Source organism: Alteromonas sp. W364, assembly GCF_031846205.1.
In the GTDB taxonomy this organism is placed as follows: Bacteria; Pseudomonadota; Gammaproteobacteria; order Enterobacterales; family Alteromonadaceae; genus Glaciecola; species Glaciecola blandensis.
In genome coordinates this window covers 1-57,671 of record NZ_JAVRID010000009.1, presented here as the reverse complement: position 1 = coordinate 57,671, position 57,671 = coordinate 1, and the positions used below count along the sequence as shown (strand labels likewise).

Annotated in this window: 40 protein-coding genes (1 of these 40 running past the window's edge); 25 read left to right on the top strand and 15 right to left on the bottom strand. The window is 42.7% G+C overall.

Annotation, left to right across the window (positions count from 1 at the left end):
• Together RM556_RS14285 and RM556_RS14280 are read left to right on the top strand one after the other, a co-directional pair.
• Window positions 1-835 carry the 3' portion of an iron-containing alcohol dehydrogenase gene (locus RM556_RS14285; RefSeq protein ID WP_311359868.1) on the top strand. It extends 365 nt beyond the left edge of the window, so the window shows 835 of its 1,200 coding nt (coding positions 366-1,200); the start codon falls outside the window, past its left edge; it ends in the stop codon at window positions 833-835.
• Window positions 832-1,281 carry a thioesterase family protein gene (locus RM556_RS14280; RefSeq protein ID WP_311359869.1) on the top strand — a complete coding sequence of 150 codons (450 nt, stop codon included), beginning with the start codon at window positions 832-834 and terminating at the stop codon, window positions 1,279-1,281. Before RM556_RS14285 ends, RM556_RS14280 begins: the two co-directional genes overlap by 4 nt.
• A 16-nt stretch (window positions 1,282-1,297) precedes the next feature.
• Here the strand turns inward: RM556_RS14280 and RM556_RS14275 are convergent, their stop codons facing one another.
• Entirely contained in the window at window positions 1,298-4,366 is a 3,069-nt protein-coding gene (locus tag RM556_RS14275) for an ATP-binding protein (RefSeq protein WP_311374929.1), read from the bottom strand.
• A gap of 80 nt (window positions 4,367-4,446) precedes the next feature.
• Here RM556_RS14275 and RM556_RS14270 point away from each other — a divergent pair, with 80 nt between their 5' ends.
• Together RM556_RS14270 and RM556_RS14265 are read left to right on the top strand one after the other, a co-directional pair.
• Complete coding sequence (locus tag RM556_RS14270) at window positions 4,447-5,379, top strand: diguanylate cyclase domain-containing protein (protein WP_311359871.1); 933 nt, start codon at window positions 4,447-4,449, stop codon at window positions 5,377-5,379.
• Window positions 5,380-5,395: 16 nt separating this feature from the next.
• On the top strand, window positions 5,396-7,792 hold the full coding sequence (locus RM556_RS14265) for a S9 family peptidase (protein ID WP_311374928.1): 2,397 nt from the start codon (window positions 5,396-5,398) through the stop codon (window positions 7,790-7,792).
• Here the strand turns inward: RM556_RS14265 and RM556_RS14260 are convergent.
• Complete coding sequence (locus RM556_RS14260) at window positions 7,789-8,229, bottom strand: SRPBCC family protein (RefSeq protein WP_311359873.1); 441 nt, start codon at window positions 8,227-8,229, stop codon at window positions 7,789-7,791. The genes RM556_RS14265 and RM556_RS14260 overlap by 4 nt on opposite strands.
• 146 nt (window positions 8,230-8,375) lie before the next feature.
• Here RM556_RS14260 and RM556_RS14255 point away from each other — a divergent pair, with 146 nt between their 5' ends.
• A complete protein-coding gene (locus RM556_RS14255) occupies window positions 8,376-9,827 on the top strand; it encodes a M20/M25/M40 family metallo-hydrolase (RefSeq protein WP_311359874.1) in 1,452 nt (483 codons plus the stop codon).
• Window positions 9,828-9,830: 3 nt separating this feature from the next.
• Here RM556_RS14255 and RM556_RS14250 read toward each other — a convergent pair whose 3' ends face one another.
• Window positions 9,831-10,559, bottom strand: coding sequence for a hypothetical protein (locus RM556_RS14250; protein ID WP_311374927.1), 729 nt, complete (start codon window positions 10,557-10,559; stop codon window positions 9,831-9,833).
• 225 nt (window positions 10,560-10,784) lie between these two features.
• On the opposite strand from RM556_RS14250, the gene RM556_RS14245 reads away from it, so the two are divergent.
• Window positions 10,785-12,476, top strand: coding sequence for an EAL domain-containing protein (locus RM556_RS14245; RefSeq protein ID WP_311374926.1), 1,692 nt, complete (start codon window positions 10,785-10,787; stop codon window positions 12,474-12,476).
• A 35-nt stretch (window positions 12,477-12,511) separates the two neighbouring features.
• Here the strand turns inward: RM556_RS14245 and RM556_RS14240 are convergent, their stop codons facing one another.
• A complete protein-coding gene (locus RM556_RS14240) occupies window positions 12,512-12,979 on the bottom strand; it encodes an Lrp/AsnC family transcriptional regulator (RefSeq protein WP_311374925.1) in 468 nt (155 codons plus the stop codon).
• 153 nt (window positions 12,980-13,132) lie between these two features.
• Between RM556_RS14240 and cysK the strand changes: the two genes are divergently transcribed.
• On the top strand, window positions 13,133-14,137 hold the full coding sequence (cysK, locus tag RM556_RS14235) for a cysteine synthase A (protein WP_311374924.1): 1,005 nt from the start codon (window positions 13,133-13,135) through the stop codon (window positions 14,135-14,137).
• Between the two features lie 5 nt (window positions 14,138-14,142).
• Here cysK and RM556_RS14230 read toward each other — a convergent pair whose 3' ends face one another.
• Complete coding sequence (locus RM556_RS14230) at window positions 14,143-15,282, bottom strand: GGDEF domain-containing protein (RefSeq protein ID WP_311374923.1); 1,140 nt, start codon at window positions 15,280-15,282, stop codon at window positions 14,143-14,145.
• A gap of 315 nt (window positions 15,283-15,597) precedes the next feature.
• Between RM556_RS14230 and RM556_RS14225 the strand changes: the two genes are divergently transcribed.
• From RM556_RS14225 to RM556_RS14210, 4 genes are all read left to right on the top strand, one after another.
• On the top strand, window positions 15,598-20,619 hold the full coding sequence (locus RM556_RS14225; RefSeq protein ID WP_311374922.1) for a tetratricopeptide repeat protein: 5,022 nt from the start codon (window positions 15,598-15,600) through the stop codon (window positions 20,617-20,619).
• A 256-nt stretch (window positions 20,620-20,875) separates the two neighbouring features.
• Window positions 20,876-23,893, top strand: coding sequence for a TonB-dependent receptor (locus RM556_RS14220; protein WP_311359881.1), 3,018 nt, complete (start codon window positions 20,876-20,878; stop codon window positions 23,891-23,893).
• Window positions 23,894-23,988: 95 nt separating this feature from the next.
• Window positions 23,989-25,569, top strand: coding sequence for a tryptophan halogenase family protein (locus RM556_RS14215; RefSeq protein WP_311374921.1), 1,581 nt, complete (start codon window positions 23,989-23,991; stop codon window positions 25,567-25,569).
• A gap of 10 nt (window positions 25,570-25,579) precedes the next feature.
• On the top strand, window positions 25,580-27,091 hold the full coding sequence (locus RM556_RS14210) for a tryptophan halogenase family protein (RefSeq protein ID WP_311374920.1): 1,512 nt from the start codon (window positions 25,580-25,582) through the stop codon (window positions 27,089-27,091).
• Window positions 27,092-27,110: 19 nt separating this feature from the next.
• Here RM556_RS14210 and RM556_RS14205 read toward each other — a convergent pair whose 3' ends face one another.
• The 4 genes from RM556_RS14205 to asnS all read right to left on the bottom strand — a co-directional run bounded on the left by RM556_RS14205 (window position 27,111) and on the right by asnS (window position 33,772).
• A complete protein-coding gene (locus RM556_RS14205) occupies window positions 27,111-27,566 on the bottom strand; it encodes a hypothetical protein (protein WP_311374919.1) in 456 nt (151 codons plus the stop codon).
• Between the two features lie 139 nt (window positions 27,567-27,705).
• A complete protein-coding gene (locus tag RM556_RS14200; protein WP_311374918.1) occupies window positions 27,706-30,876 on the bottom strand; it encodes an efflux RND transporter permease subunit in 3,171 nt (1,056 codons plus the stop codon).
• 9 nt (window positions 30,877-30,885) lie between these two features.
• Window positions 30,886-32,043, bottom strand: coding sequence for an efflux RND transporter periplasmic adaptor subunit (locus RM556_RS14195; protein ID WP_311374917.1), 1,158 nt, complete (start codon window positions 32,041-32,043; stop codon window positions 30,886-30,888).
• Window positions 32,044-32,374: 331 nt separating this feature from the next.
• Window positions 32,375-33,772, bottom strand: a complete 1,398-nt coding sequence (gene asnS, locus RM556_RS14190; RefSeq protein ID WP_311359887.1) for an asparagine--tRNA ligase — start codon at window positions 33,770-33,772, stop codon at window positions 32,375-32,377.
• 260 nt (window positions 33,773-34,032) lie between these two features.
• Here asnS and RM556_RS14185 point away from each other — a divergent pair, with 260 nt between their 5' ends.
• The 5 genes from RM556_RS14185 to RM556_RS14165 all read left to right on the top strand — a co-directional run bounded on the left by RM556_RS14185 (window position 34,033) and on the right by RM556_RS14165 (window position 38,699).
• Complete coding sequence (locus RM556_RS14185; protein WP_311359888.1) at window positions 34,033-34,455, top strand: hypothetical protein; 423 nt, start codon at window positions 34,033-34,035, stop codon at window positions 34,453-34,455.
• Window positions 34,456-34,880: 425 nt separating this feature from the next.
• On the top strand, window positions 34,881-35,141 hold the full coding sequence (locus RM556_RS14180; protein WP_311359889.1) for a calcium-binding protein: 261 nt from the start codon (window positions 34,881-34,883) through the stop codon (window positions 35,139-35,141).
• An 83-nt stretch (window positions 35,142-35,224) separates the two neighbouring features.
• Window positions 35,225-36,697 carry a HAMP domain-containing sensor histidine kinase gene (locus RM556_RS14175; protein ID WP_311374916.1) on the top strand — a complete coding sequence of 491 codons (1,473 nt, stop codon included), beginning with the start codon at window positions 35,225-35,227 and terminating at the stop codon, window positions 36,695-36,697.
• The gene (locus tag RM556_RS14170; protein ID WP_311359891.1) at window positions 36,694-37,287 is read left to right on the top strand and encodes a hypothetical protein; all 594 of its coding nucleotides are present in this window, start codon (window positions 36,694-36,696) and stop codon (window positions 37,285-37,287) included. The genes RM556_RS14175 and RM556_RS14170 overlap by 4 nt, the downstream gene beginning before the upstream one ends.
• Window positions 37,284-38,699: a sigma 54-interacting transcriptional regulator gene (locus RM556_RS14165; RefSeq protein WP_311359892.1), complete on the top strand. Its 1,416-nt coding sequence runs from the start codon at window positions 37,284-37,286 to the stop codon at window positions 38,697-38,699. Before RM556_RS14170 ends, RM556_RS14165 begins: the two co-directional genes overlap by 4 nt.
• An 18-nt stretch (window positions 38,700-38,717) precedes the next feature.
• Here RM556_RS14165 and bioA read toward each other — a convergent pair whose 3' ends face one another.
• Window positions 38,718-39,998, bottom strand: coding sequence for an adenosylmethionine--8-amino-7-oxononanoate transaminase (gene bioA, locus RM556_RS14160; RefSeq protein WP_311374915.1), 1,281 nt, complete (start codon window positions 39,996-39,998; stop codon window positions 38,718-38,720).
• Window positions 39,999-40,173: 175 nt separating this feature from the next.
• On the opposite strand from bioA, the gene bioB reads away from it, so the two are divergent.
• From bioB to bioD, 4 genes are read left to right on the top strand one after another with little or no spacing between them, the layout of a single operon-like run.
• Entirely contained in the window at window positions 40,174-41,289 is a 1,116-nt protein-coding gene (bioB, locus tag RM556_RS14155; RefSeq protein ID WP_311359894.1) for a biotin synthase BioB, read from the top strand.
• A gap of 20 nt (window positions 41,290-41,309) precedes the next feature.
• Window positions 41,310-42,494: an 8-amino-7-oxononanoate synthase gene (locus RM556_RS14150; protein ID WP_311374914.1), complete on the top strand. Its 1,185-nt coding sequence runs from the start codon at window positions 41,310-41,312 to the stop codon at window positions 42,492-42,494.
• Between the two features lie 2 nt (window positions 42,495-42,496).
• Complete coding sequence (locus RM556_RS14145) at window positions 42,497-43,384, top strand: methyltransferase domain-containing protein (RefSeq protein ID WP_311374913.1); 888 nt, start codon at window positions 42,497-42,499, stop codon at window positions 43,382-43,384.
• A complete protein-coding gene (gene bioD / locus RM556_RS14140; RefSeq protein WP_311374912.1) occupies window positions 43,385-44,059 on the top strand; it encodes a dethiobiotin synthase in 675 nt (224 codons plus the stop codon).
• Here bioD and pepE read toward each other — a convergent pair.
• From pepE to RM556_RS14120, 4 genes are all read right to left on the bottom strand, one after another.
• Window positions 44,054-44,758, bottom strand: coding sequence for a dipeptidase PepE (gene pepE / locus RM556_RS14135; protein WP_311374911.1), 705 nt, complete (start codon window positions 44,756-44,758; stop codon window positions 44,054-44,056). The genes bioD and pepE overlap by 6 nt on opposite strands.
• A 154-nt stretch (window positions 44,759-44,912) precedes the next feature.
• The gene (gene acnA / locus RM556_RS14130) at window positions 44,913-47,630 is read right to left on the bottom strand and encodes an aconitate hydratase AcnA (RefSeq protein WP_311374910.1); all 2,718 of its coding nucleotides are present in this window, start codon (window positions 47,628-47,630) and stop codon (window positions 44,913-44,915) included.
• 131 nt (window positions 47,631-47,761) lie between these two features.
• Window positions 47,762-49,132: a class II fumarate hydratase gene (locus RM556_RS14125; RefSeq protein ID WP_311374909.1), complete on the bottom strand. Its 1,371-nt coding sequence runs from the start codon at window positions 49,130-49,132 to the stop codon at window positions 47,762-47,764.
• A 26-nt stretch (window positions 49,133-49,158) separates the two neighbouring features.
• Window positions 49,159-49,926 (bottom strand): PRC-barrel domain containing protein, encoded by a 768-nt coding sequence (locus tag RM556_RS14120; protein ID WP_311359901.1) that lies wholly within the window; start codon window positions 49,924-49,926, stop codon window positions 49,159-49,161.
• A gap of 386 nt (window positions 49,927-50,312) precedes the next feature.
• On the opposite strand from RM556_RS14120, the gene RM556_RS14115 reads away from it, so the two are divergent.
• Together RM556_RS14115 and RM556_RS14110 are read left to right on the top strand one after the other, a co-directional pair.
• The gene (locus tag RM556_RS14115) at window positions 50,313-50,783 is read left to right on the top strand and encodes a low molecular weight protein-tyrosine-phosphatase (RefSeq protein ID WP_311359902.1); all 471 of its coding nucleotides are present in this window, start codon (window positions 50,313-50,315) and stop codon (window positions 50,781-50,783) included.
• Window positions 50,784-50,862: 79 nt separating this feature from the next.
• Window positions 50,863-51,792, top strand: coding sequence for an iron ABC transporter permease (locus RM556_RS14110; RefSeq protein ID WP_311374908.1), 930 nt, complete (start codon window positions 50,863-50,865; stop codon window positions 51,790-51,792).
• Here RM556_RS14110 and glpK read toward each other — a convergent pair.
• Window positions 51,770-53,269 carry a glycerol kinase GlpK gene (glpK, locus tag RM556_RS14105; protein WP_311374907.1) on the bottom strand — a complete coding sequence of 500 codons (1,500 nt, stop codon included), beginning with the start codon at window positions 53,267-53,269 and terminating at the stop codon, window positions 51,770-51,772. The two genes, RM556_RS14110 and glpK, sit on opposite strands and share 23 nt — an antisense overlap.
• A gap of 318 nt (window positions 53,270-53,587) precedes the next feature.
• On the opposite strand from glpK, the gene RM556_RS14100 reads away from it, so the two are divergent.
• The 3 genes from RM556_RS14100 to RM556_RS14090 all read left to right on the top strand — a co-directional run bounded on the left by RM556_RS14100 (window position 53,588) and on the right by RM556_RS14090 (window position 57,544).
• Entirely contained in the window at window positions 53,588-55,237 is a 1,650-nt protein-coding gene (locus tag RM556_RS14100; RefSeq protein ID WP_311374906.1) for a glycerol-3-phosphate dehydrogenase/oxidase, read from the top strand.
• A gap of 20 nt (window positions 55,238-55,257) precedes the next feature.
• Complete coding sequence (locus RM556_RS14095) at window positions 55,258-56,061, top strand: ATP-binding cassette domain-containing protein (protein ID WP_311374905.1); 804 nt, start codon at window positions 55,258-55,260, stop codon at window positions 56,059-56,061.
• Between the two features lie 136 nt (window positions 56,062-56,197).
• Window positions 56,198-57,544 carry a class II 3-deoxy-7-phosphoheptulonate synthase gene (locus RM556_RS14090; RefSeq protein WP_311359907.1) on the top strand — a complete coding sequence of 449 codons (1,347 nt, stop codon included), beginning with the start codon at window positions 56,198-56,200 and terminating at the stop codon, window positions 57,542-57,544.
• Window positions 57,545-57,671: the final 127 nt, after the last annotated feature.

Genomic DNA, 57,671 nt, shown 5'->3' with positions numbered 1-57,671 from the left:
GCGAGAAGAGTTGACGCGAAAGCTTAAAAGTAGTTATGGCTTGGAACAAGTTACTGGGGGAAGATTACCTCTAATATTAGTGCCAACGACTGCAGGTACAGGTTCAGAAGTGACGCCTATAGCCATTGTGACTACGGGAGAAACAACGAAATCGGGTGTTGTTTCACCCGTGTTACTGCCCGACGTAGCCGTCTTGGATGCCACTTTAACAGTAAAACTGCCAGCACACGTTACAGCGGCAACTGGCGTTGATGCAATGGTGCACGCAATCGAAGCTTATACCAGTCACATAAAGAAAAACCCTATTTCAGATATATTAGCGCAACAGGCACTTCGTTTATTATCGGCGAACATAAAAGTAGCGACGTTTGAAGGCCATGATTTGGAGGCAAGGCAAGCGATGCTGTTGGGAGCGTGTTTAGCTGGACAAGCATTTGCCAATGCGCCTGTTGCTGCTGTTCATGCCTTAGCTTATCCATTAGGCGGTCAGTTCCATTTACCGCATGGCTTGAGTAATGCCTTAGTCCTTGTCCCGGTCATGCAATTTAATCTGAGTCACTGCACAGACCTATATTCAGACTTAAGTGAATGTATGCATGGACTAGTGAGTTCGGGGGAGCAATCTGGTGCACAAGACCTGGTCAATTATCTGTCTGATTTAATTCGGGATTTGGCATTGCCTTCTTGCCTGCAAGATGTTGGTATTAAACACAGCGATATTGACCTATTGAGTGAAGATGCGATGAAGCAGACCCGTCTATTAGTTAATAATCCTAGGGCACTCTCGTTAGAAGACGTTAAAACGATATACCAAGAGGCTTTACATAGACAATGACGACACAAGATAAAAGCAAGGCAATGCCAGCCCGCAAAGATTTTCACAAAGAGTATGAGATAACAACGCGATGGTTAGATAATGATCAGTTTGGTCATATCAATAACGTTAATTATTATTCATTTTTCGATACCATCGTGAATCAGTTTTTAATCAATGAAGCGAATTATTCACCCATGCAAAGCGATAAGATTGGTCTTATGGTGGAATCAAATTGTCGCTATTTGAAATCATTGTCCTACCCAGATAAATTGATAGGTGCATTTAGGGTTAAAAAGCTAGGAAATAGCTCTGTTAGCTATGAGGTAGGCATCTTTAAACAACACCAAGAGCAATTGTGTGCACTGGGCACACTTACTCATGTTTTCGTTAATCGCGATGACTCAAAGCCTAGCCCGATACCTGAAGCGCTGCGTACAGTGCTCAGCAAGGCTATCTATAATTGAGCAAATAAGCCGCGGTTTACAAGTTTCCGATGGCTTTGTTCAAGAGTTTGGTCGCTTTATCGTATTCCAAATAACGAATATGCTCCTTCAAGGACTTAAATTGGTCGTCGTTTAAACACGTCTGAATATAAGGAAATTGCTCCTCGAGGTCTAACTCTGATAAAAACGCACCAGAGCGCAATGTATCAAGCAGCATTTCAATATAACGTTCTTTCTCGTGTGCAGGCATTTCTGCAAGCAGTGGCCGCATATTCGAATCCGTGGCTTCTGCTGAGTCATCCAATATTCTCTCGATTTCTTGTAATGCAATAGCCAGCTCATTCGTTAAGGCTTTTATTTCAAATGGCTGCGCTTTTTCAACGGCAGTCTCTACCTTAAAGGCTTCTCGTTGAACTGCACTAGCGCCAACTGTGCCCGCCGCCCCCTTAATAGTATGTGCGATACTTTGTGTGAGCTCAAAGTCGTGAGCCTCTACAGCAGCTTCTAAATTCTTTATACTCTCTTTGTGATCGTGTAAAAAGCTAGCAAGTAGTTGCTTGAACAGGATGAAGTTACCCGCCATGCGGCCCAATGCAGCGTCTATATCGAAGTGTTGCAGCTTTTGTGTAAACGTTGATTGCTCTGCATCGATTCCTTTTTGATTGAGTCGGCCCATGGAGTGAGTTGCACTTGTTAACTGAGCGTCACTTTTCCACGAAAGGTAAGTCGATAGTTTACCGTGCAATATCTCTATATCGATAGGTTTACTAATATGGTCAAGCATACCTGCATTCTTCACCTTATCTTGGGCGCTATCTAATACCGCTGCCGACATGGCTAATATTGGTATGTCTCTATCGTTTTCCTGTGCCATTTCAAGAATAGTAGAAGCTGCACTATAACCATCTAAGATGGGCATTTGTAAGTCCATTAGAATCAAATCAAAGCGCTCATTTTGAAAAGCAACAATTGCTTCTTCACCATTTTTAGCATGCACAGAGCTTATTCCAAGCATAGCAAGCATTTCTTCAGCCACTATCTTATTGGTCTCATTATCCTCTACCAGTAAAATATGATTTCCTGACAATGATTGAATAATCTGCTGATGGTCTCTATTCGGTTCATCATCTCTTACATCTTGAGGTTTTGCAGGCTGTAGAGGTAAACACACAGTGAAAATACTGCCTTTACCAAGTTCGCTTTCTACTGAAATCTCACCTGCCATTAAAGCACAAAGCGATTGGCTAATCGCCAAGCCTAGGCCGGTGCCGCCATACGAGCGCATAGAGCTATTATCTACTTGATGGAATGAGTCGAATAATTTATCAATATCTTTCGAGGCTATCCCAAGGCCAGTGTCTCTCACTTCAAAACAAACATACTCAATACCCTCTTCGAAATGACTGCTAACGTTCAAAGTAACCCCGCCTTCAGTAGTAAATTTGACAGCATTGCCAATAAGGTTGTTCAGTACCTGGTTAATGCGAAGTTGGTCCCCGACATAATGAGTATGAAGCGTGCTTGAAATGCGAGTGTTTAAAAATAAGCCTTTGTCTTTTGCTACAAGACTATGAATACCTGTTGCCATATCAAGTAGTTTTTGCAGTTCAAAAGTCTTGTTTGATATTGAAAATTTTCCAGCCTCAAGTTTAGAAAAGTCCAGAATGTCATTTAAGATTTGCAGGAGTGCTTTAGAGGATACTTCCATTCTTTCTAAATGTTCACGCTGTTTATCACCCAAGTCCATTTTAAGCGTTAGACTGATCAAACCCAGTATTGCATTCATAGGAGTGCGCACTTCGTGACTCACATTCGCTAAAAAGTTGGTTTTTGTTTCGTTTGCTTGTTCGGCGTCATTTTTGAGTTTCACCAACTTAAATTGCATCGCTTTCTGGCTATCAATATTTAAAAAGCTACCCATCAGTTTACTTGCATTGCCCTCGGCGTCTCGCTCCAGGATCAAGTACTTGGCTAGGCACCAAACGTAATCACCGTTTAAGTGACGCATCTGAAACTCAATGTGCTCGTGATTGATATCTTTATGTTCGTTTATAATATTAGACAGGAAGGTCTTTAAATCACTGAGATGATCTGGGTGAACAAGGCTGAGTAGGCTATCAGTATTTGCGTCTTGAAAGTCGTCTAAGGTATAACCTGTTTGTTCGCTAAATGTTTGATTGAGATATTCAATTCTCTTATTCTGCAAATCGAAAATATAGACCGCGGTAATTGCTGCATTGAAGGCAGCATTAATGAAACGATCCTTTTGCTTAATGGCGAGTTCTTGTTTATGTGCCTGAGTAACATCGTCAAACAGCACGATTGCTGAATTCTGTTTACTTTGAAAGCTTTGCACGCGATAAACACCGCTGACTTCTGAGTCGTCATAGTGCACGGTTTCGTCTTTCCACTCACCGCCATTGACAGCAATATTTTTATAGGTATCGACAATCTCTTTGCCTGCCACATCGGGGAAGGCAGCTTCAATAGTTTCACCTACATGCTTTGTATGGGCTTCGCCCAATATTTTTACCGCAGCTTTGTTGTACCCAGCAAAAAACAATTCATCACCTTTTAAGTCAAACATATGCAAGCCAATAGGCAGGGAGTTGAATATGCTCCGAAGTGTATTCTCGCTCTCTTTTATTGCTTCTTGAACGGACAGGTGACTTTCAGCCGTTAAGCGTTCAAGCTTCTCTTTGTGAGCGAGTTCGAGTACTTCTTTCATTGCGCTGGGTGTGGGTATTTTCAGTGCGTCGGGGATAATAGAGAACAGCTTGTAAGCGGTGATACATGAGACTATTGCTGTTGCCAGTTTGAATAAGCCATGCACTCCATATGCACCATGCCAAATAACAAAAATACTGACGACATGAGTCAAACCACACAGCAAAATAAAGGCAGAAAACAGAATAAAAATACCTTTGAACTCTAATTCTGGACGTTTTTTTACGAAGTAATACAAAATCACCGGTATTGAAAAATAAGCAAAAGCAATCATGCTGTCTGAAATGACATTTAACCATAAAATATCTGGCTTCCACAGATAGCAATGGCCATGTGGCATGTAACCAGTATTGAACAAGGATTCGAGCGTGTCGTTCATGCAATTGCCCCTTAATAATTGGTGGCTTTTTGTTCGATTCCTTGTTAGCTTAGCGTTAGCTTGATACTAAAGTCTAATAAATGTTAAAAAAAGGATTCTTTATCAATCGCATACCTGTATTAATTATCGATGACGACCCAAATATCATTAAGCTCATTGCTGAGTCGTTTAAGCATGATTTTAGCGTGCATTTCGCCACTAGCGGTGCCGCAGGTTTAGACTTGGCTATTAGTAAAAAGCCCGACGTTATACTGTTAGATGTGAAGCTACCAGATGTGCATGGTTATGAGCTTATTCGTCAACTTAAAAACAATCCTCAAACACATGACATTCCCGTCATGTTTGTCAGTTCGATGTGCAGCGTAAATGAGCAAGAAGTTGGTTTTAAAATCGGTGCAATTGACTATGTCGTCAAACCGATAGAAATTCCTTTATTAAAAATGCGCGTAAGAACACATGCGAAAATTCGCCAACAAGCCTTGATGCTTGAACAACTTGCCGCTACTGATTCCCTCACAAACATTGCCAATCGACGCAAGTTTGACGAAGTGCTGTCACATGAATTGGACCGCGCGAGGCGAGAGAAAACGTCTCTGAGTTTGTTGTTCATCGATGTCGACAACTTCAAAGCGTATAATGACAATTATGGACACGGCAAAGGCGATGAATGCCTTGTTGCTGTGAGTAAGCTTTTTAAACAAACCGTGCATCGCCCGGGTGATTTTTTAGCAAGAATTGGTGGTGAAGAGTTTGCTATCATCTTGTCTGATACTAATGAAACTGGTGCATGTAAACTTTGTGATGATATAAAACAAGGTTTGCAAGACTTGTGTTTGCCGCATGAGTACTCAGATGTTGCGCAACATGTGACGGTGAGTATTGGGGTGACGGTAGTGGAAGGCGAAAATCATGCTCAAGATGCCAAACAGGTTTGCGCATGGGCCGACTCAGCTTTATATTATGTAAAAGAAAATGGTCGTTCAGGCTATTCGGTATTTCGACACAGCAAGTAAAACAAGGAACAATGGAATGAAACAGTTGAAACAAGGCCTTTTTGTTTTAGGTCTATTTGCTTTACTTCAGGGCTGCTCAGCCACATCAGAACAAGCGAAGAATAAGGGTGTCGATAACACCAAGCAAACCAAATTGTCCTTGGATAAAATTTATAAAGATGCGTTCTATCGAAGTGAAAGAGGTGAATACTTTCGCTGGCTTGATGATGGTTCTGGTTATACCGTACTTGAGACTAGAAAGCTTGATGTAAGCAGCGACGACACGCCGACAGAAACAGAAGATGAAGTCGCTATCGAGCGTCAAGGTATCACTGGCAACGATATCGTATTTTATAATGTCGACGGTAGTGGGCGGAAAGTGCTTGTACCTTTTGAGGCATTAACGCCAGTGGGCCAAGCGGCGCCAATCGCAATAGATGACTACATTTGGTCGGAAGACGGCAAATGGGTACTTATCTATACTAACTCGAAAAAAGTGTGGCGTTCGCGTAGTCGAGGTGACTACTTTTTATTAAACCTAGCAAACCAGTCATTGCAACAAGTAGGACCGCAAATCGTTTTAGATGCGTTTAAAGAAAAAAAACAGGGAAGCACAGAAGCGTTGCCAAACGAAGCCCGTCTAATGTTCGCCAAGTTTTCTCCAGACTCGAGTAAGATAGCTTACGTATATCTTAACAATATCTATTACCAAGATATTCGAGGGGACGAAGGGCTAGCCCCAGAGGTGCATATGCTGACTACCGACGGTGATGATATTATCATCAACGGAAATTTTGACTGGGTTTACGAAGAAGAGCTCGCTATTCGTGATGGATTTCGCTGGTCCCCGGACAGCCAGAAGATTGCTTATTGGCAACTTGATACCTCAGGTGTGAAAGAGTTCATTATGATTAACAATACTGATTCTTTGTACCCTGAGCTGACTACTTTTCCTTACCCGAAAGCGGGGGAGACAAACTCTGCTGTCAAAGTAGGTGTGGTTTCACTCCAGAATAAGACAACACAATGGTTAGCGCTGGAGGGCGACAACAGAGAACGCTATATTCCAAGAGTTTCTTGGGCGAATGGGAACGAATTGTTAGTGCAAGATGTCGACCGTCCACAACAAAATAATCGACTATGGCTTTACAATGTAGCCTCTGATTCAAAAGAGCTCGTTTTTACGGATTCTGATAGCGCCTTCATCGGTTGGTATTACGATGCGGAGTTTATTCAGGAAGGAGAGCGCTTCTTATTTCACAGTGAACGCAGTGGCTGGCGACATCTTTACAGCATTTCAAAAGATGGTAACAGTGTGATCGATATTACCCCGGGTGAGTTCGATGTCATCAATATGTTAGCGTTCAATGAGAATGACAATGTGGTTTACTTCATGGCATCACCAGAAAACCAAGGTCATCGCTATTTATACAAATCCTCCTTAGACGGGACTTTACCGGTTGAAAGAGTCACACCAAAAGAATTTGCTGGGAATAATCGTTACCTTTTATCAAAAGATGCGTCCAACGCCTTGCATCAGTATAGTAACTTTATAACACCAACCAGTTCTCAAACTATTAAAGTAGAGGGTCACAAAGTCATAAAACCGCTGGTTCAAAATGCAGAGTTAAAAGCGAAATTGGCTAATACGACCTTACCCAAGCATGAATTTATTCAAGTAAACGCTCAAGGTGGCACTGTCTTAGACGCTTACATCATGACGCCAAGAAGTATGACCGCACTAAAGAAATATCCTGTGATTTTCTATGTTTATGGAGAACCTGCGGGCTCGACCGTTCAGGATGCATGGGGAGGCTCTGGATATTTGATGCGTTCACTGTTAGTGCAAGAGGGGTTTATTGTTGTCTCAGTAGACAATAGAGGTACACGTTCACCAAAAGGAAGAGATTGGCGCAAATCGATATACAAGAAAATTGGCGGCATCACCGTCCAAGACCAAGCTGACGCATTGGATCAAATTGCGGCTAAGTATGACTTCATTGATACGAATCGCGTCGGTGTATTCGGACATTCAGGAGGAGGAAGCTCTACCCTAAATATGTTGTTCAAACATGCTGATAAATTTCATGCGGGTGTTGCAATTGCGCCGGTTCCAGATATTCGTTTATACGACACTATTTATCAAGAGCGATATTCTGGCCATCCCGAAACAGATCCTGACAGTTATTTTAACACTTCATCTATTAATTTCGTCGAAGGTTTTAAAGGCAAATTATTGCTGATACACGGCACAGGTGATGACAATGTGCATTATCAGGGAACAGAAAAGCTAGTGAATGAATTGGTAAAGCATAATAAAACGTTTGAGTTTATGGCTTATCCAAATCGCTCACACGGCGTGAGCGAGGGAAAAAACACAACATTGCATCGTCAAACTTTGTTACTTGAGTTTTTTAAACGCCACTTACTCTAAAGCTTATCGATATATTTAAGGATACTGCCAAAGGCGCGAGCTCCATGTTTTTGTATTTGCTTATCGAAATACAAATTGCCGAGTAGAGGGATCGTAATGTGACCTTGCGAGCGCCAGCTTACATGGGTGGTATTATCATCTTTCGCTTCGAGCTTTACTTCACCCAACTGATGGTCATAGGGGAGAGGTTTAGAATAAATAATCTTGTACCCCAATAGCACAGGAGCTTGATATGCGACGATTTCCTCATGCAAAGTGCTACCAGCAGCAACAATTTCTCTTACTGCACCCAGGCCGTTTCGCTCTTCTTTTCCTTCAACCAGCAGTGTTGAGGCGTCTACGCCTTTAAATTGAGAATAGTTAGCATGATCGCTTATTAAAGCGAATACTTCCGTAATGGGCTTATTAATTGTGCGCTCTACTTGGATCGAAAACATACAACTTCCTCGTTATTCTATGATTATCAAAGCGATGGGTTTATGATACCCCTTAATCTAAATGAAGAGTATCTCGCTTACGCTCAAAGTGGAACATTATTTCTTCATAATGCGAGCAAACTCAATACAAACATATGGAATAAAGAATGCGACAGACATTTATAAGCTTGACCATTGCTGCAAGCCTAGGTTTTATGCTTGGCGGTTGTGCAGTTTCAACACACTCAACGTCTGCTGACGCAAAGCAAGAAAGCGCAATTACGATAGCCAACAAAACGCCAGAATTAGCGCTTGCTATGCAAGTTAAAAACGCCAGCGAAGAAAGTGATTTAGCCTACGAAATTGTCAAATCACTCACTGTTGAAGTAGGCCCCCGAATTCCAGGTTCGCAAGGCGACAAGCGTGCCGTCGCATGGGCTGAGGCAAAATTCAACGAAATGGGTTTTGATAAAGTTTACAAGCAGCCCGTCAGAGTGCGTAATTGGGAGCGCGGATTTGCAGACGCAAAAGTCGTTGCTCCGTTTCCACAGGAGCTTGTCATTACGGCATTGGGCGGTTCGATTGCAACGCCTGAAAGTGGTTTGGAAGCAAAAGTGGTGATGTTTGATTCTTTAGCATCTTTAAGTGAAGCGGACAAAGCAACGGTAGAAGGCAATATTGTATTTTTGAATACGCGTATGCAGCGAGATAAGGCCGGGAAATTCTACGGTAAAGTCGTTCCTAACCGAGTAGCCGGCGCGGTAGAAGCTGCCAAAATGGGCGCGAAAGCAGTCATTATTCGCTCTGTTGGTACCGACAATTCACGATTCGCGCATACGGGTGTTATGCGATACGACGAAGAAGTAGAGAAAATTCCAGCCGGCGCAATTTCAACAGCAGATGCTGATAATTTAGAGGCAATGTTCTCTAGTGAGCAAGATGTCGTTTTGAATATCAATATGCAGGCAAAAGACGCAGGTTGGCAGACATCGTATAATGTGATTGGTGAGTTTACTGGTACTGAGAAGCCAGACGAAGTGGTGCTAATTTCTGCTCATTTAGATTCATGGGATGAGGGCACAGGCGCCCTAGACGATGGTGCTGGTGTCGGTATCGTTACTGCTGCCGCTAAGATAATCAAAGATACTATCGGTCAACCCAAACGCACTATTCGCGTGATTTTATACGCGGCGGAAGAGATTGGTCTCGTCGGCGCATATCAGTATGTGAGAACGAATAGAGAGAGTTTGGAAAATATTATCTTTGCTGCTGAATCAGACTTTGGTGCTGGAAAAATCTACCAGCTAGATACCCGCTTTGACGAAGCTGTCAGAAATGATCCGAGTGATTTGTATGCAGCATTAAAAAGTATGGGCGTCGAACTTGGCAATAACACAACAAATGGTGGTCCAGATGTGTCAATGCTGCCAAATTATGGCGTGCCAGTGATTGCCTTGAAGCAAGACGGGACTTACTACTTTGATTATCATCACACGCCAAATGATACTTTAGATAAAATTGAACTGGACGACATTCGTCAGAATCAAACAGTATGGGCATTAATCACAGCCTATATCGCCAACTCTGACTTTGATCCAAGGCCTGCGCCGAAGAGGTAACGCTTAGAAACGCTTACCTATTCTCAGTGAGACGTTGTGATCAGACGTCGCGCTGGTTAATCCACTCAGATAGCGCCCATAAATATACCAACCATCTTGGCTATACATGATGGTTGGCCCTAATTGGTGTCGTTGCTCATTGCTATCACTGATATCGTTCAGTTCGCCATAGTTATTGTACATTTCCGCGCCAATCATCAGGCCATTGTTAAGCCGTTTGGTGATCGAAAAACGACTTGCTATTGTCGTCGGTTTTTCACCTGCACCATTTTCTGTGATGTTTTTATCGAGGATGGCGATTCCGCGCACGAACAGCGATTTATCTATATTGTATTGGTGAGTCCAATGAATTGCGATATCTTCGGGTCGTTGACCGCGACGTGTTCTAGCGTCGATTCTGACAGCTGCCGCGTACTTATCGCTGCTCGCTTTTTTATAGTTATACAGGAATTCCGCTTTTACGTTATCGTATTCAACGCTGCCGAAATCTCGATATTGTAAGACCATCCTTACTTGTAAACGATCATTAAATGCACGCTGATAATGCACTCTGTATTGCTCTCTACCGTCGGTATTGTCATCCGAATTAGTCGTATTCATTCGGAATTCTGCTGAGTGTGTGTCGGCATTGACATTCGGCCCATGTACGCCGCCATTGTTAGCTTTAACAAAGCCTGCGGGGCATAATAAGGTCATTGATAATAAACTAGCCAAAACGGTAGCGCGAGACATACAAAACATCAAAAACACTCTTGTGTGACAAAATAGGCGCGTAAGATACCATAAAATTACTTATGTTAACAAAAATGCTCATTCACCTCATGAATGATGTAGACTAAAGTTTAGAATTTAAACGATTCATAAGAATGGACTTTACTGGGATAGTTTAATAGCAGACTATAAAGACTCGCTAAGCCAATATTGGCGTGTCTTTACCCTAAATAGTCGCAGGTTGTCATGGAAAAAAAACGTAGCAATGCGGACGCCGAACAGTTTCTTAAGAGTGTACTGGACACCCTTCCCATGCGTGTTTTTTGGAAAGACACCGATTCGAATTTCGTAGGCGCAAACAATCTCTTTTTAAATGATCTCAAAGTTGCTTCCTTAGCTGAACTCATTGGTAAAAACGATTACCACTTCACCTTAAATAAAAAAGAGAGTGAGGCTTTCCAACGAGACGATAGAGAAGTCATGGAGAGCGGAGTTGCCAAGTTGGGTATCGAAGAGCCGCAAAGTATTAAGGGTGAAGCAACTCGCTGGTTGCGCACAAATAAGATGCCTTTAACAGATAAACATGGAAAGGTGATTGGTTTAGTCGGCACCTATGAAGATATTACGGAGCAAGTAAACTATCGAAAGGAAATCGAACTACAAGCCTTAATAGATCCGCTTACCAAACTAGCAAACCGGCGCAAACTCCAACAAAAGATAGATTTATTTACCGGCGAATGTGCAGGTTTGTTATTTATCGATCTTGACTACTTTAAGTCAGTCAACGATTCATTAGGGCACTTTATTGGCGACCTCTTACTCACCTTAGTGGCAGCTCGTTTGAAAAAAATAGCGCTAGATAAAGGCGGCTTGGTAGCCAGATTGGGTGGCGACGAGTTTAGTATTTTTGTGCCTTTAGAAAATCATCCTCAATACCAAATGAAAATGGCAAAATTAGCGGGTGCTGTCATTGATGAGTTGCTTCAGCCTTTTGAAGTTGACTCTCATGTATTGAACATTGGTGCCAGCATTGGTATTACAATGATGACGGGAAAAGATGCTGAGTACACTAAGGCCTTCAGAGAAGCCGATATGGCTATGTACGTTGCGAAAGAGAAGGGACGAGGCAACTTTCAGTTCTATAATGAAACGATGCGTTTAGAAACCGAGCGCAAACACTTAGTTCAACAACATTTACATTTGGCGATAGAAGCCGGTGAATTTTCCTTGGTGTTTCAACCCCAAGTGAATACTCAAGGCGATGTGATTGGTGCAGAAGCCTTACTTCGATGGCACAACGCTGAATTAGGTATGGTCGCTCCTGATGAGTTTATTCCATTAGCAGAAGAAACAGGGCTGATTCATAAGTTAGGTAAATGGGTATTTGAATCTTCTATGGAAACACTTGTACGGTTTCAGGAAGCCAATAATATTCATCCAGATTTTAAACTCGCTATTAATGTCAGCAGCAAGCAGTTCCGCAATTTGAACATTGTTAGTGAGGTTGAGCATGCAATTGTGTCGAGAGGTTTGAGTCCAAATAACGTGCAAATAGAAATTACAGAGAGCCTACTCATAGACAACAAAGACATTGCGGTTCGCTCAATGTTGAAACTGCAAAGTTTAGGCGTAAGCATCGCTATTGACGATTTTGGTACAGGGTATTCGTCATTAGCATACATAGCGAATTTACCGATTGATAAGCTAAAGATAGATCGAAGCTTCATCACCGATTTACACTTGAAAAGTACTAGTCGTAAACTTGTAGACACTTTAGTGAATATGTCTAAGAGTCTGCACCTTGAAGTCATCGCAGAAGGGGTTGAGAATAAACAGGAACGAGATGTGCTAATCGATCTGGGTTGTTCACAGTTTCAAGGTTACCTGTTCAGTCAACCGGTTCCAGCCGACAAACTCATAAAGGATTTTCTTGCTTAAAACACTAATGAATTTAAGCCTAGGTCAAGGTCTGCTTAAGCATTACTAAGCGGCATGGCGGTGCTGTTCTTTATTTTTTCCATAGCAAAACTAGAGGTGACATCTCTCAGCTCAATTCCTGCAATAAACCGCTTATAAAAGTGATCATAACCCTGCATATCGCTTACCAGTACTTTTAGCATATAATCTAGTTCTCCACTTAAGCGATAAAACTCAACTACTTCTTCAAAAGAACTCGCATGATCTGCAAACTTTTTTAACCATGCCGAGTCATGTCTGGCTGCTTTTACGTGAACAAAGACAGTTAACTTTAAATTTAATTTGTCTGGATTGAGTAAAGTGACAGTTTTATGGATCACGTTTTGCTCTTGCAATCGTTGTATACGTCGCCAGCAAGGCGTTGTTGTTAAACCTACTTTCTCAGCAATCTCAGCCGTTGTGATACTGGCATCATTCTGTAATAAATTAAGTATGGATTTGTCTAACTTATCTAGTTGGGGCAAAATTATTCCCTATATTTTGTTAATGGTAGAATAATAAGCTAACATTTTGGTTTAATTTTCGCTATATGCAAAATGAATCTTGTTGCCTAATGTCACTATAAACCCTCATACATTCGCAAGTTGTCGAGCACAGCATGCCATCTGAGGAAATTTATGAAAGCAGTCAATGTATTAGCCGTTGATAATCAAATACACAGTGATTCAAGTCAGCTAGACAATGAAGTGAATTCTGGTGTTTACGCGAGTATCATCGACACTGTTGGTAACACCCCATTAGTGGCTTTGCCCAAACTTAGTGCTGAATATAATGTGCTTGCAAAATTGATGGCGAAATTAGAGTTTTTTAATCCGATGAGCTCTACAAAGGATAGACCGGCTAAGGCAATGATCGATGCCTTAATACGCTCACCAGATTTTTCAGAGAATACCCATATTATTGAAGCGACCTCTGGAAACAACGGTGTTTCTTGTGCTTGGCTATGTGCTATTTATGACATTCGGCTGACCATTGTTATTCCTGAGCATATGTCCTTGGAAAGGCGCAAAATGATCAAACATTTTGGAGCTGAATTGGTGACTACACCAAAGGGACTTGGCACAAAAGGAGCGATAGACTTGGCCAAAGAGTTGGTTGCAAAAGATCCAAATGCAGTATCGCTAGATCAGTTTTCAAACTGTCACAACGCAGATGCTCATGCTCAGTCAACAGCGACTGAGATTTGGAGAGATACCGCTGGACAAGTCGATATTTTTGTTGCGGGTGTTGGCACTGGTGGCAGTATTACGGGTATAGGAAAAACACTCAAAAAATATAACCCTCAAGTGCATATAGTAGCGGTTGAACCAAAGAGTTGCCCCATATTAAGCACTGGTAGAAAAGGAATTCATGCGATTCAAGGATTAAGTTCGGGACATGTCCCTGAACTATTGGATAGAGGTGTATTGGATGAAATACTCACAGTATCTGATGATGATGCCTTGGATATGGCTAGAAAATTAGCGAGAACAGAGGGTATTGCGGTAGGCATATCATCTGGAGCAACGGTTGCAGCTGCGATTAGGCTTGCTCAAATGCCTGAACATACCGGTAAAAACATGGTCATGATTTGTGCAGACACCGCCGAGCGTTATTACAGTACAGCCTTATTTGGTGAGTGAATTTGCTAAAGAAGTGTGTTTTTCTCATAGTTGTCAGCGTGATTTGAACTCAGCACTGGACGAGTTTGATTGCGACCAGCCTTTTTAGCTTCATATAAATAATGATCGGCCAAGTTAATCGCTTGGTCGATATTCATGTCAGGAGTAATTTCGTTCAAACCGATGCTGATAGTGACAGAGATTCGCCTACCAGCAAATTCGAGGTCGTGCTTTTCTACGGCGAGTCGTATTTTCTCCGCTAAAGTAAACGCGTCAGTTGAATTAGTCTCAGGAAGCAGAAATAAAAATTCTTCCCCTCCCCAGCGTGCCACACGATCTTGCTCTCTGACACTGCTCACAAATAAACGAGATAAGTCTTCCAAAACAAAATCCCCACCATCATGAAGGAATTCGTCATTGATCTTTTTAAAATAATCGATATCAACAAGCAGCACGCTGAGAGGAGAGTTTGAACGGCGTGAACGTTTGTACTCGTGATCTAAAAATTCACGCATGCCGCGACGATTTGGCAAGTTCGTTAATGGGTCATGCATGGCTTGTTGCTCGAACTTATCGCTGAGCTCTCGGATAAACTCATACGACTTTTGCCTTGAATATTCGTAAAAACCAAACAGTAAGGTCACCGTAACAAACGAATACAATAAGCGCGTTTTAAACTCAGTACTATAAGCAGTCCCAACAAACATCTCATTCGGTGCAAAAAGCATCAACGAAACAACGACAATAAAAAACAGTATGTTGATTAGACCTATTTTGAGGCCGCTGAAAAAGAATGCAACGGGAGGGACGATATAAATCCATAAAGGCCCAGTTTGCGCATGTCCGCCAGAGTAGACTAAGAACAACATTAAGCTCATCAACATAACAAAAATAATACGTGTCGATATTTTTATCGTGTCACCTAACTGTTTAAAACGATGCACATGATGGCAGAAAAAGAACACGCAGCTAGACACGAATAACCATATTGCTAACTCATTATTGTTTCTCACTAGCGCGCTAATTGCGAGCACAAACGTAACCATATATCCAATGAAGGAAAACAGGTTAGATACGAATAACTGCTGATTCGTGTCATTATCGAAGCTAGGGTCAGTGCCTACTTTTAAGTAGTTTGCCAGCAAGTTTTTTAAAGGGCTTATCATATCAATTATGTTTATTCGTTTGGTCTTCTATAGTCTCATCATGAGTGAATACGTGCAGCACTAATGGGCGCTTTATGCTCGTAAACTCCTTGGCTAACTATTCGCGTGCGTTTTTGTCGCGTGCGTTCTTAATTAACCGCGTGCGTTCTTAATTAACCGCGTGCGTTTTATCAAGCCGATTACCTTAATGCAACATATATTTTACAATGTTGTTTTAATTCCTAATACCTTAAAGTCCTCTTTCGTATAAACTAAACGTCAGATTAAGAGCAAGCTATAGAATAGCTCAATAATATTTATCGGAAAGTATGAAGTATGAATGGAATCACACCTACACCAATTGCATCTCAGCAAAGTGAGAAGCTTGAAGCACTCATTGATCAAGGCCAATTTAAAGATGCCTTAGACTACGCGCTTGATGAGTGGGGTCCAATGCAATCCTGGCAAACTATCGAGCAACGTATTTATTCCATTAAGCTCTGTTATCACTTGGGCGGCGACCGACTCTCTGACGCTATTTTGTTGCGAACATATCGAGAAAACAGGCAATCCACTAAAATCTTAGATCGAATGATGTATTACAAGTTGAGCCATCTCGGTTTGATCCTCGGAAGTGAGTTTATGCAAGAGCATGAACAAACAATGCTTGCAGACCATGCTATTCGCCCTCAATTTTATGCGTTTAAGTCAATAATTAGTAGAGAGCAGAAAGACTTTGAAGTCGCCGAAAAATTGCTTGAGGCTGCGCAAGAAGAAAGTCAAAAAAATGGTAACTGCACTCAATCTGATATGCGTTTTTATCGCATTCTTAAAGTGCGTCTTTTACTGGAACAAGACCGAGATGAAGATGCCTTAAGTTTAGCTCAGGAATTATTTAGTGCGGAACCAACAGTGGCAACGCTTAGGGTATATATTCAAGTAGTACAAAAAATCGAGGACTTAAAAGCGGGCACGAACCTTTTGAAAGCACACATTGAACGCTTCCAATCATGCCTTCTTTGGATGCAATTGGCTTCTATGTCAGCAACAGAGCTCGATTGGGATACGTGCCAGGTCGCTTTAAAGCGTCACCATGAACTCAAAGTATTCGATGATAAATACGACAAGCAACGAGCAATCGCATACGAGGGGCAAATTAAACTTCATCACGGAGACTATGAAGCCGCCCGTGAAATTCTTTCAAAGCATAAATCAAAATACTGGCAGATTGTCTGTGAAAACCTAGCGAAACACCAAGAACTTGAAACCGACAAAGCGACGCTCGGCGTGAAAGTGCTCGATGTACCTTTTTATCGCCAAGAACATTTGACGTGCGCACCCACAACACTGTCAGCAATAGCTGCTTATTTTGGTAAGAAGCACGACTCAAAGAGTATTGCTGACGAAATCTGTTATAGCGGCACGCCAGATACTAGTGAGAGACGGTGGTTACGAGAAAATAACTTTTACTTCGTAGAGTTTGATTTACAAGAACAATACCTTACTCAACTCATCGATAGCGGAGTGCCTTTTGGTTTGGTGACAACAAGTGCTTTTTCTGCTCATTTGCAAGCGGTGATTGGCTACAATTCCCATACCGGCAGCATGTTTACCATGGATCCTGGCTATTCTGGTATGCAGGAAATGTTAATTAAGGAAACCTTAGAAAGTGAGGCTTTTGCAGGGGCTAGGTGCGTCGCCTTTGTTCCTAGAGAAAAACAAGACCTCCTAACGAACTTTGTGCCCAGCGATCACGCTTTTTATGAGCTATGGGACAAATATATGCTCGCGAAAGAGCTTAACGATGTGGCTGTAGCAAAGCAATTTGTTGAGGCTTTGCATAATGAAGACGCACAACATCGTTTAAGTGTGAAGGCTAGGCGGGATTATGCGCTTTGGAGTGGACAGTTAGATGTGCTGCAAGAGCTGAATGAATCCTTATTAGAACAGCACCCAGACCAAACAATCTTACTTTCCTCTCAGTATTACTGCTTGAGAGATTTAGGAAGGCGCGAGGAAGCCTTAAATAAGTTAGCAACTTACTTAGATAAAAATAAAAACCTCTATCTCTCGCGCGTGTTGTTCGATGAAATATACGATACCAATGAACGTCCTGAACTAAGCAAGCAACTCCTGACCTTTTTGAAGAAATATGGCAGTTATATAGAAGAGGTATATCAATCACTCGCACATTATTACTGGAATGAGGGCGAACGTGTAAAAGCACTTACTCATTACCGAATAGCCTTTTGTATGGATGATACCAGTGAGGCTTACGTCGAGAGTTACTTCAAAGCAAGTCGTTTTCTGCAAGGCGAGGATGAGGTCCTAGCGTTTTTAACTCGCCGCTTTAATAAGTACATCAAGCGCTCTCCTTTGCCAGCAATATCTTTACTTAGAGCTTATGAACTAAGTAATGAGGAACACAAAGGCATAGAGTTTTTAGAGCAGGCGCTTGTTGTGCATCCTCATCATATTACCTTGCTCAATACGCTAGGCAGTAAGTTAATCACCTATGGTCAACTTGATAAGTTTGAGTCTTACAGAGAGCAGTTTGAACGCTATTTATCTGCAGATGATGTTAATTACTTGAATGCGAAATATCAGGTTAGACAGGGGGCCTTACAGGATGCGCTTCCGCTTTACAAAGCATTATTCGAACAGTCTCCGTTACAGTCAAAAACAGCCGATGCATATTTTGGCTTGCTGCAAAGCTTAAGCATGACGAAGGAGTTGGACGACGAGTTAAGCAAGGCCATGTCATCCTATCCAGACAATGCCACTGTACAAGATTATCTAATCTATTGGCACTCTGATGTAGAGACACAAAAAAGGACATTGGAAAGAGCGATTTCACATCGTCCTGATAATGGTTCATTGCGCCGCCAATTGATTGATAAGCTGATCTACCTAGGGCAGAAAGAGAGCGCGTTGACGGTTGCGAAAGAGAGTTTCCTTGTTTTACCCAAAGATATAGAGTGCAAAGCGTACTTGGCTAGAGCAAATGCTGTTATTGGGAATTTTGATGAAGCAAAAGACATAGCAAAATCTGTATTGATGAGGAATATAGACAACGATTTAGCCTTCAATGTGCTAATGACATCCAGTCGTCACAACGATGATAAAATAGAGAGTCTACAGTTTGTCTTTGAACAAATTAAACTACAAGTTGTGTTTGGTGACAGTGCTTGGAATTATTGGTTTGAAGCCTGTCGAACGGTGTCGGATGAGGTTTTACAGTCTTTCACCGATTATCTGATTTCTGATCTACCTCACTTATGGTACGCCTACGCAATTAATGGATTCTATCAAAAGCAGCAGGGACACTTAGATAAGGCACTTGAGTACTTTCAGAAAGGTATTGAAAAGTTTCCGTTTACCCCTCGTTTACATAAGGAAGAGGGCCATCTATACGAACTTCTGGAGCAAACCGAGGCTGCAAAAAAATCCTATTTTAATGCTCTAGAAATTAACCCTGGTTGGTCAGAAGTCGTTAAGTTGATCGTAGATTTGTTTGAAAAAGAAATGCGATTTGACGAGGCGATTAATGTACTGAAAAAAGCGCTGAAACACACCCATGATGACGGCATTTTACATGGTTACTTAGCCGACTTATATTTACAAAAGAACGATGATGAATCGGCTTATACATGCTTAGAAAAAGCGGTTGAACACCAAGCCGATTATAACTGGGCCTGGCATCAGATTAGCCAAATTGGCGACCGTACAGACAGGCCAAGCTTAGCGTTAGAACTCGCTCGAGAACTCAGCGAAAAGTATCCTTATTTAGCGCAAGCTTGGTGTAATTTGTCGGCACAGAGCGAGGATAGAGATGAAAAGCTAGCCTATATTCGTAAAGCGATTGCGGTCAATCCTTTGTTTCAAAACGCCTATTCTGCTTTAGCTGATTTTTATCGAGAAGTGGGGGACTATCATCAGGCTTTAGCGGTATTCAAGGATACGCCGTGGAACGGCGAATTGCCGTTCCAATTAGCTAGCTTGCAGGCCCAAATTTACGCTCAAACTGGGCAGTACGAAAATGCTGCGCAAGTATTGCAAAATTTGCTGTCTGGCTCTGAAGGCAATAGTCATCTCTGGCAGAAACTGTATGAATGGCTTTATCAGTTGGACCGAAAATCTGACATTGTCAAAGCCAGTTATAAGCAGATTGAGTTAAATAAGCACGATGCAAATAGTCTTTGTATTGCAAGTGAAATGCTAAGTTTATACGGCGGAGAACAAGATAAATTAGCAGCTGATCAGCATTTGCTGCGTGCACACAAACTCGCGCCAAACGACCAGTATATCACCTTGACGCTAGCAGACGCATTAATGGAAAAAGGTGAGTTCGATGAGGCCTTGAGTACCTTAATTGATTTTGAGCGTTTTAGTACCTCACCGTTTGCAACAGCAAGAAAGGTAATGTGCCACTTAGAGCTTGAAGAACAAGAAACAGCACTGAGTTTGTACAAGGACCTATTGAATGACCTTGAGTCTGATTATTGGAGTTTGAACAAACCTTTCGAAGCGATGATTAGAAAGCTTGGTTTTAATGACGCAATTTCAATTTATACCGAGCGACTTAGTGAACTTAATGAAGTACAGGCCTATGTGTGGGCTGACAATAATTTAACCGTACTGGGTGTTGCAGAATACAAAAAGCTACTCAAAGAAATCAAAGAAATTAAGCATGATCCGCTGCATGCAGGTGCTACTAGAGCAATTTTTGAAGCCTGGAATGACCAGCACAAAAAAGGTGACAAAAAGGTTATTCAAGAATATGAAGAGATTATTTGCCGATACTCCCCAGTCTTTGAGCAAGCCAGTATGCAGCTCATTGCAAGAAATGATTATCAGACTCTAATTAACCTGTATGACCGCTTTGAAAATGTGAGTGATTTATCGATGTTTTCGTATTACCAAGTTCGCTGTGCTTATCAACTATTGAATCAATGGGATAAAGCGGGTGAGGTGATCCGTTTAGGTATACAGCAACAACCAGATAATTCGCTTCAGAACATGAAGCTTTGGTATTTTTATGAGCTATGGCGCACAGGTCATATTTTCTCCGACGAAGAGCTCAGTGTTATTGATTATCATGAATTAATCGAAATAGAACGATATGTCTTTGCTACCCTGAAAGTCGCAGTGAAATTAGGTGAACGAGACCTCGAATCTTGTTTAGATGATATTACTCCTGAGCTTCGAAAATGCCAGCAAGATAATCAAGAAGTGAGTGGACATCCACTCGCTAGCGCTGCCCAATCACTGTTAAAAGAACGGCTACTTGCGCGTGTGAGTAGCTCGGGATTCTTTTCTAAGTTATTGATTAAATGGAAGTTAAGTAACAGGTTTTAAATAATAACAAAAATTAACAATTTTATAACGAAATTGTAAAATTATGTTGACGTTTAATTAATGATCTATTAGGTTAATAAAGCAACCCAGCTGTTTTGCTTTTTTTTGCACAATAATGAAAGCGCTTACATTTTATTTGGGGAGCAATGAAATGACGAGTAGTTCAGCCTTATCGACACAGATATTGCAGCGCCATAAAGTGAATAATAAGAGATAATTAAACAAGGACTTCAACTACGGTTGAGTGGGAATAATCATGAATAACACACAACAAATTTTTAAAAAAACGAGGCTCGCAACTAGCCTCTCTCTAGCTATTGGTGCGGCAACCATCGCTCCTCAAGCATTAGCGCAGGAATCGGCTGAAGATAAGGTCGAAGTCATTCAAGTAACCGGTATTCGCGCAAGTATTCAAGAATCAATGGGCGTAAAGCGTGACGCTGCAGGGGTAGTGGATGCAATTTCCGCAGAAGATATTGGTAAATTTCCAGATACTAACCTCGCTGAATCCTTGCAACGTATTACGGGTGTTTCGATTGACAGAGTTAACGGTGAAGGCAGTAAAATTACCGTGCGTGGTTTAGGGCCAGAGTTTAATATGGTTACTCTAAATGGCAGAACGATGCCAGCGGCGTCTCTTCCAGCAGGTGGCGGAACACCTAACTCTCGTGCTTTTGATTTCTCCGATATCGCGTCTGAAGCGGTAAGGTCGGTCGAAGTTTACAAAACGGGAAAGGCACAAATCGCAACAGGTGGTATTGGCGCTACAGTCAATATTAAAACGTCACGTCCAATGGATGCTAGCGAATCTGGATTAAGCGGCTCTATTGGAGGCAAAGCACTCAGTGACACGACTAACCGTGTGGGTTCTGACATTACGCCAGAAGTATCAGGTTTTATCAATTACCTCGACGACGATCGAGTTTTTGGTGTGAGCTTAAGTGCTAGTGTGCAAAAACGCGATAGCGGTGCAACAAGAGCGTTTGTGAATCAATGGCGAGTTAATCCATACACTGGCGTTATTCCTCAGTCTCCCGATGTTGATGCGAATCCAGCTTCTGGTCCTGCAGTCGTTGTTAACAATGAGCCGGCATTGGGGGCGTTATTCGCCATACCCTCAGATTTGCGTTATGCACAATCAGATCGTGAAAGAACAAGAACCAATGCACAGCTAACCGTGCAATATGCACCAAGTGATGCTCTGGTTGCTACACTCGACTATACATACAGTCGCCAAGACCTTTTTGAAGCACGTGCAGAACAGTCAATCTGGATGGATGACCGTTATTTTGCCGAACTCACCTTTGACGATAACCCTAATGTGGCCGCACCAGTCGTGATTCGTCAGGAGCGTCGTGAACTGTTGCCTCGTGATTTAGGTTTGGCGGTGCAAGAACTAAATCAGGTAAACGAAAACAAATCGATTGGTTTGAATTTAGAATATCAAGTGAATGATGAGTTGAGCTTTACCTTTGATGCTCACCACTCAACAGCAGAAGGTCGTCCGGACGCACCATATGGTACTTGGGTAAATGCTGGCTTGGGTGCAAATGTTGTGCAAGCGCAGGGCGTTGACTTTAGAGGCGACTTCCCAATCATGACGGTAGATTATAACGATGTTGCTCGCGGTAACCTATCCCCAAACAATAGCTTAGATGCCGGTGATGTAGGCACTTCTATCTTGGATATGAATTTCAATCAACAAGAAACAGAGATTGATCAAATCCGAGTGGATGGTAAATATGAACTCGATAATGGTTCAATTCATTTTGGAATTGAATCGCGAGCTATGGAGAGCACATCACTACAATCTTTGACACGACGCACGATGGGCAACTGGGGTGTTGAAAACCCAGGTGAATTACCCGCTGACTTTCTCACTCCCATCGATTTTGCACAAGAGTTTAGCGACTACAATACTGGCTCTGTGTTTAACCAAGGCTTTACAGCAAGTGCTCGCCAAATTGGTGAGTTTGCTGCCCAAGAGTATGGTTTTGTTTTTGCTGCAGATAACCCATTTGCAACTAACAGAACAATCAAAGAAGACATCACAGCGGCTTATGTTGCTGCGAGTCTAGAGGGTGAGCTAAATGAAATGCCTTGGAACTTACTAGCAGGTTTGCGATATGAAAGTACAGATGTCACTTCTGTTGCCAACGTTTCTTTGCCAAGTGGTATTGCTTGGGAAGGTAATAATGATTTCAATGTACGATTTGGAAGCGATACACAAGACTTTGCTCTCGGTTCTGATTACAACCATATGTTACCTTCGTTCGATTTTGATATTGAAATCGTAGACGACTTCATTGCTCGTGTTTCTTACAGCAAAACCATATCTCGGCCATCGTACAATAATTTAAGTGCTGCTTCGACAGTTGGCAGCCCGAGTGGCCCAGCGTTAACGGCTGGCACACCCACGGCAACAGCAAGTTCGGGTAATCCAGGCTTAGTGCCACAAGAGTCAGATAATGTTGATATTTCCTTCGAGTATTATTTTGGTGACACAAGTTATGTCTCTATTGGCTACTTTGAGAAACGTGTAAGAAACTTCATTGGTAATGCACAAGTAGTCGAAAACGTCTACGGTCTGCGCGATGCAACCGCGGGTCCGCGGGCGCAAGCTGCCTTGGCTGAGTTAAATCGTTTGGGTGTATCCGTTAACGATACTAACTTGTTTAACATGGTGGTTGCTATGGAGAATGGCATCGCTTTTGATTCTCTGACAGATGAGCAGTTTGAAGCACAGTATGATGTACTGCCTAACAGCGACGATCCTTTGTTACAGTTCACTAATGCTAAGCCGGTGAACAATCAACAAGAGCGTATTGAAGGTGTTGAGCTAGCAGCACAGCATTTCTTTGGTGATACTGGGTTTGGCTTGCAAGCTAACTACACCGCTGTGAACAGTGGCGCTGAATTTGATCTATCTGCAGATCCTTCCGTGACACAGTTCGCCTTAGTTGGTTTGAGTGACACCGCCAACTTAATTCTGATGTACGAAAAGCATGGTATTCAAGCCCGTTTAGCTTATAACTGGCGTGACAAGTTCTTAGATGGTGCTGCTGTATACATCAATGAACCAGGCTTTACTGAAGCGACCACACAAGTTGACTTTAACGTGTCCTACGAAGTGAATGAAGATCTGACTGTTTTCTTCGAAGGGATTAATATCACAGAAGAAGACTTAAGAAGACATGGTCGCTCTGAGCGTTTGTTATGGAACCTAGATCAATTAGGTGCGAGATATGCCTTAGGAGCTAGATATACATTCTAGATGTTAGGTCACAACCCGCACGCTAGTGCGGGTTGTATTTCTGTATGTCAATAGAGTAATGTATTGACATACCTACACTTTTACAAGGAAGGATAGTGAGCGGTCCAGCAATTCAAGAAGTCGTTGTTGTTGGTGGTGGCACAGCCGGTTGGCTAGCCGCAGGTGTGCTCGCAGCTAAAAATAAACAGCTAGGTGAAGCCAAAATAAAAGTCACTTTAGTCGAGTCTCCTAATGTTGCGAGTTTAGGCGTTGGGGAGGGCACTTGGCCTTCTATGCGACATACCCTACAAATTATTGGTATTAATGAACAAACCTTCATCCAACGTTGCAATGTGAGCTTGAAGCAAGGCTCATTGTTTCAAGGTTGGGTAAACGGTAGTCCAAATGATGCCTATTATCATCCCTTTGTTACTCCACCACATTATGGTCAATATGATTTGGCGGGGGCCTGGCAACAACTCTCCAATAGAGAAATGAAGTTTGCAGATTTTGCGAGTGTGCAATCAAGCGTTTGCGAACTTAATCTAGCACCTAAACAATTATCAACGCCAGATTACGCTGGGGTAACGAACTACGGCTACCACCTCGATGCAGGTAAATTTGCGGAGCTCTTGTGCGAGCATTGCACCAAGCTTTTGGGTGTTAGACATATTAAAGATCATGTCACACAAGTGCACGCGGCAAAAAATGGCGATGTCAGTCATCTATCGACTAAACTTTCTGGCAATATTAGCGGGCAACTGTTTGTTGATTGTTCGGGGATGAACAGCCTTTTAATCGACCAGCACTACCATATTCCGTTCCTTAATCAGGAACATGTATTGTTTAACGATAGGGCTCTGGCAGCTCACGTGCCATACGCTTCAGACTCAGCACCGATTTTATCTGCTACGAAGTCAAGCGCGCAGACCAATGGTTGGATATGGGATATTGGTTTGCAAACACGAAGAGGTGTGGGTTATACCTATTCTAGTCAGTTTGAAAGCAAACAAAGCGCAGAAGATACGCTTGCAAAATATATTAATACGCTGACTGAAGACGGACTTAATAGCAGTATTACTCCAAGAACCATAAAGTTCACACCAGGTTATCGAGAAAAATTTTGGCAAAATAACTGCGTTGCCGTCGGAATGTCCTCTGGTTTTTTTGAACCACTGGAAGCATCAGCGATAGCCATGGTGGAACTCTCGCTAACAATGTTATCCGAACAGTTTCCTCGCAACAGACAACATATGGATATTGTCGCTGAGCGTTTTAACGAGCGCTTTACCTATCGCTGGCAAAGGGTCATCGACTTTTTAAAGCTACACTATGTATTAAGTGAGCGTCAGGATAAGTATTGGTTAGCACACCGTGATGCTTCGAGCATTCCGGATAGCCTGCAAAAATTATTGGATACTTGGCAATTTCAGGCACCCAGTCGTTATGACGTGATTCAAAACGAAGAGGTGTTTCCCTCTGCCAGTTATCAGTACGTTTTGTATGGAATGCGCTATAAGCGCTCTATTGAGAATACACTAGCTGCAACAACACTTTCATCGAGCATGTTGCAATATGCGGAACAGTTGATGCAACAAAACGAGCAATTAAAACACCAGTATCGTGCCGGTTTACCAAGCAATAGAACATTTATCAATGGTCTATTAGGCAAAGTAAACAAGGGCTCGGCTGTTTAAAGGATCTGTCATGGATGTAAAACCTGTATCAAAAGTTGTGATTGCCGGCGGAGGCACAGCTGGCTGGATGGCAGCCGCTTCGCTTACTCGGCTGCTAGGAAAGTCTGTTTCTGTGACTCTTATTGAATCAGATAGCATCAGTACTGTCGGTGTGGGTGAAGCAACCATTCCTCCGATTAGAACGCTGCATAAGTTACTTGGCATAAATGAGCAGTCCTTTATTAAAGCAACGAATGCTACCTTTAAGTTAGGTATTGAATTCAGTGGTTGGCGAAATGAAGACCATGCTTATATTCACTCATTTGGTATCACCGGCAAAGAATGCTGGGCAGGGGAGTTTCACCACTTTTGGCTACGAGGTTTAGAAAAAGGCATTGATGCGGACTTCGGTGAGTATTGCTTTGAATTGCAAGCTGCCAAGGCGGGTAAATTTGGAATGTCGAACCAACAACCAATTAATTTTGCTTATCATTTAGACGCCTCAAAGTATGCTCAATTCTTACGTGAATTTAGTGAGAATTTAGGGGCTAAACGAATAGAGGGGAAGATCTCAAAAGTAAACAAACAATCATCTAACGGCTTTATTAGTTCGTTGACCCTAGCGGACGGAAGTGAGGTAGAAGGTGATCTGTTTATAGACTGCACCGGTTTTAGAGCCTTACTCATAGAGCAGTCCTTACACACTGGCTACGATGATTGGTCTCATTGGTTACCGTGCAATACCGCTGTCACAGTGCAAACAAAATCTGTTAGTGAGCCTCTTCCATACACTAAAAGCCTAGCGCATGACGCAGGCTGGCAGTGGCAAATACCCTTGCAAAATCGAGTAGGAAACGGTTTAGTATTTTGCGATAAGTATTTGAGCGAAGATGCTGCTATCAAGCGCCTGAAATCCAATGTAGAGGGAGAGCTCATCAATGAACCGAGAGCGATTAAATTCTTAACTGGACGACGTCGGAAAGGGTGGCACAAAAACTGTGTTGCCTTAGGTTTATCGAGTGGCTTTATTGAACCACTTGAGTCAACCAGTATACATTTGATCATGACGGGCATTGTTCGCTTAATGCGATTGTTTCCCTTTAAAGGCATCACAGACAGTTTGATTGATGAATACAATACAAAACTCGACAGTGAATTAAATAGCATTCGCGACTTTATCATTATGCATTACAAGGTGAATAATCGTCGAGATGGTGCATTTTGGGATTACTGTCGGCAAATGGATATTCCGGAATCACTCAAGCATAAGCTTGATCTTTTCCAAGAAACAGGGAGGGTGTTTTTGGATGATGGCGATATTTTTAGAGTGGACTCGTGGACTCAAGTTTTATTGGGACAGGGTATGGTGCCACAACAGTATCATCCAATTACCGCTGAAATGTCAGATGCGGAACTAACTAAATTTTTGTCTGACCTAAAAGCTCAAGTCGACAATGCGGTTGCGCAACTGCCTAGCCATCAACAGTTTATCAATCAGCATTGCAAAGCGAATGGAATAGCGAGTGAGGCAAGAACTAAATAAGCACGCCAATTGCGAACAACTATTTATCTTGCTCGCAATGCTCTTTCGACTCTAAGGGGAGTTTAAAACCGGCTTTTGTAAGCCATTCAGCTGCTTCGCCTTTGGTTGAGAATAACTTTCTCTTGTATCCACTAAGAGAGGGTGCCACTTCATTTAATACATCTAAATGAGGGCTATTGCCTTTTATAATGTACGCAGCGTGAGATGAGCCAGCAGCCACTAAACGGTTGAGTTCAGCCCTTGCCGCGAAGATAAATTCATTGTCGCCACCTTTCCATGGTCGTAAATCGGTCATACTTCCCCATTCTTGTCCTTGCAAACGGATTAAATTTACTTTGACTTCAGAAATAAAGGAATCAAAAACATCAGCATCCCAATATTCATAGAAGGTGGCTTCAAGAATGTGACCGTTCAAACGTAGTTTATAGTACTTGATAAGCTGCCTCCTTGTGTTGCACCCGAAAATATAGATCACCAGAATCTGCTTTCCTGTGAGTTTAGTGGCTGAAATAAGAAGAATCAATCAGTTAAAGCCGATGAACAAATTCGAAAGCTCGGTCTGTAAGCGTTTTCGGTGCTTACAGACCTTTATCTTTTTACTTTTAGCTAGCTGGCTATGTATTTTGTAAGTTAGTGTTACGTTGTTTACGTTTCTTTAGCTTAGCCTTTATCGCGTTAAATGGGCGTGCTAAATCTAGCAAAATAACATATAGACATGGCACCAGAATAAGTGTGACGAACGTGGCATACAACACAGCAAAACCAAGTGCGACTGCCATTGGGATAACAAACGCAGCTTGAAGACTGGTTTCGAACATAATCGGCAAAACACCAGCGAAGGTGGTAATTGACGTGAGTGTTATTGCTCTGAAGCGGGCACATCCAGCTTCTATTACAGATTCTTTAACACTGTAGCCTTGCAAACGTCGTTGATTAACAAAGTCAGTCATGACCAAACTGTCATTTATGACGACCCCCGCGGCAGCAATTAAACCGAAGGTTGAAAACAGACTCATATCTAGGTCGAGTAGGAAGTGCCCCCAAATAGCGCCAGTTAAACTAAAAGGGATGACTGACATAACTATTAGCGGTTGTGCATAGCTTTTTAGTGGCACTGCCAACAAGATATAAACCATAATCATACCCGCAATAAAGAAGGTAATTTGTTCACTTTGCTGCGCTTGTTGTTCTTTGATATCGCCACCCAATTCGGTTTTTACCCGAGGAAAGCGCTCTTGCATTTTGGGCAAGAGTTCATCTGCAATCGATTCTACGACTTCACCTGGCTCTACCAATTGTTCGTCAATTGAACCGTACACATAAACGCTGCGATAGCCGCCTTCACGGCGTATATAACTGATCCCAGGCTTTTCAGAGAGCTCAACAACATCACCTAACAATACTTCTTGTCCGGTCGGTGTTGTAATGACGGCATACTTCAATTCGGCAAATCGTTCACGAGTGAATCGAGGGTATCTCACCATCACTTTTACTTCTTCACCGCCACGCAATATACGTTGTGCTTCACCGCCATAAAAGCTTGCACCTACCTGTGACGCAATGCTTGCTAAATCCAAACCCAAATCATAGGCGACAGGTTTTAAGGTCATTTGGACTTCTTTACTTACTGGGTCGATACTAGAACTCACGTCAAACAAACCTTCTTGCCCTTGCAGCAGCTCAATCAGATAACGGCCTGCGTCATTGAGTTCATTAACATCTGGCCCGAATAGCAAGTAACCAAATTCACCGCCGCCACCGCTGCTATTGACGTCGTCTCGGACTGTGAAGGATTTCATGCCAGGAATGTTGGGGACCGCTTCCCGCCAACGGCGGCTGAGTTCGAACGTATCGAAATGTCGATCGTCTTCGGCAACGAGTGGCGCTAGTACTTGGCCAGAAGTTCTGCCTCGGTTGAATACGAGAATATCCGAAACCATGGGGCTACCGTATTCCTCAACGATTTTTTTGTCGACATCCATAATCACTTTTTCAATGATTTGTAAGGCATCGATGGTGGCTTGGTCACTGACGGTTTCTGCCATCTCTATATCGATCGAAGGGTAATCAGTTGGTACTTGGGGATTGGGAACAACTCTTACGTAGTTCGCGTTTAACAAGCCTATGCTAATAAAAAGCATTGCGATAAATACTGCAAATACCGGCCAGCGCCATGTTACACAGTTAGTGATAAAATTGCGGTACGGGCCGTTAACGATACTGAAGAAACGTTTATTAAAGCGTTGTCGCCAGCTTGTTGACTTAAGTGGCGGAAATTTACTGTGAGCAATATGTGCAGGCAGAATTAACTTTGATTCGATCAAGCTGAATATTAAGCAGAAGATAACGACTGCGGCAATATTGTAAAAGAAAGTTCCCTCTGGCCCTTCACCCATGGTAAAGGGGATAAATACCGCAATAGTAGTAAGCACACCAAAAGTTGCTGGGGTAGCCACGCGTTTTGCACCACGCACGACATTATTAACGCCGCCACCTTTTGATTCTATTTCGCTGTAAGCACTTTCGCCAATCACAATGGCATCGTCGACAACAATCCCTAGCACCATAATAAAAGCGAACAATGAGAAAATATTGATGGTAATGCCGAACGCAGGCATCAGCATAACGGCACCGAGGAAACAGACTGGCAAGCCAATCATTACCCAAAACGCTAATTTAAAGCGTAAGAACAAAGCCAACATTGCGAAAACCAAAAACGCACCTTGTGCTAAGTTTCCAAGCATCATGTCAAGCCGACCGTTCAAGTAGTAGGTAAAATCAACCACAGTGTAAATTTGCACGCCGTTCGGAAGCGTTTCGTTTTTGGCTTCCATATAGGCATTCACTGAACTCGCGACTGGAATAATACTTTGATCTTTGGTTGCAGACACGACTAGGGAAATTGCGTTAATGCCGTTATAGCGGAAGTAGCGTTCTCCTTCAGTAAAGCCATCTTTGATATCAGCGACATCTTTTAATAAAACACGTGAACCACCACTACCAATTTTCACCGGAATATCACGGAACTCTTCCCCGTCATAAAACTGGTTTTCGATGCGTACTGCAATCATACCTGATTCGGTTCTGATTTGGCCGGCGCTGAAATTGGCAGAATAACGACGAACAGCTTGCGTTACATCATTAATTGTCAGGTTATATTTGCGTAAAACTTCAGGTTTGATTTCGATTGCTATTTCATCACTCGGGGTTTGCGCATTAGCTAATTGAATATTGTTTAGCTGGAGGAGTTCGTTCTCAATTTGTTCAGCAATTGGCTTCAATTCGTCGAGTGGCAAGTCTCCAACGATTGAGAGATTCATTACCTCTTGCCTAAATTCATTCAAGGAAACGGTAACAGGCTCCATTGCGGCAGGGAAGGTACCAATGCTATCCACCCTCGATTTTACTTTATCCAGAACGTCAGATAGCTCAGCGCTTGGATATATTTCCAGGTTAACTCGACCACCACCGCGCCATGCATTACCAACGCTCTTTTTAACTTCAGCGAGGTCGCTCAATTGCTCCTCGATTTTGATAATGATATTTTCTTCAATCTCTTGAGGAGAAGCACCTGGGTATTGCACTGACACGTTTATTGAATTGAATTCTAGTGTCGGAAACATTTGTCGTTGGATCGTAGAATAGCTAAACAAACCCATAATAATGATAAACACCATCATTAAGTTTGCCGCTACCGCATTATTAGCGAAAAACGCAATAATGCCAGTGGGAGCCTTATTCTCATCCTGATCGAGTGACGAGTTTGTTGAGTTTGAGTCAGTCATCCTTTTTCCCTACTGGTCGTTTGCTGCTACTTTATCGCCATCTTCACCCAATAATTTTACACCCATGCCGTTTTGAGGGTATTCAGGTAGCGTCATCACGACTTGGTCTTGCTCATTGACACCGCTAGAAATGAGGAAATAGGTACCTTCTTCTCTGACAACTTCAACATTTTTCGATAGTAGTTTTTGGTCTGCATCGATGACCCAAACTTTACGTTTATTGACTAAGTTTTGTGGAACCTTATACACATTCTCAATGAGTTTGCCGGCAAACGCTACTTCCACATAGGTGCCAAATTTGAGCTGTGGTGCATCCGTATTCAAGCTATATGGGTCATCAATTCTAACCACTAAGTGATTCATGCGAGTGCTCTGATCGACAATGCCAAGATCACGTTGTAAATAGGCAACTCGGGAAATGCCAGCGACATCTTTTGCTCTTACAGTAGCTGGGTTATTGTCGATTTTTTTAGGTAAAAAGGGACTGTCGAAACCCGCTACTGGAAATATCACTTCCGCCGCTTCAATGTTGTTAATTTCAGCGACTGTCATACCGACATTGACGAACTGTCCGGAGCCGATTTCTCTGGATAGCACCAGCGCATCATAAGGCGCTGTTACATCACAATTTGATAGATCTCTTTGAGCAATGCGATAGGCCGCTTGAGCAGACTTTAATTGAGCTTGAGCGCTTAATACTTGTGGTTTTCGAAGGTAGAGATCACTCACCTGATTAGCGGGTAAGTTCTTCGCTTCTCGCATCGCTACTTTTTGACGCGCTTGTTCTTCAATTAGACTTGCTTCAGCAAGAGATACTTGTGCTTCAGCTTGCAATAAAGCTGCCTCGTATGCATCTTTTTCGATTGAAAAGAGGATATCTCCGCGTTTTACTAAGCCGCCGGCAACAAAATTTGGGTTCCAACTGGTCACTTCGCCAGATACTTGAGCAGCCAAAACGGTTCTCTCCAAAGGAACAACTTCACCGAAGCTGCTAATAGCAACTTGGTGATCAATGGCATTTAATGCTTCAACACTGACAGTTGGGCGATTGTCAGTCTTTTCCTGTTCCTCTGGCTCTGGTTCACTGCCTTCGATTAACGCTTTAACCGCAAAGCCGGATCCTAGGATAACAATGAATATTGCTAATTTGATCAAATTTGATTTCATCTATGAATTTCCTCAAGCGTGTTGCTGCATATTACGTTATTTACGCAGAACTCGTATGTGCCAAATGTCACGATTCTTTGTTTTTCTTTTTGGGTGACACCGCTTAGATTATCTCTTCCATTTAGGTTTAAGATTGCGCATATATTAAACGATACAGATGATATCAAACTAAAGATATAAAAGCTTTAAATCTATGTGAGGAATTTGTGAACATCTGTTGAAAATTTGTACAAATTTCAATTGCTTGAATGAGACATTTGTGACCAGACACAAAAAAGGCAGGTAGCTTAAACGACCTGCCTTCGAGAATGTCAGCGTGTTGCTATACTGTCTAGTATTGAGCGTTGCCAGGTGTTCTAGGGAAGGGAATAACATCGCGCACGTTTTGCATACCAGTCACATAAGCCACTAAACGTTCGAAACCTAAACCAAAACCAGCATGTGGCACTGTGCCATAGCGACGTAAGTCTCGATACCAAGCATAGTCTTCTTGGCTGAGATCCATTTCGGCAAGACGGCGATCAAACACATCAAGGCGCTCTTCACGTTGTGAACCACCGATAATTTCACCAATACCAGGTGCTAAGACATCCATAGCAGCTACCGTTTTGTTGTCGTCATTAATGCGCATGTAAAATGCTTTAATATCTTTTGGATAGTTTTGCATAATAATTGGCGCACCTACGTGCTCTTCAGCAAGGTATCGTTCATGCTCTGACGATAAATCAACGCCCCATTCCACAGGGAATTCAAACTTTTTACCGCTCTTTTGCAGAATATCAATCGCATCTGTGTAGTCCATACGAACAAACTCAGAATTGACCACGCTTTCCAAACGAGTAATCGCTTCTTTATTTACACGTTGCGCAAAAAACGCCATGTCGTCTGGACGTTCTTCAAGCACGGCCTTGAAAACATATTTCAGTAAATCTTCGGCTAGCTGTGCAACTGTCGCGAGATCAGCAAAAGCAACTTCAGGTTCAATCATCCAAAACTCAGCTAAGTGACGACTTGTATTTGAGTTCTCAGCACGGAAGGTTGGGCCAAAGGTATATACTTTTGACATAGCAGCGCAATAGGTTTCAACGTTAAGTTGTCCAGACACGGTGAGGAAAGTTTCTTTACCAAAGAAGTCTTCTTTGTAATCCACTAGGCCTTTGTCGTCGCGAGGAATATTCATCATATCTAATGTAGACACTCGGAACATTTCACCCGCACCTTCAGTGTCCGACGCTGTCAGAATTGGAGTACTTATCCAAAAATAACCTTGCTCATGAAAGAATCGATGCACGGCTTGTGAAAGACAATTTCTAATGCGGGTCACTGCACCGATAATGTTTGTGCGAGGGCGTAGGTGAGCGTGCTCACGCAAATATTCGATACTATGTCGCTTTGCAGCCATAGGGTATGTGTCTGGGTTCTCTACCCAACCTAGCACTTCAACACTTTGTGCTTCGATTTCAAGTGCTTGTCCTTGACCTTGAGACGCTTTTACTGTGCCTACAACCGAAACAGAGCAGCTAGTGGTCAGTTTGGTAATATCTTCATAATTTGCCAATGAATTCATTGCAACGACTTGGATTGGGTCAAAGCAACTGCCATCATGCACGTTAATGAATGAAAGGCCTGCTTTTGAGTCGCGACGGGTTCTCACCCAGCCTTTGATGGTCACAGTGTCGTCGACACCATATTTGCCAGCCAAAACATCGGCGACTGGTGCATATGTCATATTATTCTCCATTGGGCATGACTAGACAAAACGATAAACGCTAGCTTTATTATCCGTTGTGGACAAATAAAGTGCTAATTCCGTATGATAGCAATAGGTAGTCTGAAAAAGAAACCTGTTGGCTCACCACGTTTGAGTTCGCGATGCTGACTTATATAAACGTCGGAAGCAAAGCATTTTTCGTCGGGTCTTATTTAGTTCTAATTTTAGCGGCTAAGTATACTTAACTATGCAAGGGATAACAGTAGGTAAAGTAGAATATGCACGATAAAAATGAAAAAAATACGAGAGGGAGAGAGGGTGGAGCCGAACCTTTGGGTTTTGTTGACCGCCGACAGACTCCAGCGAGCAAAGAGCCCTTGTTTCGAGTCATGGTCATTTTAAATGTGTCAGCTTGGTTTTCTTTGCTTGGTGCACTCGTTTTGTTCCATTATGCTCGTCCAGAGTTTATTAGTGGTGTACAGAAATTCTGGGGAGTTGAAGGCCGAATTTACTGGTCACAGGCTCACGTGGATGGATTGTTAGCAACCCTTCAGGTCTGTCTCGGTTTGAGTTTAGTTTCGATGATCCTGCGCTTGCGAAGAAACCGCAGGAAAACAGATAACTTTGGCATTAATTTGTTCATCTTATTAGCGATCACTGTCATTAGCTTAATTACGCTTTACACCACAATGTATATGTAAAGATACTCCCATCTTTTTTCATACTGAGATGACGGATGCGAGCGGTGCGTTGTTTCGACTGTCTGTATATTGCGACACCATCATTATCGCTTTAACTATCTGAAAGTATTGCACTATTTTGAATGTTTTCACTGTATTGTAAGAAATGACTAAAGCGGTGTCTTATATTAGCTTCACAATTCCGTTGTTTATTTTTTTGATTTCTTCTATGTTGTTGAATATGTTGTATAAATTAAGTTGGCATGTTCCTTGTAATACTACTTCTGCATGGTCATTTCGAACCAAATACCAATGGTCTAAATGAACCGTAAAAAGCACACTCAAACTGATAAAAATAATAATACAAGATGTCAGTAGGAAACAAACGTAAGTGAAGCTGCTTGTTCACCGCCGTTAATCCAATACTGAATTTAGGAGAGCGTACCATGGCTAACTTTTCAAAAATGATGAAGATCGCATTATCAATCATGCTGGTGCAAGGCATCTTAGCAATTCTTATATCAACTGCAGCGAATGCGCAAGAAAGTCTAATGGCAACATTAGACGATGATCAAGATGGGCTTATTTCCCTGCGAGAAGCCGTTGGTCATAAAACCTTACTTGAAAACTTCAATAAAATAGATGCGAACGAAGATGGTTACATCAGTCTTGATGAACTAGACGCAAGCGAAATCTCTAAAGGATAACGATGTAGTGACAGTTATGGCTCAATACACGGATGAGTGGGCCACTTTCATCCTTCCAACCTTCCCAATAAGATTGCATCGCTTTGTTGAAGCAAAACGCTGGCTATGTAATGCTTGAAGACACTTACACCAAACCGTCCAGACTATTGCAAATTCGATCGCTAAAACAACTCATTTTAGGCAGCTTCTTCGTTGCACTCGTTCCTCTGTTTACTTTGCTTTGGCAAAGTCAGAGTGACTTGGCAAAACTGAATGATGCCATTGTGAAGCAGACTCAATTTTTCGTTGCGACAGCGGGTACCATGCGCAACTTAGAAAGCATGGCACGAGATATCGAAAGACTTATGCGGCAGCACTTTGTCTTACCCAATGCAACACTGAAGCAGTTGAACGACGATACATTAACGCTATTTCAACAAGAGTTGGAACCGTTTTGTCAGCAACTCTCTGATTCTGATGCTTGTGGTAAATTGCACCGCAATTTAATTCAGTTAGGAAATTATCCGAGCATGACAGACAAGCTAGTCTTGGACGCTCACTTAGCCTCTTTTACGCAAGCAATTAATGCACTGAGTGATGACGTGAAAGCAACAGTGAATCAACGAGTATCTGAGCAGCAAAGCTTCATGTCTGCACTGCAACAAAAGCAGGCTTGGTCTACTGCAGCACTCACTTTAGTCTCTCTTATACTCATTTTATTTGCCGCTAAGTTAATCACCAAGCCTGTAAATAAATTGAAAAATATCATTGCGGCTATCGCAGATAATCAAAATGAATTACCGGTGAAGTCGTCATCGGGACCGCGAGAACTTGTCGCAGTAGAAAAAGACCTTTATTTGCTACACAAGCGCATTCAACAACTTGAAAAAGTAAGAACAGCGCTGTTGCGTCATGCTTCACACGAATTGAAGACGCCTTTGGCGAGTTTTAAAGAAGGCTGCGCACTGTTAGCAGAAGAAATGGTAGGGCAACTGAATAAACAACAAAAAGAAGTGGTCAATCTACTCCAAGCATCAACTAACAGATTAAACCTTTTGATTGAGAAGTTGCTTGATTATAATGCTTTGCTACAACAAGCTGAGCCGTCGTTTGAACAAATAGATACGCAACAGATTATCAACGAATGTCTAACCCAGAACGGTTTGGCGTTGAAACAGTCTTTGTGCACTGTGGAAACTGACATTGCTGATGATTGCCAACTCATCGTATCTGATGCGGAGTTATTCAGGCGTATCTTAGATAATCTGATATCAAATGCTGTCGCCCATGGTACAGAAGCCACTGCCATTTATATTAAATTGCACCAGGCTATGGGTGATTACGTATTAGATGTTGCAAACCATGGTAATGAAATTTCGGCAGATGACAGAAAGAATATCTTCGAACCTTTTAAGCGCGGCCTGTTAACTCGAAATGACAGAGTGATTGGCGCGGGTCTAGGCTTATCTATCGTGTCAGATTGTGCTCGTTTGCTAGGAGGCGCTGTGTCCATAGTGGATGTGAAATACGCGTCAGTTTGCTTCAGAATAAAGCTACCTTTGAGAGATGAATCATGAAAGCGCTAGTTCTTCTTGCACTATTAATCCCCTTATCTGGGTGCGAGTTATTACAAAAAAATATGAATCAGGATCCGCCTGAAGTGCTTGATCTAATGCTCAGTACTTATTGTACCTCGCCTGAAAGTATGGCGACCTTTGAGGAATATTGTGAGCTTAAAGCGTGGGCTGATAAGCTGATCGAAGCTTCAAGCACAGCCTGGCCAGAGCGAAGTAAATTAATCGATAGTTTGGGTGATGAACCAAAGCAACTTTTAGAAAAAGTACTATTGAGTCAAAGCGAAGATACGCCTTACCGTAATCGCTTGCGCGCACAGAATTGGATTGAAGATTTACAAACTCGCACCGACAAAGCGATGACTCAAGTGCTAGATGTGATTATTTATTCACAAAGCCAACAATTACTTGAACTAGAGTCCGCTATCACTATCTTAAGTGAGGTGAACGGTAGGCAAGCAAAAACCATCGCATCACAAGAAATTCAATTAGAAGAAAAAAATAAAGAGATTGAAAACCAACGCAAGCAAGTCGAGCAGTTGTTAGATATTGAAGCGTCGATGGTGAATCAAAACAGGAGCGACAACAAATGAGTTTTTCTCAACCCTCTCAATTGCCGTCATCGAATACACATTCGAGCAATGATAATACGTCAGCGCGTGACCAGAATGCAGACGCACCAAAATTACTATTAGTAGAAGACGATGAAAACCTACTGCGCCTGCTTACTATTCGCTTGCAAGGAGAGGGCTATCAAGTGACTTCTTCTGAAAATGCCACTCAGGCATTGCGCCTCATGTTCAATAATAAATTTGATGTGGTGCTTAGCGATATTCGTATGCCGGGTTTAGACGGTCTCAGCTTTTTTGATGAAATTTTGAATCGCTACAATGATTTACCCGTTGTTTTGATGACGGCACACGGCACCATTAAAGATGCTGTGACGGCTACGCAAAAAGGCGTTTTTGGCTTTCTAACTAAGCCGATAGATCATGATGAATTGCGCAAAGTACTCTCAAGAGCTACGCAGAAGAACACATCTTCACAAATGGGCGATTGGTGCAAAGACATTGTGACTCGAGCGCCAGAGATGACGAAGCTGCTGAGCCAAGCTCATCGTATCGCAGATAAAAATGTCAGTGTGCTGATTAATGGCGCAAGTGGCACAGGTAAAGAGCTGTTAGCAAAGGCAATTCATAAAGCGAGTGACAGGGCAAACAAACCCTTCGTTGCAATTAATTGTGGTGCCTTACCTGAAAACTTATTGGAATCTGAGTTGTTTGGACACACCAAAGGTGCTTTCACAGGGGCGGTTCAATCATCCACAGGCTTATTTCGTGAAGCGCATGGCGGCACACTCTTCCTTGATGAAATTGGTGATATGCCAAGCTCCTTGCAAGTGAAGTTATTGCGCGCCATTCAAGAACGGACCGTGCGCCCAGTGGGCAGTGCGACGAATATCGATATTGATGTACGGATCATTTCTGCCACTCACAAAGACTTGCAAAAAGAAATGGAAGAGGACCGCTTCAGAGAAGACTTGTACTACCGTTTGAATGTGGTTAATTTACGCATTCCTTCACTGAAAGAGCGCTTTGAAGACATTCCTTTGTTAACGGATTATCTATTGAAACAAAGTGCTGAAAGGCATGGCGTTAAAGCCACACAATTTGCCCCTGATGCCTTGAAAAAACTGGTGACGAGTGATTGGCCTGGTAATGTTAGGCAGTTAGTGAACGTTGTTGAACAGTGCGTCGCGCTGACCCAGACTCCCGTTATATCTTTGAGTCTTGTCGAACAAGCGTTATCCGAGCTGTCTCAGAACTGGCCAACATTAACCCAAGCTCGTGACTCATTTGAATATCAGTATTTATGTCGCTTACTGCAATTAGCCGACGGAAATGTGACTAGAGCCTCTGATTTGGCAGGGCGTAATCGGACAGATATGCACAAGCTAATGAAAAAACACGGTCTGAACGCGGCAGACTTCAGGCTTAATAATTAAGCCTGAGCTAGTTGCCTCTTAATCAGGATAGAGTCGCCCGATAGCAAAATCGATTGCCTGCACAAGGGTGGCAAGCTCATCACTAGTAATAAGATAGGGCGGCATTATGTAAATCAACTTGCCAAATGGCCTTATCCAAGCACCTTTTTCAATAAAGAGTGCTTGAATTTCTGCGACGTTCACAGCCTGCTTCATTTCAACAACACCAATCGCGCCGAGCACTCTAGTGTCAGCAACACTACTGTATCGTGATAAGGGTAGCAGTGTATCAATGAGTTGATGTTCAATCGCAGAGACTTGTTCTTTCCAGTGACCTTCTAAAATGATTTCCAAGCTGGCGTTTGCAACTGCGCATGCGAGAGGATTGCCCATGTATGTTGGCCCATGCATGAAAACACCGGGTTCAGAGGCACATATTCCTTCAGCAACTTCGTCGGTACAAAGTGTTGCAGCCATGGTCAAATAGCCACCTGTTAGTGCTTTACCTAAACACATAATGTCAGGGCTAATATCGGCGTGCTCACTGGCGAATAACTTTCCCGTGCGGCCAAAGCCCGTGGCTATTTCGTCACAGATTAAAAGGACATTGAACTCGTCGCATAGTTTTCGGCACGCTTTGACATATTCCGGATGATATAAACGCATACCGCCAGCACCTTGAACAACAGGCTCCATAATAATCGCAGCGATTTCGTGGTGATGTTGTTCGAGGATTTCTCTTACTGGTAAAACATCATCTGGGTTCCACTTTTGGCCGAATCTCGTTTGTGGGGCGGGAGCAAAAAAATGTTCAACTAATGTCTTTTGAAACAGACTATGCATGCCGTTAACCGGATCGCAAACCGACATGGCTGCAAAGGTGTCTCCGTGATAACCGAAACGAGGTGCAAGGAGCTTGGATTTTTGACTACGACCTTGGCAAGCCCAATACTGCAAGGCCATTTTAATGCCGACTTCTACTGATACCGAACCTGAGTCGGCTAGAAAAACACGATTTAGACCATCAGGCGTCATATCGATCAGTTTTTTACTCAAATCAATGGCAGGTTGGTGCGTGAGGCCACCAAACATAACATGTGAGAATGCATCAACTTGTTTGTGAGCTGCGTCGTTCAATCTCGGGTGGTTATATCCGTGAACGGCAGCCCACCAAGATGACATACCATCGACAATTTCTTCGCCAGATGCCAGTGTTAAATTAACGCCACTGGCCCCGATCACTTCATAACAAGGAAGCGGGTGTGTAGCAGAAGTGTAAGGATGCCAAATATGGCGTTTGTCGAAATCAATATTGTTCAAAAAATAGCCTTTAGTTCACTTTGTGATATTCATAACATTGACAAGTTTTCTTGTGGGCATAGACTAGGGAACATTAAACGCTTAGTAAAGTAAAAGTCGCCCTTAAGAGGCAATTTGATGACCATAAACTGAGCCCACGACCCAATAACAATAATATATTAAGAGTAGGAATAATATGACGACAACTACAACTTCACCTATGGGTGCACAAACGAATTTTGAGCCTCGACATGATTGGACTGTTGAGGAAGTTAATGCCTTATATGAACTCCCTTTTAATGACTTGTTGTTTCAAGCTCAGTTGGCACATCGAACACATTTCGATCCGAATTATGTGCAAGTGAGCACATTACTTTCTATTAAAACTGGCGCATGCCCTGAAGATTGTAAATATTGCCCACAAAGCGCGCGTTACGACACCGGTTTAGAAAAAGAACGTTTGATGGAAATTCAAAAAGTGATCGAGCGTGCAAAAGAAGCTAAACAGGCGGGCTCCACACGTTTTTGTATGGGCGCTGCTTGGCGTAACCCAAAAGAGCGTGATATGCCTTACGTTACTGAGATGGTAAAAGAAGTGAAGAAACTGGGCATGGAAACTTGCATGACATTAGGCATGTTAAGTCGAGAACAGGCCTTAGCACTGAAGCAAGCGGGCTTAGATTACTATAACCATAACCTCGATACTTCACCTGAATATTATGGTGATATTATTACTACACGTACTTACCAAGACCGTCTGGATACGCTAAGTAATGTAAGAGATGCCGGCATGCACGTTTGTTCCGGCGGCATCGTGGGTATGGGCGAGACAGGGGATGATCGTTCAGGTTTATTAGTTCAATTAGCTAACCTTGAAAGGCATCCAGAAAGTGTACCGATCAATATGCTAGTCAAGGTTGAAGGAACGCCGCTGGATTCGGTAAAAGACTTAGAACCCTTCGAATTCATCCGAACCATTGCGATAGCAAGAATTATGATGCCAAAATCTTTTGTGCGTTTATCGGCGGGCCGCGAGTCAATGAATGAACAGATGCAAGCGCTTTGCTTCATGGCCGGTGCTAACAGTATCTTTTATGGGTGTAAATTGCTCACAACATCTAATCCTGATACACATGAGGATGTCATGCTGTTTAAAAAGCTAGGTATTAACTCGAAGCAAACGAAAGACTATTCGGACGAAGCTTTCGAGGCGGCACTCAGTGAAGAAATAGCCCAAAAACAGAACGAGTCGCTGTATGTCGATGCTGCAGCCACAACTAAACAAGCAAGCAAACAAGCAGAGATACTTTAACAGTAATGGCCTTCGAGTTTATGCAGCAAGCACTAGCTGAAAGAGAACGTTCAGCTTTGCTACGAAAGCGTGTTGTTATCGATAGCAATCATCAGTCAGTGATTGAGGTTGCTGGTGAACACTATATTAACTTCTCTAGCAATGATTATTTAGGTCTAAGCCAGCACCCAGATGTGTTGCAGAGCTTTGCTGAAGGCTTGAGTTTATATGGTGCGAGTAGCAGTGCTTCTTCTGTAGTTACCGGCTATTCAATCGAGCATAAACATTTAGAAGATGATATTTGTACACATACGAACATGCAAAGCGCCTTGTTATTTTCTAGTGGCTTTGCTGCTAATCAAGCGATTTGTAAGACGCTTTTTAGTACGACTAACAAGCGTTCACAAGCTTGTCATATTTTAGCTGACAAGTTTATGCACGCTTCATTTATCGATGGTGCAATGGGCGTTAGCGCTAATGCGCAGTTTTCACGATTCAAGCATAACGATACTCGACATCTTCTACAGTTACTCGATAAAGTACCCTCGAATGAAGATATCTTAGTCGTGAGTGAAGGTATTTTTAGTATGGATGGGGATGCTTGCGACTTGACTGGTATTCAACAGCAAATCAAAGAGCGCAGTAACAATGTATGGGTCATGTTGGATGATGCACATGCCATGGGAGTTATGGGTGCAGAAGGCATGGGGACATGTGATGCTAGCGACGCTGATGCTCAAAAAGTGGATGTCTTAATGGGGACATTTGGCAAAGCTGTAGGGACGCAAGGTGCTTTTGTCGCGAGTAATTCTACCTTGGTAGAGTATTTAGTGAACTTCTCAAAAGAGTATATCTATAGCACGGCAATGCCAGCGGCCCAAGCCAGAGCTACGCTCACTAGTTTTCAGATTATGCGTAAGGGGATGGAACGAGAGAAGCTGCGCAATAATATTGCGTTATTTCAGATGCTTGCAACCGAGGCCCAACTACCCTTAATGGATGCAAATGGTCCCATTCAAGGTTTGATAATTGGGTCACCAGAGAAAGCCTTAGCCTTATCTGAAAAATTAAAGTCATTGGGAATATGGGTAATTGCAATACGCACTCCTACAGTGCCAAAGCACACTGACCGCCTGCGTATTACTATAAACGCTATGCATCAAGAGAGAGATATTAGAGCACTAGTTGATGCCCTTGTTTTGGCGATGTCGAGCATGGAAAAATGAACGTGAATAGCCAAATTGCACAGCACTTCTCTGCTGCTGCTGGTCAGTATGAGCAGCATGCTTGTGTGCAAGCTGAGATCGCTCAAGCGCTATTTGATCTTATGAACAAGGCAACACCATCACTCGATAATACTTGCGCAAGAATCGATAAAACCGTTTTGGATTTGGGGTGTGCGACAGGTGTCAACGCTGCACAGCTTCATAACTACGCCGAATATTACCTTGGGATGGATATTTCACCTGGCATGCTGAAATACGCGGCTGCAAAGCTATCATCCTTACCCAATTCAACTAATATGAGCCTGCATTTAGGGGATGCTGAAGCCTTACCTTTGCAGAGCAACAGCGTTGATTTGGTTTATTCTAGTATGGCATTACAATGGTGTAACAAACCAGCAAGTGCAATTGCCGAAATAAAGCGAGTGCTGAAACCTGGCGGCGAAGCTTTCTTAGCAATCATGTTAGGTGGTTCTATGCACGAGTTGCATGACGCATGGGCACAACTAGGTTTGCCCAGTAGGGTCAATGAGTTTGCCGATGCGCATGCGTGGCTAAAGGCCAGCTCAATCGAGAGCACAAGCTTGAATTGTAGGCATGAATTTTCTTGTTTTACAGAATGGCATACTAATAGTTTATCAATGCTAAAAGGCTTAAAAGCGGTCGGGGCGGATACTAAGCAGGCAAGCGAAGAAAAAGTGACTCCGGATAGGCCGAGCAAGCAGATGATTATGCGGAGTGAACTCAAGGCCTTAGACCAGCAAATGGTTGCCACAGCAAAAGGTTATCCTTTGAGTTATGAAGTTGTGTTTTTACACTTAAGTAAACTTAAACATGACCAAGAACTACTTTCTTTTGAACAAGCTCCTCTTTGTACTATAGGAAATAAATAAATGAAGCACGTTTTTGTGACTGGTACAGATACAGATGCGGGTAAAACATTTGTGAGTGTTTTATTGCTCAAGGCCTTGAACAAACAGAATTATCTAACCATCGGTTTTAAGCCCATCGCTGCTGGCTGTGAGTGGCATGATGGTGTATTGAAAAATGCTGATGCGCTAGCGTTGCAATCTGCCGCTAGCGTCAAGTTACCCTATGAAAAAGTCAATCCTATTAGTTTTGAACCGCCTATTGCACCGCATATTGCTGCTCAGCTTTGCGGCCAGAGTTTGTCATTGTCACAAATTTCAGATGCTTTTGATGAGCTTCGCGAAGTGCCAGCCGATTTAGTTTTAGTCGAAGGGGCTGGTGGTTGGAGATTACCCTTATCCGCACCAAGCGATGGTGATCATGCTCTGTATCTATCAGACTGGGTCGCACAACAAAAGTTGCCGGTCATATTAGTCGTCGGCATGAAGCTTGGATGCTTAAATCATGCTCTGTTAAGTTATGAACAAATAAAACGAGATGGTTTAGAAGTTGTCGGTTGGGTGGCAAATCAAATGCAGAGCGACATGCTACATTACCAAGGAAATCTAGCGACACTTAAGGCCGCCATCAGCGAGCCTATGCTCGCCGAAGTGAAGTATCAAGCAACCTCGCTAGAGTTACTTTCACCTTTATTATAGAAATTCATTCAAGTCGGTTGCCTGAGTGATGTCACTTTTTTCTTTACCTAAGAAAAGCGTGCCATTTAAGGGGCCGATGAGCCGTAGCTTATTATTCTCACGCAGCAGTGCACTTCCTTCTTGGATCCCGATAACGGCGGTATCTGGATTAACGACACAAAACTCTGCAATACGTTGGTCCCGTGTTTCACCATTGTGACCGGGGGGCACGTAGTTCGTATAATGTGGGTTTAATTGAGCTGAAATAAAACCGAAGCTATTGAAACTTGGTGGCTCGACAATGGGCATGTCATTTGTGGTTTTAATACTTAAACCACATACATTTGAGCCAGCGCTCCAGCCAATGTAAGGCATACCATGCGCTACTTTGTTTTTAATCTCTGGTAACAAATCTTGCTGATAAAGCTCATTAAGCATATGAAAGGTGTTGCCGCCACCAATCATAATAGCTTCAGCTTGGCGGATGGCTTCGATAGGATCTCCAGCTTCATGAATTCCATTGATCTTATAACTCGGAAGAGCTTCTTGCACTTTCTTTGTATATTCTGTCCATGACATTGTTACCCCTGCGTAGGGAATGAACAGAACATTGCGACACTCTTTCAGATGATCCGCAATCATTGATTGAGCATGCTCTAAATATGCTTCATTTCCTTTGCGAGAACTACTTAACATCAGCACTTTGGCTTTCTCGTACATATTAAATACCGTTTAAATTTCTATGCTCAGAATGTTATCAATTTACACCGCGAACTTACATTAAAATTGCAGCAATTTGATAGTAGGTAGGTGATAAAATATCACCTACCTTGATTGCTAGCCGAGATCAGAATGATTCAACTTTTGCGATAATTTATGACGCCAAGCTACGCAGCACATAATGTAAAATGCCGCCATGCTGGTAGTAGTGCCATTCACTTTGCGTATCAATTCTAACCTTAGCAGTAAACTCAATGCGCTCGCCATCCTCTTTTTCAGCGATTACATTAATTGACTTCGGTTTGTCCGCAAGACTACCAAATGTATAAGACTCTTTGCCATCTAAGCCCAAGTCATCTGCATTTTGATCGTCAGCAAACTCTAATGGTAAAACGCCAAAACCAACTAAATTAGAGCGATGAATTCGTTCATAGCTTTGAGCAATCACCACTTCGATGCCGAGTAATTTAGTGCCTTTTGCTGCCCAGTCTCGACTAGAGCCAGTGCCATACTCCTTTCCAGCTAGCACAACAAGAGGTGTTTTACTTTCCTTATATCGCATCGCTGCGTCATAGATACTGGTTACATCTTGGTCTGGCCAATAGGTTGTGAAACCTCCCTCAGTACCCGGTGCCAATTGGTTACGTAAGCGGGTGTTTGCAAAAGTACCACGCATCATTACTTCGTGGTTACCTCGCCTTGAGCCCAAACTATTAAAGTCTTTTTGGGCGACACTATGGCTGTCTAAATATTCACCTGCAGGGCTTTTGGCTTGAATCGCACCCGCCGGTGAAATATGGTCAGTGGTAATAGAGTCACCCACTTTAACGATACATCTGGCATCTTTAATGTCAGATAAGCTCGCAATATCCTTACTTAAACCATCAAAATAGGGCGGGTTGCGAACATAAGTCGACTCTGGCCATGCATAGTTTTCACCTTCAGGGGTAGACAGCTCTTGCCATTGTGGCGTGCCATCAAACACGTCGGCATACTTTTCTTTATAAAGTTCTGCAGAAATCGAGCTGGTCACTTTCTCATTTATTTCTTGTTGGCTTGGCCAAATATCCTTCAGGTAGACAGGGTCATTGTTTTCATCGAAGCCTAATGCATCTTCTGCGATATTAATGGTCATGGAGCCAGCCAAAGCATATGCAACTACCAGAGGTGGTGACGCAAGATAGTTAGCTCGCACGTCTTGGTGTATTCGACCTTCGAAGTTACGATTCCCGGAAAGTACCGAGCAAGCGGTTAGGTTTCCTTTGTTAATAGCCGCGCTAACAGCTTCAGGTAAGGGGCCCGAGTTACCAATACATGTAGTACAACCAAAGCCTACAATATCAAAACCGAGCTCATTTAAAGAACCCATCACCCCTGCGTTTTCCAAGTATGCCGGGACGACTTGAGAGCCTGGAGCAAGCGAGGTTTTCACCCATGGTTTGACCTTTAATCCCCGTGCGATAGCTTTTTGAGCAACCAAGCCCGCAGCAATCATAACATCTGGATTCGAGGTGTTTGTGCAAGACGTGATTGCAGCAATAACGATGTCACCATGTTGCAACTGTGTTTTTTGCCCATTTATTTCAATAGGGACTGCATTTTCTCTTGGTTCCTGACCAATGGCATTGGCACCACCTTCGTCAGCAAATTGAGAGACATTGTTATCCTCAAGTTCGACACCCAAAATTTGCATGTGCTCAACAAAAGCACCTTTTGCCTCCGATAGTGCAATTCGATCCTGTGGTCTTTTGGGGCCCGCAATGCTGGGCACAACATCGCTCAAATCTAAGGCGAGTGTGGCACTATAATTGGCGGGTGCTTCACCATCTTCTCGCCACATTCCTTGCGCTTTTGCATAGGCTTCAACAATCGCAATTTGTTCTGTACTACGTCCACTGAGAGCTAAGTAATTTAAAGTGGCATCGTCGACTGGAAAGATACCGCAGGTTGCGCCATATTCAGGCGCCATGTTGGCAATTGTTGCTCTATCTGCAAGGGGAAGATTAGCTAATCCATCACCATAAAATTCAACAAACTTACCGACCACACCTTTTTTACGGAGCATCTCTACTACAGTCAATACTAAATCGGTAGCCGTTGCGCCTTCTGCTAATGCGCCACTCAGCTCAAACCCTACCACTTCTGGCAGCAACATGCTGATTGGTTGACCAAGCATAGCTGCTTCAGCTTCTATTCCGCCAACTCCCCAACCTAATATACCCAAGCCATTGATCATGGTTGTGTGGCTGTCAGTGCCAACTAATGTATCTGGATATAACATCGCATCGTCAGTGTCTTGCATGACCACCTGACCAAGGTACTCTAAGTTGACTTGATGCACTATTCCGGTGCCAGGTGGCACAACCCGAAAGTTCTTAAAGGCTTTTTGACCCCAGCGCAGAAACTGATAACGTTCTTGGTTACGTTCAAACTCTCTTTCAGTATTCTTTCTCAAGGCTGAATCATTGCCAAAGTAGTCAACCATTACTGAATGGTCAATGACTAGGTCGACGGGAACTTGAGGGTTAATGGCCTTGGCTTCACCGCCAAGGTTGACAACGGCATCGCGCATAGCCGCTAAATCGACGATAGCGGGAACCCCGGTAAAGTCCTGCAGAACAACGCGAGCAGGGGTAAATGCAATTTGCGCGGAGGGCTCTGCATCACTTTGCCAATTGATAACCTCTTCGATATCTTTTTCACTCACATGAAGGTCGTCAAAATTACGCAATAGATTTTCAAGTAGTACCTTGATTGAGTAGGGGAGTTTACTCACTTTATCTTGTGCTGAAAGCTTACCTAAATCGTAAAACTGATACGTTTTTCCTTCTACTTCAAGCTGATTCTGAGTGTTAAATTTATTTTTACTCATCCTGATCTCCAGTTCGTGATTGGTTTGGCGTGTTCGTCGCCACGCTACTTATACTTTCGTTTAATATTAGCATTTAAAATAGAATTCGCTTATGTAAGTAAAAAAGCGCTAGCGGATTTACTTTTGTAACTTTAGCTGGTGTTTTTGTTGCTGCGATGTTCATTGGTCAACTTGCTGGGTTCCATGTAAGTTTTTAAATCGGCTCGCGATATACCAGATAGCTCTTCAGCCACATCTAATACTGAACGTTGCTCATGGAAGCTTTTTTCAGCAATTTCTGCGCACTTATCATAGCCTAGTTTATCGACTAAACTCGTCACCAAGATGGGGTTCCGCCAAAGTTTATCGCTTATGTGATCGTGGTTAACGGTCATACCGTCAATCGCCTTTTCAGCCAAGGCTGTGCTTGCGTTGCTTAATAGTTCAATGCTCTGAATGATATTAAATGCGATGAGCGGTAACATGGTATTCAATTGAAAGTTGCCAGCTTGGCCACCTAAAGAAATAGCAAAATCATTGCCTTGAACCTGAGTGCAGGCCATTAAAACGGATTCTGGGATAACTGGGTTTACCTTACCGGGCATGATGCTACTGCCTGCTTGCAGTTTTTTAAGCGTGATTTCACCTAAACCACTCGTCGGGCCGCTGCTCAACCAACGTAGGTCATTGGCTATTTTGCTCAAGCTTAATGCCGTTGAACGTAAAGAGCCACTTAGTGCAACAACAGCATCTTGCGAACTGATTGCCGCAAAATGGTTATCCGCCTCTTTAAATTGCAAGTTAAGACGTTTATTAATGTTTTTAGTGACTTCCTCACCAAATTGAGGGTGTGTATTAATACCTGTCCCAATTGCGCTGCCACCCACCGCAAGTTCCAGCAATTGAGGAAAACACACTTCAACATGAGATTTGGCGTTTTTTATTTGTGCTGACCAGCCACTGAGCTCTTGTCCAAAAGTCATCGGCACTGCATCCATAAGGTGGGTGCGACCAGTTTTAATCGTTTTTCGATTAGCGTGTGCTTGCTCATCTATTTTATCCGCAAGGTGATCAAGTGCAGGTAACAACGATTCAGACACACTAAAAGCAGCGCTAATGTGAATGCAAGAAGGAATAATATCATTGGAACTTTGGCCACAATTGACGTGGTCATTTGGATGAACTGCTGCCCCCGTCGATGCTGAAGCGAGCTTTGCAATGACTTCATTGGCGTTCATATTGGTACTTGTACCAGAGCCCGTTTGAAAAACATCGACATTAAACTGGTCGTCATGAATACCTTCGGCAACTTCAATGGCGGCTCTCTGTATAGCTGTGCTTATCTCTGGTTCTAGCTTACCTAAATCTCTATTTGCTTTGGCACAAGCGTATTTCAGTAGACCAAGTGAGCGAATAAACATTCGCGGCATTGTTAACTGGCTAATTTGGAAGTTCTCTAAGGCTTTTTCTGTTTCTTGGCCATATAGAATGCTTTCTGGATTAGATTTTTGCTTAAATGACATTGTCTGCCTTAGGAGCAATTGCCCCGTTAGGTCAATGAAGTCACTTTTTGAGAAAGTGAATGACGAACACTTTCCAAATAACTAAGTTCATTCAGAGATTCTGGCTTGTATTCAGGACACGCACGCACTTGTTCGAGCGTGAGATCGCACATCAGTGCTTGCGATGACCAACTGATTTCTGAAAATTGACTCGGCAACATCAGGACTTTCTTGCCGCCTGGTAGCCAATCCCTAGTATCGACCACAATGTAGTCAAGTGACCAAGTATAGGTATCTAAAATGAAGTCATACACATGCCCTTTAGCGCCATCTGTGGCGATAATTCCATAGTGCATAATTTCACGGATTGAACGCAGGTGGTTGTGACGGGTTTCTTCTTCCGCTTCTTCTAGTCGCGTTTTTTTACTGGCGACATCATCATCGGCTAAAGCGGTAGGGTAAGCGTGATCGCCCCAAACACTCGGGCCTATCCAATAGTAACCATAACCAAAGTAATCAAAATATGCTTTCTCAAACTCTCGTGAAACAGGCGTCTCTGAATCTGCAGATGGAGCAGCCTTCACTTGTTCCTTAGAAATAGAAACAAGCACTTCTTCTCCCTGTATATTTAATTCGTCCAACGCTACAGGCGAAATCAAGGCCTTATGACTCATTGGCATCCAGGTGTTGGTATCGGCGACCAAAAAGCGCGATGTCCACGAACGATCATCAATCAACAGATCATACGCTTTACCGACGGTACCGTTGTTTGCTTTTATCACAAAACTTAACACTTCGTTTAAGCTGATGAGCATATTGCCTCCCTCTCTTCTTCCCTAATTTAATTATTTCAAACAATCTCATTAACCAAAGATAAGGTATTGATTAGAATGGTTCGTGTTGTAATGATTATTATAGGTATCTTTAGGGGTTTATGCCAGTTTTGAGCTATTTAAAGGTTATGTTGTTTGATTTTATTGTTTGAGTTGTAACTAATGTGTGGTTTGGCATTTGATGAAGTGATACGCGCTCGGAAAGAATAGCGAGTCAGCTTTGATGTAAAAATATTTCTATATATGGCAGCGTAGTAATGTCATAATGACATTAAGAATACCCGCAAACTTGGCTCAAATAATGGTCTCTAATAAAGCCTATTTTAGCTCAGTAATATTTTTCAATAAACGACTGGATTTTTACGTAAGTGTCTGAAAAAAATAAAATAAACTCAGTTTTGTTCGTTTGTCTTGGCAATATATGTCGTTCACCAACTGCTGAGGGTGTATTCGCGCACAAAGCGCGACAAGCAGGCTTACCTATAAAAGTTGATTCAGCAGGTACTGCTGGCTTCCACGACGGGGCGGCACCAGATAAACGCTCGCAAGAAGTAGCAACGAAAAAGGGCTATGACTTATCAAAATTGAAGTGTCGCAAAGTAGTAGAGAGCGATTTTAGTCAATTTGATTATATTATGGCTATGGATGAAGCCAACCTGCGCGACCTAAAACGTAAATGCCCAAGTGAACATCAGCATAAGATTCGCTTATTTTTAGATTACGCGAATGCCGGATTTAGCGAGGTGCCAGACCCTTACTACGGCGGCAAAAGAGGCTTCGAATTAGTATTAGACCTTATTGAGCAAGCAAGCGAGGGCTTGTTACAAAAGCTCAAATAAGATGCTCTAGGAGACGCCCATTACATCTTCAGAACAAATGCGAAGTAGACCGCTCATTGGGGCGCTCGCATTTTTACTTATGAGTAGTTTTGTATTTTTGAGCGCTGATGGATTTTCTTATTTATCAGATCCCGTTGAACTGCACATATTGCTCCAAATTAAGCTTCCCGTTTTGTTCACCGCTATCTTGGTTGGAGTAGCAATTGCACTCAGTTCAGCGACTTTGCAAGTTCTGTTAAGAAACCCATTAGCCGACCCCGGCATAATAGGAATAAGCGCAGGAGCAAGCTTAATGGCTGCTGTGGTATTACTGACGGGGTCAATCACGCTTGGCTCTAACCAATGGGCAAGTTTGAGTTACTACATGCTTCCTTTGGCCTGTTTTGTTGGTGCAATGATTTCTAGTTTTTTAATCTTTGCCTTAGCGCGAAAGTTACAAGCTTCAATGAGTTCGGTGATCTTAGCGGGTATTGGTATCTCCACCATTGCGGGCGCAATCATTGGGTGGTTATATTTGTATGCGCCACCACAATCAATTAAAAACCTTAGTTTTTGGCTAATGGGTAGCTTGCACAATACCAATTACATTAGCTTATTATTCGCTGCACCTCTCATTCTTATCCCTGCAGTGCTTTTAATGCTACAAACTAGCAAACTTAATTGGCTTTATTTGGGTGCATCAGCAGCACAATTAAGAGGCTTAGAGCCGAAGAAATTTGAAAGAAACGTACTAATACTGTGCGCTTTATTGATCGGAACAAGTGTATCTATTGCTGGCAGCATTGCTTTTATTGGCCTGCTCATACCGCACTTTGTCAGGCAATTTTGGGGCCACGATAATCGAATTGTCATGCCAATGTCAGGTCTTCTAGGGGCTGGTTTGCTGATCTTTACCGCGAGCATAAATGAGTGGGTATTTGAATTTATTGTGCCAGTTTCCATGTTGACCGCCAGTATCGGCGGCCCGCTATTTATTTATAGTCTGCTTAAACAGCAGCGCCTTCACTAAACGCTAAAGTAGCATCAACCGCTTTTTGCCATTGAGAAAGCAGGGTAGTGCGAATCCCTTGGTCAATACGTGGACTAAAAGTATTTTCAATTTGTTTATGACTCATAATGTCTTCTAGGTTTTTATATAGACCCAGTTGCAAGCCGGCTAAATATGCTGCGCCTATTGCTGTGGTCTCCATATTTTTTGGGCGTTGAATATCAACTTGAAGAATGTCGGACAAGAATTGACACAACCAGTCATTAGCAACCATTCCACCATCAACTAATACTTTTGATGATGCAATCCCATCACTTGCCATCGCTTGCTGTAAATCATAGGTTTGATAGCAAACGGCTTCAAGCGCTGCGCGAGCGAAATGGGCTTGAGAAGTGCCTCTCGTCATGCCATATAAACTTGCTCTTGCATCGGGGTTCCAGTGCGGGGCGCCCAAACCTGCAAAGCCTGGTACGAGGACGACGCCATGGTCATAGTCTAATGATTCAGCTAATGCTTGGCTTTCTTTTGCATCATTGATCACTCCTATGCCGTCTCTTAACCACTGAATGTTCGCTCCAGCAGTAAAGATGGACCCTTCTAATGCGTAGGTTGTTTTGCCATTAATAGTGTAACCGATGGTTGTGAGTAATTTATGCTGAGAGTTTAAGGCTTTGTCTCCAGTATTTAAGAGCGCGAAACAGCCCGTGCCATAGGTAGATTTTAAATCGCCTGGATTAAAGCAACACTGACCAAACAGGGCGGCTTGCTGATCACCTGCAACGCCAGCAATTGGAAGTGACTTTCCGAATAGATTAGCTTGGGTAGTACCGAAGTCGTCAGCACATTGTAAGACTTCTGGTAGCACTGACTCAGGCACATCAAAAAGTGCTAATAGATCTTTATCCCATTTAAGATCATGAATATTAAATAGGTTTGTTCTTGAAGCATTGGTTGTATCGGTGACATGTTTTTTGCCACCAGTGAGACGCCAAATCAAGAAGCTGTCGATAGTGCCGAATGCTAATTTACCTTGCTCAGCCAATGCGCGTGCTCCGTCAACTTCATCAAGCAACCACTTTACCTTGGAGGCTGAAAAGTATGGGTCTAACAATAGACCTGTTTTAGCCGTGACAGCAGCTTCCTTGTCTTTAATACTGTTACAGAAAGCCGAAGTGCGACGGTCTTGCCAAACGATAGCATTATAAATCGCTTGTCCTGTTTCACGATCCCAAACCAGGGTTGTCTCTCGTTGATTGGTGATACCAATTCCGGCAACGGTCACGCCTTTTTCCTGTGCTTGATGAATGGCATCTTTACACGTTTCTACTGTGGTTTTCCAAATCTCTTCAGGATCGTGCTCCACCCAACCATTGTTTGGATAAAACTGAGTAAATTCTTTCTGAGATGTTGCTACCTTTGTACCGTCCAAGTTAAAAACGATTGCTCTTGTGGAGGTGGTTCCTTGGTCTATTGACAGAATACCTTGCTGGCTTGACATGCGGACATCCTATTTGTTTTTTATTAAGATAAGCAGAATTTTAAATGCTTGCAACTGACAAACGATTTATCGATGGCACTTCGTTGTATGTTATCAAGGCTTGAAAGAATAATAAATCATATATATCATATTTACATGATACTTAAATGATTCGTCAGCGAAATTCATACAATGTACAGATATTGTTCGATAAAAAATGCTTTTTTTATAACAAAAATAAACACTTTAGAAATAAAGTACGTATGATTAAAGTGAGTAATGACGTAATCTTAAACGTTTATGAAAGCATCTTCAATGAAATAGGGTATGGAAGGAAATATGATTCTTCGAGAAACCAATATAGACAAGCTCTCCGCTGAAGTATTCGACGTGCTTGTGCTCGGTGCCGGCATTAATGGTGCTGTATCTGCAGCTTCTCTTTCGCGCAAAGGGGCCAGCGTGGCGATGATTGATAAGGGGGATTTTGCGGGGCATACCTCATCTAACTCATCGAATTTGGCATGGGGTGGTATTAAATATCTAGAAAATCACGAATACCTGCTAGTGAATAAACTATGTAAAAGTCGAAATCATTTGATGAGAAGCTATCCATCGACAGTTCAAGAGATACGCTTTTTAACGACACTGCAAAAGGGTTTTCGATTTCCTGCTTGGTTTGTGTTTATCGGGACCTTTTTATATTGGCTAATGGGGCGCTTTTTTACGCAAGCACCTCAATTTCTATCTTCCGCAAAAATAAAAGCCTTAGAGCCGGCTATTGATGTCTCCAATGCTCAAGGTGGATTTGAGTATTCGGACGCATTCTTACACGATAATGACGCACGCTTTGTTTTTAACTTCGTGCGCAGTGCTATGGATAATGGTGCAATAGTTACAAACTATGTTGGCGCTGAGAAAAGTGAGAAGGTCGATGGCATTTGGCACACTCAAGCGGTTGATCAAGAAACAGGGCAGGCTTTTACAATTCGGTCAAAGTCAATTATTAACGCTTGCGGTCCAATGGTAGACCAATACAACGATCAAGTTGAACAGAAAACTGAGCATCAGCATTTGTTCTCCAAAGGTGTTCATTTAATTGTTGATAAGCTAACGAAAGTCGACAAAGTTTTAGCCTTTTTTGCATCTGATGGTAGATTGTTTTTCGTTATCCCCATGGGGCAAAAAACCTGTTTGGGGACCACCGATAATCAAATTGAAGATCCACATCCTGAAGTGAGTGAAGCTGATCGTGACTTTATCTTGGATAACGTTAATGCTTTGTTGGATCTCGAGAAGCCATTAACGCGTGACGATATTATTTCTGAACGCTGTGGCGTGAGACCCCTTGCCGTGAAAGGTGGGCAGGGCGAAGCAGATTGGGTGCAACTATCCCGTAAGCACGCAATTGATGTGAACAAAGAAGATAAATACTTAAGTGTATTCGGCGGTAAACTGACCGACTGCATCAATGTGGGTGAAGAGATTGCAGATATTATTGAAGACTTGGGTATTTCGTTAAGTCATCGAGATGCAATTTGGTATGGTGAATCGGCAGCAAACATAAAGCAAGAATTTGAATATCGAGCTGCTTTGATTGGCCTAGACGATATGACGCCAAGTTATAGCTCAGAAAAACTCACAACAAGACTGTGGCGAAGATATGATATTCACGCACTGCAAATATTAGATGAGATTCAACGAGATCCCACTCAAGCAGAGCAGTTGATGAAGAATGCTGAATACCTAAGAGCGGAGGTGCACTACGCTGCAAGACGTGAGATGATTACTAAGCTTGAAGATTTCGTGCGCCGGCGTTCAAAAATTGAAATGGTGTTACGTAAAACCGATATTGTGAACACGCCTGGGATGATTGAAGCATGTGAGATTCTGTTCGGTGAGAAAGCGACAGAAAAGCGCAAAGAATATGTCGACAAGGTTCTTCAACAACATCCTGGGACGCCTGTTGCCGTTGCGGCAAATAACAAATAAATTGTAAAAAGTAGGAATGAGTGAAGCCGACAGCCATGCTACAAGCCAGAAAACTCTGCTTACATAATCGCTTTGAGGATATCAATTTATCTTTGAATAGAGGCGAATGTTGGCACGTTTTGGGTCAAAACGGTGCAGGCAAAAGCTCCTTGTTCGATGTGTTGTCGGGGCTGACAGAGGCCAACGTTGGCGATGTCATCTATGATGGTAGGGCCTTAAGCGACATTAGTATTAGTGAGCGGGCAACGACCCGAGCTTATTTACAACAAACCTATTCTCTAGCTTTCTCACTTAGCGTGTCAGAGTTACTCAGCTTTTATTTGGATCAATCTACACTATTTCAGCAGCATACGACTCCAAGCTCTATTCCAGATATTTTAGTGCCTACTGAGTTAGATGAAGCTCTTCATGTCAACGCCTTGCTCGATCGTCCTCTGAATGAACTGAGTGGTGGTGAGCAACAACGTGTTCATATTGCACGTGTTTTGCTGCAAGTGTGGCCAGCAATTCAGCAAGGTGAAGCCATTCTTCTAATGGATGAACCCTTACAAAATCTTGATATTGCCTTTCAGGAGTCGGTACTCATTCTATTTAAGACATTGGTAGTCATGGGAAACTTGCTAGTGATGAGTGTTCATGACGTTAATTTGTCTTTGCGTTTTGCCGATAAGGTCCTATTGCTCAAGCAGGGGAAATGCCAAGCCAGTGGTGAGAGCAAGGCGATGCTTACAGCCTCCGGTGTCACTGAACTTTACGAATATCCCTTCGAATTGCTCCAGCTCAATAATAATATAGAAAAAACGTTTATTAGAAGACCAAATTAAAGATTGATATGGTAGTCTACACCCTTGTAAGCCTTTACTTAACGAAGTATTAGCATTGACAAGACAAGAATAAAAGAAGCGTAAGCATTTAATAGCATCACAATAAAAACATTTGAAACAGTAAAAAGGAAATACAGTGAGTCAATGGCAAGCCGATAGTTGGAGATCGAAACCTATTCTTCAACAACCCACCTATCAAGATCAAAAAGCACTTAAAGAGATAGAAGCAAAGTTAGCAAGCTATCCTCCTCTGGTTTTTGCCGAAGAAACACGCCAGTTGTTTAAACAATTGGGAGATGTTTGTGAAGGTAAGGGCTTCTTGCTACAAGGTGGCGACTGCGCTGAGTCCTTTGATGAATTCAATGCACCAAAAATTAGAGATACGTTTAAAGTCATATTGCAAATGGCGATTGTACTGACTTTTGCTGGTCGTTGTCCGGTAACAAAAGTAGCCAGAATGGCAGGACAATATGCTAAACCTCGCTCTTCCGATAGCGAGACGATTAATGGCATTACCTTGCCTAGTTATCGCGGCGATATCATAAACGGTTTCGAGTTTACAGAAGCGTCAAGACAGCCAGATCCAAACAGACTAATTGATGCCTATCATCGCAGTGCTGCAACCTTAAATCTATTACGAGCCTTTGCTCAGGGTGGTTTGGCCGATTTACATCAGGTTAATCGTTGGAATATGGCATTTTTAGAGAGCAACCCTCTGAAAGAGCGTTACCAAGATATGGCAGACCGTATTCAAGACACCTTGTCGTTTATGGATGTGATAGGCATTAATTCACAGAGTAATAGTGCTTTGCATGAGACTTCTCTGTTTACGTCTCATGAGGCGTTGTTACTGAATTACGAACAAGCGCTTACCCGTATTGATACTCTGACTGGCAAACCATATAACTGCTCGGCACATATGCTATGGATTGGCGAAAGAACGCGTCAGTTGGACCATGCTCATGTTGAGTTCTTTAGTGGTATCAACAATCCGATTGGAGTGAAAGTTGGTCCGAGCATGCAAGAAGATGAGTTGATACGCTTAATTGATGCCTTGAATCCAAATAACATTCCAGGGCGCTTAACCTTGATAACGCGCATGGGGGCCAATAATTTAGGTGATAACTTGCCGCGCCTGTTGCGCCGAGTAAAAGCTGAAGGTCGCAATGTTGTGTGGAGCTCAGATCCAATGCATGGTAATACAATTACCTCATCCAGCGGATATAAAACCAGAAACTTTGATGCAATCCTAACCGAAATAAAGCAGTTTTTTGATGCGCACAAAGCGGAAGGAACGCATGCTGGTGGTATCCACCTTGAAATGACCGGTCAACATGTTACCGAATGCACTGGCGGCGCTTACAAGATAGGTGATGATGACTTGTCTAAAGCTTATCAAACGCAATGTGACCCGCGCTTAAATGCTGATCAAGTATTGGAAATGGCATTCTTAGTCGCTGACCATTTGAAAAGCGCAAAGTAAGCAATATTCTTTTATTCCCGTTTTAACATATGATTCCTGCGAAGGCAGGAATCTAGCCTCCCACAATGCCCTTAAAAATTAGTATTGCTTGAGTAGTGACAATTAAGTTTAAAGAAGCATCCGTCTG

Excerpts from the sequence above, each read along its gene's own strand:
- RM556_RS14280 (WP_311359869.1), top strand. The coding sequence starts at position 832 with ATGACGACACAAGATAAAAGCAAGGCAATGCCAGCCCGCAAAGATTTT.
- RM556_RS14275 (WP_311374929.1), bottom strand. The coding sequence starts at position 4,366 with ATGAACGACACGCTCGAATCCTTGTTCAATACTGGTTACATGCCACAT.
- RM556_RS14270 (WP_311359871.1), top strand. The coding sequence starts at position 4,447 with ATGTTAAAAAAAGGATTCTTTATCAATCGCATACCTGTATTAATTATC.
- RM556_RS14265 (WP_311374928.1), top strand. The coding sequence starts at position 5,396 with ATGAAACAGTTGAAACAAGGCCTTTTTGTTTTAGGTCTATTTGCTTTA.
- RM556_RS14260 (WP_311359873.1), bottom strand. The coding sequence starts at position 8,229 with ATGTTTTCGATCCAAGTAGAGCGCACAATTAATAAGCCCATTACGGAA.
- RM556_RS14255 (WP_311359874.1), top strand. The coding sequence starts at position 8,376 with ATGCGACAGACATTTATAAGCTTGACCATTGCTGCAAGCCTAGGTTTT.
- RM556_RS14250 (WP_311374927.1), bottom strand. The coding sequence starts at position 10,559 with ATGTCTCGCGCTACCGTTTTGGCTAGTTTATTATCAATGACCTTATTA.
- RM556_RS14245 (WP_311374926.1), top strand. The coding sequence starts at position 10,785 with ATGGAAAAAAAACGTAGCAATGCGGACGCCGAACAGTTTCTTAAGAGT.
- cysK (WP_311374924.1), top strand. The coding sequence starts at position 13,133 with ATGAAAGCAGTCAATGTATTAGCCGTTGATAATCAAATACACAGTGAT.
- RM556_RS14230 (WP_311374923.1), bottom strand. The coding sequence starts at position 15,282 with ATGATAAGCCCTTTAAAAAACTTGCTGGCAAACTACTTAAAAGTAGGC.
- RM556_RS14225 (WP_311374922.1), top strand. The coding sequence starts at position 15,598 with ATGAATGGAATCACACCTACACCAATTGCATCTCAGCAAAGTGAGAAG.
- RM556_RS14220 (WP_311359881.1), top strand. The coding sequence starts at position 20,876 with ATGAATAACACACAACAAATTTTTAAAAAAACGAGGCTCGCAACTAGC.
- RM556_RS14210 (WP_311374920.1), top strand. The coding sequence starts at position 25,580 with ATGGATGTAAAACCTGTATCAAAAGTTGTGATTGCCGGCGGAGGCACA.
- RM556_RS14200 (WP_311374918.1), bottom strand. The coding sequence starts at position 30,876 with ATGACTGACTCAAACTCAACAAACTCGTCACTCGATCAGGATGAGAAT.
- RM556_RS14195 (WP_311374917.1), bottom strand. The coding sequence starts at position 32,043 with ATGAAATCAAATTTGATCAAATTAGCAATATTCATTGTTATCCTAGGA.
- asnS (WP_311359887.1), bottom strand. The coding sequence starts at position 33,772 with ATGACATATGCACCAGTCGCCGATGTTTTGGCTGGCAAATATGGTGTC.
- RM556_RS14185 (WP_311359888.1), top strand. The coding sequence starts at position 34,033 with ATGCACGATAAAAATGAAAAAAATACGAGAGGGAGAGAGGGTGGAGCC.
- RM556_RS14180 (WP_311359889.1), top strand. The coding sequence starts at position 34,881 with ATGGCTAACTTTTCAAAAATGATGAAGATCGCATTATCAATCATGCTG.
- RM556_RS14170 (WP_311359891.1), top strand. The coding sequence starts at position 36,694 with ATGAAAGCGCTAGTTCTTCTTGCACTATTAATCCCCTTATCTGGGTGC.
- RM556_RS14165 (WP_311359892.1), top strand. The coding sequence starts at position 37,284 with ATGAGTTTTTCTCAACCCTCTCAATTGCCGTCATCGAATACACATTCG.
- bioB (WP_311359894.1), top strand. The coding sequence starts at position 40,174 with ATGACGACAACTACAACTTCACCTATGGGTGCACAAACGAATTTTGAG.
- RM556_RS14150 (WP_311374914.1), top strand. The coding sequence starts at position 41,310 with ATGCAGCAAGCACTAGCTGAAAGAGAACGTTCAGCTTTGCTACGAAAG.
- bioD (WP_311374912.1), top strand. The coding sequence starts at position 43,385 with ATGAAGCACGTTTTTGTGACTGGTACAGATACAGATGCGGGTAAAACA.
- pepE (WP_311374911.1), bottom strand. The coding sequence starts at position 44,758 with ATGTACGAGAAAGCCAAAGTGCTGATGTTAAGTAGTTCTCGCAAAGGA.
- acnA (WP_311374910.1), bottom strand. The coding sequence starts at position 47,630 with ATGAGTAAAAATAAATTTAACACTCAGAATCAGCTTGAAGTAGAAGGA.
- RM556_RS14125 (WP_311374909.1), bottom strand. The coding sequence starts at position 49,132 with ATGTCATTTAAGCAAAAATCTAATCCAGAAAGCATTCTATATGGCCAA.
- RM556_RS14120 (WP_311359901.1), bottom strand. The coding sequence starts at position 49,926 with ATGCTCATCAGCTTAAACGAAGTGTTAAGTTTTGTGATAAAAGCAAAC.
- RM556_RS14110 (WP_311374908.1), top strand. The coding sequence starts at position 50,863 with ATGAGTAGTTTTGTATTTTTGAGCGCTGATGGATTTTCTTATTTATCA.
- glpK (WP_311374907.1), bottom strand. The coding sequence starts at position 53,269 with ATGTCAAGCCAGCAAGGTATTCTGTCAATAGACCAAGGAACCACCTCC.
- RM556_RS14100 (WP_311374906.1), top strand. The coding sequence starts at position 53,588 with ATGATTCTTCGAGAAACCAATATAGACAAGCTCTCCGCTGAAGTATTC.